Origin of the sequence: Bacillus sp. B2-WWTP-C-10-Post-4 (genome assembly GCF_009183805.1) — a bacterium.
GTDB classification, from domain to species: Bacteria; Bacillota; Bacilli; order Bacillales; family Bacillaceae_G; genus Bacillus_A; species Bacillus_A cereus.
This window is the reverse complement of the sequence record NZ_WEII01000024.1, coordinates 1-57,228: the sequence shown is the minus strand read 5'-3', so window position 1 is coordinate 57,228 and position 57,228 is coordinate 1. Positions and strand designations below refer to the sequence as shown.

The window sequence follows — 57,228 nt, the reverse complement described above, 5'->3', positions numbered from 1 at the left end:
TTGTTAGAATGCGCTTTATTTACTACAAGAAAATTCCTTTTAAAAAAGAATGAACAAAATTTCAAAAGTGTATTTACATTTGTTCAACTAAGAGTTAGAATGAAGTTGTTAAAAGATATGAGGAGTGAAGATAATGAACATTGCAAAGTTAATTGACCATACAATTTTAAAAGCTAATACTACTAAAGAAGATGTTATGAAAGTAATCGAAGAAGCAAAGGAATATAAATTCGCTTCTGTTTGTATTAACCCAACATGGGTAAAATTAGCGGCTGATGAACTAGCTGGACATGATGTAGACGTTTGTACTGTAATCGGTTTCCCATTAGGAGCAAGCACGACTGAAACAAAAGCATTTGAAACAAAAGATGCTATTGCAAAAGGTGCAACTGAAGTTGATATGGTAATCAACGTAGGCGCTTTAAAAGATGGTGACAACGAACTTGTTGAAAAAGACATTTATGAAGTAGTACAAGCAGCAAAAGGAAAAGCTCTTGTAAAAGTAATCATTGAAACTTGCCTATTAACAGATGAAGAGAAAGTACGCGCTTGTGAATTATCAGTAAAAGCTGGTGCTGACTTCGTAAAAACTTCAACTGGATTCTCAACTGGCGGAGCAACTGCTGAAGATATCGCATTAATGCGTAAAACAGTAGGACCAAACGTTGGTGTAAAAGCATCTGGCGGTGTTCGTACACGTGAAGATGCAGACAAAATGGTAGCTGCTGGAGCTTCTCGCGTTGGAGCAAGTGCTAGTGTTGCAATCGTATTAAATGATGCAAAAGGTGCTACAGATAACTACTAATCATTAATGAAGTGAAGAGCAATAGATACACAAAGTAAAGTGTATCTATTGCTTTAATAATTAAAAAAAATGTAAGCGGATACGAATGGGAGGAGACGGCTTATGAAATACTTAATTGGTATTTTTGGCCTCGTATTGATTTTAGGTATCGCTTGGCTTGCTAGTAATAATAGAAAGAAAGTCAAATATCGCCCAATCATAACGATGGTTATATTACAATTTATTTTGGGGTTTTTATTATTAAATACAAGTGTAGGGAATATATTAATTAGCGGAATAGCAGATGGTTTTGGAGAGTTATTAAAATATGCCGCTGATGGTGTGAATTTCGTATTTGGTGGATTAGTAAATCAAAAAGAGTTTTCGTTCTTTTTAAGTGTATTAATGCCAATCGTATTTATATCAGCTTTAATAGGTATTTTGCAACACATTAAAGTATTACCTATTATTGTGAAATCTATCGGTCTAGCATTAAGTAAAGTAAATGGAATGGGGAAACTAGAATCATATAATGCAGTTGCTTCTGCGATTTTAGGACAATCTGAAGTGTTTATTTCAGTTAAGAAACAATTAGGGTTATTGCCAGAGAAAAGAATGTATACATTATGTGCATCTGCAATGTCTACCGTTTCAATGTCTATCGTCGGATCATATATGGTGTTATTAAAACCGCAATATGTTGTAACCGCTTTAGTGCTTAACTTATTCGGTGGCTTCATCATTGCTTCTATCATTAACCCGTATGAAGTTACTGAGGAAGAAGATATGTTAGAAGTACAAGAAGAAGAGAAAAAGACTTTCTTTGAAGTATTAGGGGAATACATTATTGATGGATTTAAAGTTGCGATTACAGTAGCAGCTATGTTAGTCGGTTTCGTTGCTCTTATCGCATTCATTAATGCAGTATTTAAAGGTGTAATCGGTATTTCATTCCAAGAAATTCTTGGTTATGTATTTGCACCATTTGCATTTATTATGGGTGTACCTTGGCATGAAGCAGTTAATGCCGGAAATATTATGGCAACAAAATTAGTATCGAATGAATTTGTCGCTATGACAGATTTAGCACAAGGAAACTTTAATTTCTCAGATAGAACGACAGCGATTATATCTGTATTCTTAGTTTCATTTGCAAACTTCTCTTCAATTGGGATTATTGCAGGGGCGGTTAAGAGCTTAAATGAAAAGCAAGGGAATGTAGTCGCAAGATTTGGTTTGAAATTACTATTCGGTGCAACATTAGTAAGTTTCTTATCAGCAACAATCGTTGGCTTATTATTTTAATAGATTCGTATAATATAAAAAGGAATGGTGATTGTAATGAGAATGGTAGATATTATTGCAAAAAAACGTGACGGCAAAGAATTAACGACTGAAGAAATCAAATTATTTATTAATGGATATACAGACGGAAGTATTCCTGATTATCAAGTGAGTGCGCTTGCAATGGCAATCTTCTTTAAAGATATGACAGATCGCGAACGTGCAGATTTAACGATGGCGATGGTTGAGTCTGGTGAAACGATCGACTTGTCAGCAATTGAAGGAATTAAAGTAGATAAACATTCAACTGGCGGTGTTGGTGATACGACAACATTAGTATTAGGACCATTAGTAGCTGCTTTAGATGTACCAGTAGCAAAAATGTCTGGTCGTGGTTTAGGACATACAGGCGGAACAATTGATAAATTAGAAGCGGTAGAAGGATTCCACGTTGAAATTACGAAAGAGCAGTTCATTGATATTGTAAACCGTGACAAAGTAGCTGTTATTGGACAAACAGGAAACTTAACACCTGCAGATAAAAAGATTTATGCATTACGCGATGTAACAGGAACGGTTAACTCAATTCCTCTCATTGCAAGTTCAATTATGAGTAAAAAAATTGCAGCAGGTGCTGACGCAATCGTACTTGATGTAAAAACAGGTGCTGGTGCATTTATGAAAACAGAAGAAGATGCAAAAGAATTAGCACATGCAATGGTACGTATCGGAAATAATGTAGGACGTCAAACTATGGCTGTTATTTCAGACATGTCACAACCGCTTGGTTTTGCTATTGGTAACGCTCTAGAAGTAAAAGAAGCGATTGATACGTTAAAAGGTGAAGGTCCAGAAGATTTAACAGAATTAGTACTTGTATTAGGTAGCCAAATGGTCGTACTTGCGAAAAAAGCAAATACGTTAGAAGAAGCTCGTGAAATGCTAATTGAAGTGATGAAAAACGGAAAAGCAACTGAGAAGTTTAAAGAGTTCTTAAGCAATCAAGGCGGAGATAGCTCAATTGTAGACAATCCAGAAAAAATGCCACAGGCGAAGTATGTAATTGATGTACCTGCAAAAACTTCAGGTGTTATTTCTAACATTGTTGCAGATGAGATTGGTATTGCAGCTATGTTACTTGGTGCAGGTCGTGCAACGAAGGAAGATGAAATCGATTTAGCAGTAGGATTAATGTTACGTAAAAAAGTTGGCGATGCAGTAAAAGAAGGCGAGCCATTCGTAACAATCTACGCAAATCGTGAAAATGTAGAAGATGTAAAAGCAAAAATTTATGAGAACATCTCTATCGCTGAAACAGCAGTGGCTCCTAAATTAGTTCATACAGTTATTACTGACTAATCATCATTTCATTTACTTTGAGGGGGAAATAATATGGATAAGAAAAAATATATTGAAGAAGCAAACAAGATGTTATCGAAAGCGTATATTCCGTATTCTAAATTTCCTGTTGGCGCAGCGTTAGTTACGAAAGAAGGGAAAATCTATACTGGTTGTAATATAGAAAATGCTTCTTACGGTTTATGTAACTGTGCAGAAAGAACAGCAATATTTAAAGCAGTATCAGAAGGTGAGCGCGATTTTAGTTACTTAGTTATTACAGGAGAAACTGATGGACCGATTTCACCATGTGGTGCGTGTAGACAAGTAATTGCTGAATTCTGTGATCCGAAAATGCCTGTATTATTAACGAATGTAAAAGGTGATGAAAAAGAAGTGACTGTTGAGCAGTTACTGCCAGGTGCTTTCTCAATAGAAGATTTAAAATAAATTGAAAAGCCATTCTACAATTATTATTTGTGGAATGGCTTTTTTATTTTCAAAAATTGAATGTAATATTTTGTTCATACTCCGTTCATAAACTTTGCTTAAAATAATTGCAGCGAATATAGAAAGTTTACAACAGGAGGAATAGAATGAAGAAATTATATAATGCGGCATTTATTTACTTAATTATTGGTTTATTATCAGGTGTATTTGCAAGAGAGTATTCGAAAGCACAAGGAATTAAAGGATCCACAATGTTGCAATTAGTGCATACACATGTATTAGTGCTCGGTTTTGTATTCTTTTTAATTGCTTTAGCCTTATGTAAAGTGTTTCATGTACAAGAAACAAAGAGCTTTTGTGCATGGTTTGTTGTTTATAATGTAGGAGTAATCTTTACTATTGCTACAATGCTATGGAGAGGTCTTCTACAAGTAAATGGAACTGACTTTTACGGTTTAAGCCATATGGCTGGATTAGGTCATGTTATTATAAGTGTCGGGCTCGTTTGGTTTATGATTTTGCTTAAAAAGTCTTTTAAATAGATAGGAGTGGGAAGAGTATGATAGCACTTTTATCAAGTATTTTAGCGGTTTGTATGGCTGTTGGTGTCATGTTTCTGCGCTTTAAAGCAGCGAAAAAGCCGGTAACGAAAAAGAAAATTATATTGCCGCCAATTTTTATGAGTACAGGCGCAACGATGTACTTTTTACCAGAGTTTCGATTAACATCGTTAGAAATAGTTGAGGCAATTAGTATAGGGCTTATCTTTTCTATTTTTCTTATTAAAACAACTAAGTTCGAAATAAAAGGCGAACATATATTTATGAAACCGTCAAAAGCATTCATATTTATTTTAGTAGGCTTATTAGCTGTACGCGTGGCATTAAAGTCATATTTAAGCCAATCAATTGATTTGGCAGAGTTAAGCGGCATGTTTTTCTTACTTGCATTTGCGATGATTGTGTCGTGGAGAATTGCAATGTATCGCTCGTTTACTAAATTAAAAAAGATAATAAAAAGAGCTGGAATTTCTATATAGGAAATCCAGCTCTTTTTATGTTTTATTAGAATTCTTTAGCTCGGAACTCATTTGCTTAATTTTAAACGTATTTGAGCATCTTGTAATGCAGCAGGTGTAACGTTAAGACCATTTTGATCAACAATTTTTGTGTTTAATAAAATGGAATCTAAGCTTCCACGAAATGTTTGTGTATAGTTTTGGCGCAACATTTGTTGTTCTTGTTTTTCATCAACTGTTAATCCATTCGCTTTTTCTTTTTTTGACAATTCGTTAATACGGAATAAAATGTTTTTCATTTGTTTCACCTCTAGTTAGATGTAATTATATTAGCTACTTACTAATATATAGTTATTGTAACCTATCTTTTAATAAGTGTCAATGTCTATAAAATGCTTTGTTTTGTATGTGTATGGATGAGAGAGGATGTAAATGAATACTAATACTTGAAATAGAAAAGATGCTAATATACAATACTATGGTAGGGTATAAAGGGTTGTTGTTTTACATTTTGAAAGTAATAAGTAAAAAGGAGTATGCAATAATGAATGCAGTAATTTCAAAGAAAGAAACAATCATCTCATATACGATTGCTATTTTATTTATTTTAGCTATGGTAACAGCTGGTGTGTTATTAAATGATCCGGAAGTCATTTTGCCGGAAATAGCAGCGATGGCAATTGCTTTATGGGCGTATCGTGAGCCAGGATGGTTAAGACAACCAGAAAAAATCTTTATTGCACCGTCAATAACAGCTGTTATTGGTTTTGCAGTGAATCAAATGGATATTTCCTATATAGGAAAAGTTAGCTTAACACTTATATTAATGATGTTGTTTTTATGTGTTATTCAATCCAATTTAGCACCATCCATTGCGACAGGTTTATTACCGTTAGTAACAAATGCGACGGAATGGTCATTTGTTATCGCGGTATTTGCTTTAACATTTATTTTAATGATAGGTGTTCTTATATTTAAATTGAACAACGGTATTGAGCGAAAAGTGCAAATACAGTATAAATATATGACTGTATTTCTAATACTAAATTTCGTATGGATCAGTTTATGCTGGGTAACTGGTTATGAACAATTAGCAGTTATTCCACCAATATTAGTTGTTGTGTATGAATCACTTCAAAAGCCGATGTATAATGAAAAAATGGCTTTTAAACAAATATTAGTATTAACTGCATCGGCAACTGTTGGAACTTTATTGTATTTTGCAATTGATTCATGGATTGTAGTCACGTTATTAAATATGATATTAATGGTTATTTTATTAAAAATCGTTGGAGTACGTATTCCAGCATCGTATGCATTTCCATTATTGCCACTCGTATTTCCTGATGAAATGATAAAAATGTTACCAGTAGCTTCATTTGTTGCGGGAGTATTTTTATTTGGTGCAGTACTACTGTATAAAAAGTGGGAGATGAAGCAAAAGGACATGTAGAAGAGTTTAATATAATTTTTAAAAAAGGTAAGTTCAAATGAATTGAACTTACCTTTTTGTATGTATTACCAATATAGAGCAATATCATAAAGTCCGATTAAAATAAGGAGAAAACCGGCTATACGTTGAATGTTTTTTCCTATTTTTCGGCTCTTTTTAAGTAGTGCCCCATTTAATCCTAGATAGGAGATGATGGACATTAATACGACGATAGGCAGAGCAGTTCCTATCGAAAAGAATGTAGGAAACAAGTACCCGTAATTATAGGGTAAAGATAAAGGGAGTAACGTTCCGAAAAATAGCACAAACATAGTCGGACAGAAAGCTAAAGAAAAGAAAAAACCAAGTAAAAATGAGCTGACTTCATTTTGTTTTCGAATAAATTTAATAGGGAAAAGGGTAGAGAAGAAATTTCTTCCTCTTATAATATCTGATAATATTAGACCTATTATTATTAATAAAGGTCCGATCAGTTTGCGTAACCATGGGAAATACAAAGTTAATGTTTGTTGAATTTCTTTTCCTAATAACCAGACTAAAAGTCCAAGTGTCGTAAAAGCTATTACTTTTCCTAAAATGAATAACAGTATATGTTTCCAGGTATGTCCCTTTTGTAAAGATTGATTTCCATAAAGTGTAATAGCGCTAATGTTTCCTGTTAATTGGCAAGGAGCAAGTGTACCTACAATGCCTAATAAAAACGCAAATAAAAGAGGTACAGATTTCGTAGCATTCGCGACATCTATTAAAGGAGACATGAGTTGATAGCTCCATGCACTAATTGTTGAAAACACGTCATATTCACCTTTCTAATTTAATTGTAATGTTCCCTCTTTAGTAATCTGTTTCCACGTTTTACCCTCATCGGTAGAAAGGAACACATTTGCTTTCATTGTAGCAAATACGATTTCAGCTGGATTTTGAGGGTTTTGTGATATATACATAATTGTATCTTTAGGATCTAAAGGTGGAATTTGTATGTTTGTCTCCTCATTTGTAGCAATTGATTTCTTCGTTACGATTTGCTTATTGATAGGCGCGTAAATAACATCTTCATTACTTAATGTAATTGCGGTCGATTCAAGTGATTTAGCGAATATTTCAAACGTATTTCCGTAATCTGTAGATAAGTAAACACCGTCTTTGGCACTTACTGCGACTACACTAGATTGATTCGGATGTACGGAAAAGGAATGAATCATACTTGAAAGACCTTTTAACTTACTATTTTCCCAATCTTGTCCGTTGTTCGTACTGAAATAAAAACCTTGTTGTAATTTAGAATTTGGACGCTCATTGTATAAATAAATTGCTTCCGTATTATATCCGACAGCAAGGTTATGAAAATCAGATTCTCCGTAAAACGCTAGCTTTTCAAGTGTATTACCGCCATCAGAACTTTTCATTAATCCTAAAGGATTTTTTAAATCTGCTCCTGGTTCAGGATGACCGCTGGCAAAGAACCCGTTCTTCGTTGCCTGAAACCCCATATAATCATGTAATCCAGTCTTAGTTTCAAGCCATTTTCCATTTTGATAAACTTTTATCCCGCTATGAGTGGCGATAGAAACCCCAGATATATTTCCTGCATAGCCAATTCCGTGAATGTGCTCGATTTTTCCAGATGTAATTTCTTTATAGAAGTCTTGCGGACTCGTATTTGCTGTTTCTATATTTTTTGACTCAGATTGCACCGTTTCTTTCTTCACGGGTGCTGTTTCGGTGTTGCTAGAACATCCAGTAATTATGAATAAGGAAGTAATTGCTAACCCTGTTGCTACATAATGTTTCAAAGTTGTGGCTCCTTTCCTATATATGAGATTTTAAGTATATGGAATAAATGTCAAGAAATTGTGGAGTGGTATGCATAATGTAGATTAGATGGGCACTAGTAAGGGGAGATTTTCCTTTTTCTATGAGTACTATTAATTGACGAAAAATTGTAACAATAATAAAATGAATTGATTAGATCATTAGTTTTTTAATCATACATAGAACGCTAGGGGGATTATCATGAAATCAACATTTTTTGCTCAAAATAGAGAACGATTAGCAAACACATTACCAGAGGGGTCTATTACGATTTTATTTGCGGGACAAGCACCGCATATGTCAGCTGATGCACATTATAAATTCGTACCGAATCGTAATTTTTACTACTTAACGGGAATCGATGAACCAAATGTTATTTTTATGCTGAAAAAGGTTGGAAGTAGTGTTGAAGAAACACTTTTCATTGAAAAGTCAGATCCAGTAATGGAAAAATGGGTCGGTAAAACAGTTTCTAACGAAGAAGCAGAGAAAATTTCAGGTATAAAGAAAGTTGTATATTTAGATAGCTTTGAAAAGACAATGTCAAATATACTTTTTACAGAAAATGCGAAGCATCTATATTTAGATATAGAACGTCGTGATTGGAATGGTACGGAGACAAAAACATTAGCATTTGCTAAACATGTAAGAGAAAAATACCCACACGTAACAATTGGTAATGTATATCCGAACATTTGTGAATTACGAGTATTTAAAACAGAGGAAGAAATTGAAATTATTAAAGAAGCGATTGCTATAACGAAAGACGGTATTTACAACGTACTTAAGTATGCAAAAGCAGGCATGATGGAGTATGAATTAGAAGCACAATTTGATTTTACACTGAAGTCATCTGGCATTAAGTACCATGCGTTCAATACAATTTTGGCGAGTGGGAAAAATGCTACAGTTCTTCATTATGAAGATAATGATGCACAAATTCAAAATGGTGACTTAGTATTACTAGATTTAGGTGCTCAAAAAGACTACTATAACGCTGATATTAGTTATACATTCCCGGCAAATGGAACATTCTCTAGTCGCCAAAAACAAATTTATAATATTGTATTAAAAGCATTAAAAGAAACAACAGAGATTATTAAGCCAGGATTAAAGTTCGCTGCATTAAATGAGCATACAAAAAAGGTACTGGCAGAAGAGTGTAAAGCAATTGGTTTAATTCAAGAAGATGAAGAGTTATCAAAATACTATTATCATGGTGTCAGCCATTTCCTTGGTTTAGATACACATGATGTAGGAACATATAAAGATAGAGTGTTAGAAGAAGGTATGGTTATAACAATTGAACCTGGTCTTTATATTGAAGGAGAATCAATTGGAATTCGTATTGAAGATGACATTCTTGTAACGAAAGACGGGTATGAAAACTTGTCAAAAGATATCATTAGGGAAGTTGAAGAAATTGAAGAATTTATGAGTGTAAATAATGAACATGTAAAAGGAAACCAAGCTGTAGTAAAATAATAAAAGAGTCATCACTAATTTATTTGAACTTTATCTCGAATCGTGGACAATTAAAAAATCCATGATTCGGGATAGGGTTCTTTTCTTCGAAATACTAATCTTTAATTATTAATCCTAATAAAGTAGCAAACTGAACAGCTTGATATGTCGATACTTTACATCCTCTTAAATCGTTCACTGAAACTGTAAGTGTATCAAAGGTAGAAGAACTAATATCTATCCCCTTCAGTGATGTCTGATCAAAATTAGCTTCATCAAGACTACATAATTGGAATTCAACTTTTTTAAGTTTACAGTCAAAAAAATCTGCATTATTTAATGAAGTTTCATTGAAGATGATTTTTTCTAGTTTAGAATTTCCAAATGCCGCTAAATTCAAAATTGAATTCTCAAATTTAACATTTCCTAAGCTAGATCCTGTGAAATTTACTCCGATTAATTTACTGTTTTTAAATTCGACTCTGTGAACAGAAGAATTGCTTAAATTAACATTTGATAAATCACAGTTTTCAAAACAAACATCTGTAATATCAATATTGCTAAAGTCTGTATTAGTAAACTTACAGTTTTTTATCACCGCATCATATAACCGCACTCTATCTACAGATTCATTTTCGAAAGTGGAGTCTATAATTTCACACACTTCCAATGTTGGATCTTCTTCATAAAAAATATCTTGAAAATTCTTTGAAGATAACTCTGGTGAAATTTTTGGTCTATCAATTTTCATCGTATATCAATCCTCTTCTATTTGATATATTTGTGTAATTTGAGTCCATTGTCTGTGAGGAACATTAGTTCTTATTATACAAAAATCTAAGTTCTTTTGTGAAGAGCATTTTAGCTACATTTTTCTTATTTAATAATAGCAGTGTTATTGTTTCTTAAGAAATAACGTCAAAACAAATACGAGAACGGCTAATATAGTCGCTACAAGGAAAGCATTTTGTATTACTAAAATATTCGTCTCTTGTAATGTCTCCGCTTTTAGTAATTTTCCAATTAGCTTACGTAAGATCTAATTACATCTCCTTATTTTCTTGAAAATCAACTTCTATAATGATTTTGAAAAAGAATAAGGAGGGATTGTCCATGAAGCGAGTTGTATTAGCAGCCGTTACTGTCTCTGTAATATTTTTAATTGCTGCCTGTTCTGTGACGACAAATACAACAAATGATCATAAAAATATGAATGATAACAAAACACTACAGACTGAAACAGCTACAACACCATTGAAGGTTGAAAAAGGGCCAGAAGTTACTTTAATAGCGAAAGAAGAAAAGCAAAAATTAAGTAACGGTGTTATTGTTCCAGTCTGGACATTTAATGGCTCATCTCCTGGTCCAGAAATTCGGGTGAAAAAAGGTGAAAAGGTGAAAGTGACATTAAAAAATGAATTATCTGCACCAGTATCTATTCATTGGCATGGATATCCTGTCCCAAATAACATGGATGGAATTCCGGGCGTGACACAAGATGCAGTTGACCCAGGAAAAAGTTTCACTTACGAATTTGAAGCGAACGTACCAGGAACGTACTGGTATCACTCGCATCAAGATTCTGTAAATCAATTAGATAGAGGTTTGTATGGAGCGCTCATTGTAGAGGATACAAAGGAAAAATATGATAAAGATTACACATTACTGTTGGATGAATGGGTTACAGATAAAGAAGAAATTAAAAAGCAGTTAAAAGAAATGACAAAAGGGCAAATAGGTAATAAATCTAAAGGTGATGAAAATACGAAAAAGAATGATGATAAGAACGGCATGGATCATTCTGGTATGGACATGGGCAGTGATCAAAAAGACTCTGGCAATATGGCAGGAATGGACCATGGAAATATGAAGATGGAAGGTCATGATATGAGTATGTATGATTTATTCACAATCAATGGAAAAAGCGGTGATTTAGTAGTGCCATTGAAAGTGAATAAGGGAGATAAAGTTCGTCTTCGACTTGTTAATGCTGGTTATCTATCACATGATATACATGTTCACGGTCATGATATAAAAGTAATTGCGACAGATGGTCAACCAATAAACAATCCAAAAGTTATAAAGGATAAAGTAATTTCAATCGCACCGGGTGAACGTTATGATATTGAATTTACTGCTAATAATCCTGGGAAGTGGTATGTTGAGGACCATTCAAAAAATAAAAGTGCAAAAGGAATGAAAGCTGTTATTGAGTATGATGGCAGCAAAGAGATGAAAGATAAAGCAGATGAAAAGGGAAAATTAGCGAAATTAGATATGACGAAATATGGTGCTAAAAAATTAGGTAGTTTCACGTTAAATCAAGAGTATACTGCCACATATAATATGGACTTAAATACGCAAATGAATGAAAATGAAATGGTATATACAATTAACGGAAAGGTATTTCCGGATATTGACCCAATTCAAGTGAAAAAGGGTGATTTAGTAAAAGTGAAATTGGTAAATCCTTCTAAAATGGATGATCACCCAATGCATTTACATGGTCACTTCTTCCAGGTGTTGAGTAAAGATGGAAAACCGATAGAAGGTTCTCCAATTGTAAAAGATACATTGAACTTAAAACCAGGAGAAGAATATGAAGTAGCCTTTGTAGCAGACAATCCCGGTGAGTGGATGTTCCACTGTCACGACCTACATCATGCTTCAGCAGGGATGGTAACGGAAGTGAACTATACAGATTATAAATCTGACTATGTTCCAAACCAAAACATTCCTAATAAGCCAGAATAATAGGAAGCAGTTATCCTATGGATAGCTGCTTATTCATTTTTGTTGCAAGTACTAATTTATATGTTGAGTATGCCCAGGTGAAGGTGCAGGAGTATGATCTGGGAATGTCGCGAATACGGCAACGATAATTACTACACTAATTGAAAGTAATAACAAAAAACGACGTTGGATAAAAGTAGAAAAGTTCTCCGATAACAATTGAATCACACAGGACATAGTAATCGTTATAGTAAGTAAAAGGCTAATGAACAATATACTATGAGCTTGTTGAGCGTTTAACATTTCTGTAATCATTGCTCCCATCATACTTGCCATTAATCCAGAGAACAGTCCTTCTAAAGCAGTATATAGGTGAAAACGTAGACCCACTAAAAAACCGATAAAACCACTAATTAAAATAGCAAGTAAAGTAGAATATAGTAATTCCCCCTTAAAGAGAATGCCTAAATAAAAACCAATACTTAAACCGATACTCATACTAAAAGACATAATAAATACCATATACTCCATTAGGGTACCCTTACGTTTAGAAATATTGGATGCAATAAGAATTGAGGTACAGCAAAGTGTTAAGGTAGTTAACGTATAAGCAAACATTATGATACCTCCTTGTCCTATCGTTCATTTCATCATATGTGTACTTATGATAATTTATATCTGCATATTATCTGCACAATTTCATAGATGTAAGCAAAGGAACGCTTGATTTTTTAGGGCGTCTTTTTTAATTGTAAGCATGTGAAAGAAATTGTTATATTATGAGTTTCTATTGTGAAGCCATAAAGAATAAGCGTATAATATTATAGGTCTCACATTTGCGAGACAAACCGCGAATGATAAATAAGATTGTTGTTTTATCATCGCTTCTAAACATATAGACAATGAAAGTAACACTGGAATACAGATAGGGAGTTATAAAATGAAATTAATTATTGCCGAGAAACCAGATCAAGGGTTGGCTCTTGTTTCACAGTTTAAATATCGCCGGAAAGATGGATATTTAGAAGTAGAAGCAAATGAGTTATTTCCAAATGGAGCGTACTGTACATGGGCAATTGGTCATTTGACGCAGTTATGTAATCCAGAGCATTATCACGCAGAGTGGAAAAAATGGTCACTTAATACATTACCGATGATTCCAGAGCGTTTTCAATTTGAAGTAACAAAGTCAAAGTATAAGCAATTTAACGTTGTGAAACAGCTGTTACATAATCCACAGGTAACAGAAATTATTCACGCAGGCGATGCTGGGCGTGAAGGGGAACTAATCGTACGAAATATTATTAATCTTTGTAATGTGCAAAAGCCGATGAAGCGTCTATGGATTTCGTCTTTAACGAAGCAAGCTATTTATCAAGGGTTTAAAAATTTACTTGATGAATCAGATACAATTAATACGTATTACGAAGCATACACAAGATCTTGTGCTGACTGGGTTGTTGGTATGAATGCATCACGTGTGTTTAGTATTTTGCTAAAGAAAAAAGGAATGAATGATGTATTTTCTGCTGGTCGTGTCCAAACACCAACGTTAGCATTGATTGTAAAGCGTGAGAAAGAAATTGAAAACTTTAAGTCAGAGCCTTTCTGGGAAGTGTTTGCAACCTTTAATATAGAAGGAAAGAAATATGACGGGAAATGGGAGAAGGATAATGAATCCCGCTTAAAAGATCCTGATATGGCGAATAAAATTGCGGCATTTTGCCAAGGGAAACCGGCTGTTGTGAAGGAAATGAAAACGGAGCGTAAAGAGTTTCAGCCGCCGCTTTTATTCAACTTATCATCACTGCAAGCAACGGCAAATAAAGCCTTTAAGTTTTCACCCAAAAAGACGCTTGATATAACGCAAGCACTCTATCAAAAAGGGATTGTTTCTTATCCACGTTCAGATTCTAACTATGTTACTCAAGGAGAAGCAGCGACTTTCCCTGATATTTTACAGAAGTTAAGTCAGTTTGATGAATATAAAGGCTTATTACCGGCATCAATTGAATCCATTATGAACAATAAGCGTTATGTGAATGAAAAGAAAGTAACAGATCACTACGCAATTATTCCGACAGAGCAAGTTACAAACCCAAGCAGATTATCAGGTGATGAAAAGAAAATATACGATATGATCGTAAGAAGGCTTATTGCAGCTCATTATGAAGTTGCAATCTTTGACTATACAACAATCATTACGCTTGTAGATGAACGTGCTGAATTCATTTCAAAAGGAAAACAGCAAATTCAAGAAGGTTGGCGTAAAGTTATTTTCCAAGACGATAAAGATGACGAAACCATTCTTCCAATTGTAGCTGAAGGTGAAGAAGGAAAAGTTGTAAAGGTGAAAGTGAAAGAAGGAAAAACACAGCCACCGAAGCGTTATACAGAAGGACAACTTATTACGTTAATGAAAACAGCCGGTAAGTATTTAGAGAATGAAGAGCTAGAGAAGGTATTGAAGAAAACAGAAGGTTTAGGTACGGAAGCGACCCGCGCGGGTATTATTACGATGCTGAAAGACCGTAAATATATAGATGTAAAGAAAAACCAAGTGTATGCGACTGATAAAGGAAAAGTATTAATTACCGCAATTGGTGACAAAATACTAGCTTCACCGGAAATGACTGCGAAATGGGAACAACGTCTTGCGGAAATTGGTGAAGGTACAGCTTCACCAGCTACATTTATGGAACAGACGAAAAAGCTATCAGCTAAAATTATTGAAGACGCAGTGGAAATGTCTGAGAAGTGGGATTTCACGGGACTACATGTTGAATCGATTGAACGAAAAGGATCGAAATTTACAACGGGTAAAAAGGTTGGTAGCTGTAAAAAATGTGATGGCGATGTAATTGATAAGTCAACGTTTTACGGTTGTTCTAACTATAATACAACGCAATGTGATTTCACCATTTCAAAGAAGATATTAAGTAAAACCATTTCGCAAAAGAATATGACAAAGCTCTTAAAAGGTGAAAAGACTGATTTAATTAAAGGCTTTAAAAAGGGCGAGAAAACGTTTGATGCGAAATTAGAGTGGAAAGATAATAAGATTAATTTTGTATTTGAGAATTAATTTGTTAAAAGAGCATGACATAAAACTGTCATGCTCTTTTGTTTTTTCTTTTATATAAAATTTAACAATAAAAAAAATCCTTTAAATAATAATTTTTTATTGTAAAACGATAAATTTTGTATTAAAATCATAATAAATGAGTGACGTGCTTTTGTTAAAAGGTAACAACCTTATTTTTAAAATTAGAGGAGGTATAACTATGAATATTAACAATTTGATTGTTAAACATATGGATAACCCCCATGAGTTGGAGAAGATGTATAGAAAAGATCCGAAAGCTTTTAAAAAAGCATTCTCACAAGCATGGGACCAAAACCCTGATTCCCAGGTTCTAGCTGCTTGGTATGAAAGGTTGCATTTCAAGGAGAAAGTAAATAAAGAAAAAACATCTTTGTTTCAAAAAGGTTTCTTATTCATGGGCCTTTTAGCTATTTTGGCCGGCATAAGCACCAGGATCATTTTCCACTTTGTTGAGCAGGAAGCAATTGCTCCAATAAACTTGGCTTTTGGTGTAATTCCCTTTATTGCTGCTTATTTTGTTTACAATAATAAGCCGAAAAAAAGTATTATTTATTCCCTTATAGCGTTATTCCTAGTTTCCGGGGTTTATCTTAATACATTGCCAATAAATTATAAAGACAGTACCATACTTGCTTATTTACATCTTCCTATATTTTTATGGGTCTTAGTAGGGCTTGCATTTACAGGAAATGAATATCCAAAAGGCAGTACAAGATTAGCCTATATTAAATTTAATTTAGAATATTGTCTTCTCTACGGGAGCATGGCAGTGAGCGGAATGATACTAGCAATATTCACCATGCGTTTATTTAGCTTTGTTGACTTAGATATAGGAGAATTCTATTTTAGTAATGTTATTTTATTTGGAGCAGCGGCTCTCGCTATTGTGGCTACATACTTAGTATCAATGAATCTTAGGCTTGCTAAAAATATTACACCATACATATCTAAAATTTTTAGTCCTCTCGTCCTGATCACGTTGCTTATCTATCTTATAACGGTAATTTGGGTCGGGAAAAATCCGTTCTTGGATCGCAATTTCCTAATGGCTTTCAACGGAATACTCCTTGGTGTATTGGCTGTTACTATATTTTCTATCGTTGAAAGTGACTCGGACGAGAAAAAGAACATTTCAGATTATATAAATTTTTCCTTAATTGTTCTGGCACTTATTATTGACACTGTCGCATTGTCAGCCATAGTATTCAGACTTTCTTCTTACGGGATTACGCCTAATAGACTTGCTGTTTTAGGAGTAAATGTACTGATTTGGGCAAATCTCATTTGGATTATGTTTTCCTATATGCGTTTCTTGCAAAACAAATCAGGACCAAAAGCTATCCAAGATGCCGTTACGAAGTATTTGCCAATATACGGACTTTGGGCAGCTTTCGTTATATTTACGTTTCCTATCATTTTTAATTAGAAAGGATCTGTTAATGCGGGAGTGGTGAGGGCTAATAATCATTGGGGGATGAACAAAACCCCCAATGATTAAAGTTTCACTTTATTATAATTGGTATTATTATGTTTGTAGTTTCGGTAATTTCATTTGTAATGATAAATAAGAAATAAGTGTTGTATGTAATCTTTCCATAATAAAAAACGTCCCAAAATGGGACGTTTTTTATTATGTGTATTGTCGTTTTTTCTTAATAAGCAACAAAACTTGTGACACACAAGCTAGTACCGGTAACTCAATCAATGGTCCAATAACGAGTGCAAGTGCGATAAGAGGTTCGTCTGGAAAAGCGGTTACAGCGATAGCGAGTGCAACAGGTGAGTTTCTTGCTAACGTTGTTAAGCTTAGACTTACTGTATCTTTGTAAGATAAATGCATCATGCGCCCGATAAATTGTCCTAGTAAAAAATTGATGATGAAGAACAATAGAACAGGAACGAGTAATAATAAAACAACATTCATATTTTGTAGTAAATATTTACCTTGTGATGCAAACATCGCTACTATTGCTAAACTTAAAAATACAATTTGAGCAGAGCTAAAAAACGGAATGAGTTTATTCTCGAGAGGTTCAGCTTTTTTCATTTTATTCATAATGAATTTTGTAGCGTGTGCAAGTATAAATGGTAAGACGATTACGATAACAATACTTTCTACTAAAACAGAAACCGCTACAGTTTTCATGACACCAGCAAATAAAAATAAATAAATGGGAAGGAGCAGTACTTGCAAAATTAAATTTACAGGTAAAATTGCAGTAGAAAGTGCTACATTACCTTTCGCTATTTCAGTAAAGATTAAGTACCAATCTGTACATGGAGTAACCATTAACATTATAAATCCAACCCAAAGTGCTGGATGATCGGAAAGAAATAGTGCCCCTAACCCCCAAGCGAGTAAAGGTGTCCATAAGAAGTTAATAGTAAGACTTGTTCCAGCAAATTTTAAATTGCGAAATCCTTTTTTTATTTCTTTTAATGGGATGCTAAGGAATAATCCATATAGCATGAAAAATAAGAAGGGGACAATAAATTTGTCTGAATACGTATGTATCATATTAAATTGTCCGAGTACGATGCCGCATGTAACAGCAAAAAGAATAATAAAAGTTTGAATCTTTTCTATAGTGCTCATGAATAAATCCTTTCTATATATGAATTTTCCTCTCTAAGTTTATTATACAAGTAATAAAGATGTATTTGGTGTTCAATTGTATCTCGCTTAATATTTTTAAGTCGAGATTTTATTTTTTATTAAAAGTTACTTGACTAAAGTAAGTTACTATATTACAATCGCTTACATAAGGTAATTAAATAACAAAAAGTTGCAATGGCGTAACTTAAGGTATCTATTGGAACTTTTTCTTAGAATAAGAATTTTTATGATGATGAATAATGAATATGAAAAGAAAGATTAGGTGAAGAAAATGGGACTATTTAGCTCATTATTTGGTAAAAAAGAAGAAAATAAGAATGTAGAGGGGAATAAAAAAATGTCAAAAGTATTATTTGTAAAAGCAAACGATCGTCCAGCGGAGCAAGCAGTTAGTTCAAAAATGTATGAAACATTTGTAAGTACTTATAAAGAAGCAAATCCAAATACAGAAATTACGGAATTAGATTTATTTGCATTAGATCTTCCTTATTACGGAAATATCGCGATTTCAGGTGGATATAAACGTAGCCAAGGTATGGAGTTAACAGCTGAAGAGGAGAAGGCAGTTGCTACAGTAGATCAATATTTAAATCAGTTTTTAGAAGCTGATAAGGTTGTATTTGCATTCCCATTATGGAACTTTACAGTACCAGCACCATTAATCACATATATTTCATACTTATCTCAAGCTGGAAAAACGTTTAAATATACAGCAAATGGTCCAGAAGGTTTAGTTGGTGGTAAGAAAGTAGTTGTGTTAGGTGCTCGTGGTTCAGATTACTCTTCAGAACAAATGGCTCCTATGGAAATGGCAGTTAATTACGTAACAACTGTACTTGGATTCTGGGGAATTACAAATCCAGAGACAGTTGTAATTGAAGGACACAATCAATATCCAGATCGTTCACAACAAATTGTTGAAGAAGGTCTAGAAAACGTTAAAAAAGTAGCAGCAAAATTTTAATTCATGATAGTAAATGGAAAAACCAACATGGATGACCATGTTGGTTTTTTAGTCTATTTTTCATGTTAAAAAATGTATATTTATAAAATAAAAGAAAAGTTCGAAAATAGTATTGCAAAATATTATATAGCAAACTATAATGAATTCAAGAATAGTTGATACTTAAATTAAATATTCAGAAAATTCAATTAGTTAAAATTGGAAAATGAGATAAGGAAACTTGAATGGGGGTTATATTATGGCGAATAAAGTACCGTTTTCGTTCATAGTAGTTATTGGATTAATGTTATTTGCACTATTTTTTGGAGCGGGAAATTTAATTTTTCCAGCGATGCTTGGTCAATCAGCTGGAGAGAATGTATGGATTGCTAACGCTGGATTTTTAGTAACTGGTGTTGGATTACCATTACTAGGTGTACTAGCATTTGGTTTTTCAGGTAAAGATGATTTGCAGTCATTAGCAAGTCGTGCTCACCCAGTGTTCGGGATTGTATTTACAACAGTTTTATACTTAGCGATCGGTCCATTATTTGCAATACCGAGAACAGGAAATGTATCTTATGAAATTGGTCTTAAGCCGTTTATGCCAGAGGGAGTAGGTTCTACACCTTTAATTCTTTTCACAATTATATTCTTTAGCATCACTTGTTTTTTTTCGCTAAATCCCGCGAAAATTGTCGATATTGTTGGAAAAATTTTAACGCCAATTAAGTTGACTTTCATCGGTATTTTAGTAATCGTTGCTTTTATACATCCGATTGGAGATATGCAAGCACCAGTGGAAGCTTATACATCACATGCATTCTTTAAAGGATTCCAAGAAGGATACTTAACGATGGATACGCTTGCATCATTCGTATTCGGGATTATCATCATCAATGCTATTAAAGAAAAAGGTGCGAAAACGAAAACACAAATTATGGTCGTTTGTGCAAAAGCGACAATAATTGCAGCATCTATTTTAGCAATTATCTATACAGCTCTTTCTTATATGGGTGCTTCAAGTGTTGCAAAGCTTGGACATTTAGAAAACGGCGGAGAAGTATTAGCGAAAGTTTCTAACTACTATTTCGGATCATATGGCGGAGTATTATTAGGATTAATGATTACAGTAGCTTGTTTAACAACTAGTGTGGGACTTGTATCAGCATGTTCTTCATTCTTCCATAAGTTATTCCCAAATGTTCCTTACAAAGCAATTGCAATCACGCTATGTGTATTTAGTGCAATTGTTGCAAACGTAGGATTAACACAGTTAATCGCAGTTTCTGTTCCAGTATTAACAGCAATTTATCCACTAGCAATCGTATTGATTTTCTTAACATTCTTCCATTCATTATTCAAAGGAAGAGCTGAAGTTTATCAAGTGAGCTTAATCGTAACATTTATCATCAGCTTATTCGATGGATTAAGTGCAGCTGGAGTTAACATTGAAGTAGTAAGCCAAGTGTTCACTAAATTCCTTCCGATGCAGGAAGTAGGATTAGGCTGGATCTTCCCAGCGATTATCGGTGGATTTATCGGATATGGCATTAGCGTTGTAAAAGCAAAAAATCAAGTTCAACCAGCAACTAGAGCGGATAAGAAAATAGGTTAAATAAAAAAGTTATAGAACTTGTTTCTATAACTTTTTTTGTTACTATTAATAATGAGAAAAAATAAAGTAGTAGGGGAAATAAAATGAAAAAAACAATTGATCATATCGGAATCGCAGTTCGTGATATAGATAGTACCATACGTTTTTATGAACAGGTTCTATCAGGAGAATTAATAGATCGTTACGTAAGTGAGGCACCAGGTGTAGAAAGCGAAGTAGCCATTCTTGAAGTGGATGGAGATAGAATTGAATTACTTGCGCCGACAAATAACACCACTTCACCAATTGCCCGATTTATAAAACAAAAAGGTAAAGGTGTACATCATGTTGCGTATCGAGTAGATGATTTAGATGTAGCTTTAGAGGAATTGAAAGAACAAGGAATTCGAACGTTAGAGCATACACTGCGCATTAATAAGCACGGTAGAAGGTTAATTTATCTTAACCCAGCGGATACAGAAGGAACGATTATCGAGTATTGTGATTATCCGGAAGAGAAATAGAAGAAGGGTATTTTTAAAAAGGTGTTACGTAATAACGTAACACCTTTTTATTTATGTATTTCACATTTTCTTCACAAATGATTCACGATAACTTTTCTTCTTCAAGAACTTACATTAATATATTTTATGATATAATAACAATCTACTTTAAAATTGTAAGTTGTATCTATCGTGATAGTTACTATCGTATTAGAAGTTTAAAGGTGGAAGAGAAATAAAGAGTTATACTTTCTAGAAGTTTATATTTAATCAGGTTAATATTTCGCCCGAGAATCAAACTTCGGAAGTTAAAGTAATGAAAATAGAGCAATGAGGAAGAAAGAAGTGAAATGAGTGTGAAAGTAATGAGAAGATTAGGGACATGGCTATTACTTGTGTGTGCGCTTATCATATTGATACCGCAAAGTGCATCTGCTCATGCGTACGTTGTGAAATCAAACCCTATGGAAAATGAAACGTTGAAGAGAGCACCATCTGTTGTGAAAATCGAATTCGATGAGGACATACAAGTTTCAAGTTTTAATACATTGTACGTGAGAGATACATCAGGTAAAAGGGTCGATTTAAAAGATGCTCATATTGATAAAAAAAATAAAAAACTATTAGAAGCCGGATTAAAAGAAAATCTCAAAAATGGTCTCTACTCTATTCAGTGGAAAGCTATTTCAGCTGATGGGCATCCAATTCAAGGGGTTATTCCATTCCGTATTGGATTAGCGGAAGCGGGAACAGACGATATACAAGTGGAAGAGATGGGGTATGTCCCGCAAATCGATATGATTATGGAACGTGGAATTTTATATACAAGTTTCTCGCTATTTTTAGGAGTTCTCTTCTTTAATCTTATTATGTATAAAGGGAATGCAACCTCGGTTCGATCAAGGAGTAAGAACATAATATGGATCTCCTTATTTGGGATATTTATTAGCTTGTTATTCAATCTACCATTGCAAGCGAAAATAAATGCTGATGTTTCATGGCTAGAAGCATTCGATCCTTTACTATTAAAAGAAACGTTACAGCTTTCTGTTTTTGGATATGTATGGATTACCCAAATGGTTCTTATTAGTTTGCTTATAATTGTTACGTATTTTGCGATGAAGCATGAGAAGTTTTCATCGTTTAAAGTATGGAGCATTCCAATACTATTGTTTATAGGGTTACTTGTTATGAAGGCCTTTAATAGTCACGCATACGGTTTAAAGTTTAAAGACATTGCTGTCGTTATGGATTTTCTACATTTATTCGCAGCTTCATTATGGGTTGGTGGTTTATCATCTATTATTCTTCTTTTACGTAAAGAGGATAACAAGTGGCATATGTATTGGGATATGATTAAGCGTTTTTCACCGTGGGCAACAGGTGCTGTCATCGTGATTTTAATAACAGGCCTTTTTAACAGTACATTTTTTATTCCAACAATCCACTCGTTATTTGATACGAAGTATGGATTGGCTTTATTAACAAAGATACTTTTATTCATTTTCATGGGGATATTGGGAATTATTCATTATATGAAAGGGAGAATGCGAGCGCAGCAAGGATTAGGAGCTACGGTGAAAGTAGAGTTTGTCATTGGAATTATCATTTTCGTAATCGTAGCTTTTATGACAAACGTACAAACACCACCGATGCCTCCTACTGGACCATTTACAGAGAGTAAGCAATTAGATAATGGATATGAACTTACGCTAAATGTAAGTCCGAATAAGGTAGGACAAAATAAATTCCATATTACACTAAAGGACGAAAAGGGACAGCTTGTTACTGATATGGAACAAATGATATTGACGACTCAATCATTAGATATGAACATGGGAAAAGGTTCATTTAAAGTTTCAGTAGTTTCACCAGGAGAATATGAAGCAGAAGGTATGTATATTAACATGACAGGAAACTGGAATATACATGTTCATGGATTAACAAAATCTCTTGATAGTTTCGATACAGATTTTAAATTTATTGTAGGTGGCAGATAAAATTTTACCAATCATGCTGCTAGCGAGTAGCAGGATAAACAGATGTTATAGATGAAAAGGAGTAAATAGAAAATGAAACGTATAAAAAAATTAGGAACAACAATGATCGCAACAATTATTGCAATGGGAATGTTTTCGTTACCTGTTAGTGCGCACGTCACTGTAAAACCAGCAACTTCTGACGTTGGTTCTTGGGAGACTTATACAATAAAAGTACCAGTTGAAAAAAATGTAGCAACGACAAAAGTTACACTGAAAATACCGTCTGGAGTGGAGTTCCAACAGTATGAACCAGTGCCAGGATGGAAAGCTGAGGAGCAAAAAGATAATGCCGGAAAAGTTAAAACTGTAGTATGGGAAGCGACAGGGGAAGGAATTTTAACAGGTCAGTTCCAGCGATTTACTTTCGTCGCTAAAAATCCGGATAAAGAGCAAAAAATAGCTTGGGACGCATATCAACAATATAAAGATGGAGAAATTGTTGAATGGACAGGTGATGAAAAAGCTGAAAAACCGCATTCACTTACTACAATTGCAAAAGGTACGTCATTAACAGGAGAACATGGTGAAGTGTCTAGTGTAGAAAAGAATGAAGGTACTAGTAATATGCAAGTAATAGCGATTGTCTTATCTATTTTGGCGATTGTATCGTCGGTTGGTGCGTGTGTTTTTGTAGTACGTCGTAAAAAGTAAGACGTAAGAAAGAGCCTACAAACAGTAGGCTCTTTCTTACGTTTATTTCAATTCAACTTGCTGCCTTACAGCAAGTGTTTTCGGTTTTATATTTACAAAACAAATACTCACAACAATAAATAATAGTCCGGTGAATAAGCTAATGGTAATAGCCTCATGTAAGAAAATTGAACTTACAATAATAGCTATTAGTGGAATGAGGAATGTATAAGCCCCAACTTTACTTGCTTCACCAGCTCCAACAAGTGTGAAGTATGCAAGCCACCCCATTGCAATAACAAAGAATGAAATAAAGAGAAGTACGCTAACAAATGGCATACTCCAAGCGATACTAGACCAGCTTTCAAACTCTGAACCAAATCCAATTAAGCAAAGGCCACCAATAATAAGCTGAAGTGTTACCATCCAAATGGCATTAACACGGTGACCAGTCTTCTTAATAAATACTGTGCCAAGTGCCCAGCCGATAGCGCATCCTAACGCGAGAAGGATTCCAATGATAGAAATATGTCCTGTTAAACTGCTAGAGCTAATAACACCTACACCAATAAATCCGAGAACAAGCCCGAAAATTTTCAAGCCGTACATTGATTCTTCAAGCCATATCCACGAGAAAATACCGAGTAAAACTGGTTGTAGAAATACAATGGCGGAAAATAACCCAGCAGGCATATATTGAAGGCCGACAGTTTGTAATCCGTAAAATATAATGATGTTAAGTAAAGAAGAAATAACGTATAAATGCCACGTTTCTTTTAAATGTAACTCTTTGTATTTCGGTAATGCGAACAGGAGTAAAATGAATCCTCCAATTAAAGTTCGAACGCCTGCAAATAAAACAGGTGGTGTATAATGCAGGGCAAACTTTGATAAAGGCCAATTGATTCCCCACATGAAAACGAGAAAGGTAAGGATGATGGCCGTCTTAGTTCGAGAAAGCTGTGTCACTGAAAGACCTCCTTGTTGTTATTCATTTCACTATGATATGATATCGACTGTAATAAATAAAATGAATCTTTTTTATGAGGAGTATAAGTGATTAGTTATGACCATTACACAACTGCAAGTATTAATAAAAACTGTTGAGTTAGGTAGTTTTACGAAAGCTGCCAGGGTATTAAATATGACGCAGCCAGCTGTTAGTCATGCGATTTCAAGTATTGAGTCAGAGTTAGGAGTTACTATTCTTATACGTGATAAACGAAAAGGGCTCCTCGTTACGGATGTAGGAAACAGGATTCTTGTACATATTAGAGAGATTTTGAACGGTGTAGAGAAGATTGAACAAGAAGTTGCGATGGAGAAAGGACACGAAGTTGGGACGATTCGAATTGGTAGTTTTCCGAGTGCTTCTGCACATTTCTTACCCAAAATGATAAACCTTTTTAAGGAGAAGTATCCGAAATTAGAAGTGGTTCTTTGTGAAGGAACGATTAAAGAAGTTGAAGATTGGTTAGTATCGAGGGTTATTGATATAGGAATTGTTATTTTGCCTAATAAAGATATGGAGATTGTTCCATTAACGAAGGGGAAAATGGTTGCTATCTTAAGAGAGGATCATCCTCTCTGTAAGAAGGACTCTATTACAATTAGTGATTTAGAGAATGAACCAATCATATTATGTAAGGGCGGATACGAACCACCTATTATTGATATGTTTAAACAAGCAAACGTACCACTTCGGGCTGAGTATGTAATTTCGACAGTTACTACAGCTTTAAATATGATTCAAGAAGGATTAGGCATTGCAATATTAGCTGAATTATCTTTAACGAATTTACCAAAAAATGTGCAAACGAGAGAATTGGAACCACAAGTATGGAGAGAAATTGCTTTAGCTGTTCCTTCATTAAAGGATTCTTCAATCGCTGTGCAGCTATTTATTGAAGAATTTCAATCGCTATTTGCAGAATAAAAAGAGGTGTCTCATATATCATAATGGGACACTTTTTAATTTACTTATAAAAAATCTATGAAAAGGATTGACTTATTTTTCAGTTGTAACTATAATGATTACATCGAGGTGGTGATTACGATGAAAATTAGTAGCCGCTTTTCCATAGCTGTTCATATTTTATCTATTTTGAAAAACAATCCATCTTCACTTTGTACTTCAGACTATATGGCTGAGAGTGTCAATACAAATCCAGTAGTCATTCGTAAAATCATGTCGTACTTGAAACAAGCTGGCTTTGTTTACGTAAATCGTGGACCGGGTGGCGCGGGATTACTAAAGGATTTACATGAAATCACATTGTTAGATGTGTATCATGCAGTGAACGTAGTCGAAGAAGACAAGCTATTTCATATTCACGAGAAACCGAATCCAGATTGTCCAATTGGGGCGAATATTCAAGCGGTGTTAGAAATCATTTTAATTCAAGCACAATCCGCGATGGAAGAAGTTTTGAGAAATATTACAATGGGGCAGTTGTTTGAAACTTTGCAAGAAAAAATGAATGCTTAAATCATATTTATATTTTTTTGTCATTAATGTAACTGATTTGATTACAACGATAAAGGTAAGGTGTAAAAGTTATGACTGTAAAAATGAAAGTATACTCAGATTTTATATGTCCGTTTTGTTTTTTAGCAAAAGGTCCATTAGATGAGTTAGCGAAAGAGAAAGATGTAGAGATTGAATGGATGCCATTTGAATTACGTCCAAGTCCATATTCAAAAATAGATCCATGGAATGAACCAGAAAAATTAGGTTCATGGGATGCTTTCATTCTTCCGACAGCGAAGAAGTTAGGAATTGATATGCGCTTGCCACGTGTTTCACCACATCCATATACACATTTAGCTTTCGAAGGATGTCAATTTGCAAAAGAACGTGGACTAGGTAATGAGTATCATCACCGCGTATTCACAGCATTTTTCCAAGAAGAGCAAAACATTGAAGATATTGATGTGTTAACAAAATTAGCGGTAGAAGTAGGACTTCCTGAGGCGGAATTTAAAGATGCTTTAGTAACTCGTAAATATAAAGAAAAGCATCAAGAAGCAATTCAACACGCATATGATGAAGCGAATATTATGGCTGTTCCAACTGTCATGATTGGAGATGAAGTCATTCAAGGGCTTGCTAGTAAAGAAACACTAGAAAGGGTCATTGATAAAGAAATTGAAAAGGATAAAACAAATTCATTTGAAGGTATGCAATGTAATACCGATGGATATTGCTAATTCGCTTGTTATGAAATAACAAAATAAATTATAAAACAAACATTTGGAGGAATTAAAATGTCAGCAACTACAACAAACTTAAAAGAAGCAATCGTGAACCGCCGTTCAATTCGTAAAGTAGCAAAAAACGATGCAATTACGAAAGAAAGAATTGAAGAAGTGTTAAAAATAGCTTTACACGCACCAACATCTTTCAATATGCAAAGTGGTCGTATGGTTGTATTAATGGATGGAGAGCATGAAAAGTTTTGGGATATCGTTAAAGAAACACTAAGAGCCCGCGTACCAGCAGAAAACTTTGAAGCGACTGTAGAAAGACTAAAAGGCTTCCATGCAGGTGTAGGAACAGTTCTATTCTTTGAAGATCAAGCAACTGTAGAAAAAATGCAAGAAAATGCGCCATTATATAAAGATCAGTTCCCATTCTGGTCTCATCAAGGAAATGCGATGTTACAACATACTGTGTGGATGCTATTATCTGCTGAAGGAATTGGAGCGTCATTACAACATTACAACCCAATCGTAGATGCTGAAGTGAAAGAAACTTGGAACATTCCGGCAGAGTGGAGCTTAGTAGGTCAAATGCCATTTGGTGAACCAAACGAACAACCAGCAGAAAGAACGTTCTTACCTACTGAAGATGTAGTGAAATTTTATTAAGAAATACAATATGTAACGAGAAGGAAGCTGTGCTTAAAAACAGCTTCCTTTTTTGTAGTGGTGTTAATTTATGCGTATTTAGGGAAGAAATATAAGAAATAATACGGTGAGAAGGGAATTAGAAAAATGAATGATGAGAAAAAATATACAGTGGTAGGTACTGATGTTGAGGAAGTAAAGCGTTTAAATAAAAATTCAGGGTTAACGTATAATCAAGTGAAAGAAATGTTAGCAAAGCAAATGCAAAAAAAGAAGTAATTAGATTGAAATCTTTCATTTTTTCATTTAGCATTTTGATTGGAGAGAGTTAAGTAAAAGGTAACTCTCTTTTTTGTATAGCTAAGCATCTTATAGAGTGGAGGAAGCAACATGAAGAAATGGGTAAAGGTAACGCTGTCTATCACTGGAGGCATTGTCTTATTAGCGTGTGCTGGTGGATATTACGTGTATAAAAATTATTTTCCAAAGGAACCTGAGCGTATTGTATATGATAAAGAAAGAGTGCTACAACCGATACATAATCAGCTTAAAGGAATCAATATAGAAAATGTAAAGATAAAAGAAAAAGAAGTCGTAAATGCGACTGTAGATGAGCTTCAAAAAATGATTGATGATGGAAAGTTGTCATATGAAGAATTAACGAGTATTTATCTCTTTAGAATACAAGAACATGATCAAAATGGAATAACATTAAATTCTGTTACAGAGATAAATCCTAATGCGATGGAAGAAGCAAGAAAGTTAGATCAAGAGCGGGGTAGAAACAAAAATTCGAATTTATATGGTATTCCTGTCGTTGTAAAAGATAATGTACAGACGGAAAAAGTGATGCCGACTAGTGCAGGAACTTATGTATTAAAAGATTGGATTGCAGATCAAGACGCAACAATTGTGAAGCAGTTGAAAGAAGAAGGAGCATTTGTTTTAGGAAAAGCGAATATGTCTGAGTGGGCGAACTATTTATCTTTTACAATGCCAAGTGGGTATAGCGGGAAGAAAGGACAAAATTTAAACCCGTACGGTCCGATTACATTCGATACTTCAGGATCAAGTTCAGGATCTGCTACAGTAGTTGCAGCAGATTTTGCACCGCTTGCAATTGGAACAGAAACGACGGGATCGATTGTTGCACCCGCGGCGCAGCAATCAGTAGTTGGGTTACGTCCATCTTTAGGTATGGTAAGCAGAACAGGAATTATTCCGTTAGCTGAAACTCTTGATACAGCAGGACCTATGGCAAGAACGGTAAAAGATGCAGCAACATTATTTAATGCAATGATAGGTTATGACGAAAAAGATGTTATGACAGAAAAAATGAAAGATAAAGAAAGAATTGATTATACAAAGGATTTATCGATAGATGGATTAAAAGGGAAAAAGATAGGGCTTCTTTTTTCTGTAGACCAACAAGATGAAAATAGAAAAGCAGTAGCAGAAAAAATTAGAAAAGACCTTCAAGATGCAGGTGCGATATTAACTGATAATATCCAGTTAAGTGCTGAGGGTGTAGATAATTTGCAAACATTAGAATATGAGTTCAAGCATAATGTAAACGACTATCTTTCACAGCAAAAGAATGTACCGGTAAAATCGTTAGAAGAGATTATAGCGTTTAATAAAAAGGATAGTAAAAGACGAATAAAATACGGACAAACATTAATTGAAGGGTCTGAAAAATCTGTTATAACGAAAGAAGAGTTTGAAAACGTAGTGCAAACGAGTCAAGAAAATGCAAGAAAAGAGCTAGATAGGTATTTAGTAGAAAAAGGTTTGGATGCTCTAGTTATGATTAATAACGATGAAGTTCTTCTATCAGCTGTAGCTGGTTATCCGGAATTAGCGGTTCCTGCTGGATATGATAAAAATGGAGAACCAATCGGTGTAGTGTTTGTAGGGAAACAGTTTGGTGAAAAAGAGCTTTTCAATATTGGATATGTGTATGAACAGCAGTCTAAAAATAGAAAATTACCTAGTTTATAAAAGATTATATGAAAAATAACTGGAATCTAACAATATGAAAAGAAAAAAAGGATTCTTCTCAATTAGTAAGAAAGATTGTCTATAGCAGTTCATAAGATGTAATATATTCAATTTCCATCCATTGAAGGGGGAGGTTAATTCTTAATGAATGAAGTAAAGAGTTTTTTTCGAAGTAGAGGGTTTCAACGGTTTCTCGTTTTAATAATAGTAGCGCTTGTATTATACGCATTAAAAAGTATGATTAATTTAATATTAATTACGTTTATACTGACGTTTTTAATGGATCGATTTCAACGTTTTATTTCAAGAAAATTGAAAGTAAACCGGAAAATTGTTATTGCATGTTTATATATAATATTGGTTTCCTTTATAGGCACAACGTTATATAAATATTTACCTGTGCTGACGATACAAATTTCACAATTAATTTATCAGTTTAAACTATTTTTTCAAAATCCACCTGATAATGAAATCGTTAAATATGCACTTTCGACAATTAATGGGATGGAAGTATCAAAATATATAGAACAAGGTGTAGATGTCATCTATCAATCGATAGCAAATATAGGGAAGGTAAGTTTACAAATATTATTATCTCTAATTTTAAGCTTATTTTTCTTATTAGAAAAAGAGCGTATTATTACATTTACATCTAAGTTTAAAGATAGTAAGTTAAAAATCTTTTATGAGGAAATTGCATATTTTGGTGAAAGATTTGCAAGATCGTTCGGCAAAGTAATTGAGGCTCAGTTTTTAATTGCCGTTGTAAATTGTATTCTTACTGTCATTGCATTAATCGTTTTAGGATTTCCACAGCTACTTGTATTAGCTGTTATGATTTTCTTACTAGGGTTGATTCCTGTTGCAGGTGTGATTATTTCTTTGTTTCCACTTTGTATCATTGCTTACAACGTAGGCGGAGTTATGTACGTAGTATACATACTCGTATTCATAACAGTAATCCATGCTCTTGAAAGTTATTTTTTAAATCCGAAGTTTATGTCTGCAAAAACAAATTTACCAATATTCTACACATTTATGATTCTTATCTTCTCAGAGCATTTCCTCGGAATATGGGGGCTTATTATCGGGATACCAATCTTTATCTTTTTATTAGATGTACTTGATATAAATAATGAGGATGCGACTAAAAAATAAGAAATGATAGAAAATCACTAAAAAGTCATAGGAGATAATGAAAATAAAAAGCAATCCAAAATAAATTGGATTGCTTTTTATCTTAATTAAAGAACCGGAGCCATTGTTTCTTTCAATACTTGAACAGAGTGGTCGAATTTTAATTCTTCATCTTCACTTAATTCAACCTCTAAAATTTCACGAACACCGCCGCGATTTAAAACAGCAGGTACCCCGATATAAACATCTTTTTGACCGTATTGACCTTCTAAGTAAGCTGACACAGTTAATACACTATTTTCGTCGTTTAAAATTGCTTTTGTAACACGTAGAAGTGACATACCGATACCATAATAAGTTGCGCCTTTACGCTCAATAATATGGTAAGCTGCATCACGGACGTTTATGAAAATTTTGTCTAAATCTTCTTGATTATACGTGTTGTCTTTTTCAAGCAGTGTTTGTAGTTTTTGGATACCAACGGAAACATGGCTCCAAACTGGAAGTTCAGTATCGCCGTGTTCTCCGATAATATAAGCGTGAATGTTGTGTGGACCAATATCGAAGTACTCACCTAACATATAGCGGAAACGAGCAGAATCAAGCGTTGTACCAGAACCGATTACACGTTCTTTCGGTAAACCAGATTCTTTCCAAGTTACATAAGTTAAAATATCTACAGGGTTTGTTGCGATTAAGAAGATGCCATCAAATCCGCTATCCATAATACTGCGAACGATTTGTTTAAAGATTTTAGCGTTTTTCTCAACTAAATCTAAACGTGTTTCGCCTGGCTTTTGTGGTAATCCAGCTGTAATAACTACAAGGTCAGCATCTTTACAATCTTCGTAGCTGCCTTTCCATACTCTAGTTGGAGCTGGGGCGAATGGAACAGCATGACTTAAATCCATTGCTTCCCCTTCAGCTTTTGCTTCATTTACATCGACTAAAACAAATTCTTCAGCTACGGCTTGGTTAATCATGCAGTAAGCATAACTACATCCAACTGCTCCTGTTCCTACTAATACAACACGGTTAATACCTTTTTTCATTTCAAAATTCCTCGCAATTTCATTGGTTTTGTTATGTAAGATAATACGTCTTACTTCTATAGAGTCATATCTAGTTTATTACATTTTATAAAAGATATTCAAGTATTTGAAAATGTATCCGTGCAAATCTGCGAACAAAACATAGGAATTCAGTGAACCGAATATAATTCAGTAAAATCCTTTGTAAAAGGGGAAATGGTATGGGGAACCCATTAACAATGGAAGAAATGCTTCATATTATTCATACAGGGCTTGTTAAAAAGAATAACCCAAAACGGATTACGATTGCAGGTGCAGGGATTTCTGGATTAGTTGCAGGGTCTTTATTAAAAGAGGCTGGGCACGAAGTAACGATTATAGAAGCAAATAACAGAATAGGTGGCAGAGTGTATACGATTCGGGAACCATTTAGTGTGGGTTTATATTTTAATGCGGGACCGATGAGAATCCCTGACACCCATAAGTTAACCTTAGCGTATATTCATAAATTTAAACTACCTTTAAACCTTTTTATAAATAAAACTTTTGCAGATATCATTTATACGAATAACATTCAAACGAGATTGAATGTGTTTGAAAATGATCCAAGTGTACTTGAATATCCGGTTTTGGATAAAGAAAGAGGAAAAACGGCAGAAGAGCTAATGATTGAGGTATTAGAACCAATACTAAATTATATTAAGAAGGATCCTGATAAAAACTGGCTTATCGTTGAAAAAAAGTATAAAACGTATTCGCTTGGTTCATTTTTAATGGAGTATTATTCAGATGGTGCAATAGATATGATTGGGGTACTTCTTGATATGGAAGCTTATATGGGAATGTCCTTAATTGAAGTATTACGTGAAATGATTTTCTTTACTTCAACAACGAAATATTATGAAATAACTGGTGGAATGGATAAGTTATCGAATGCATTTTTACCACAATTAAGGGAACATATTTTAATGCAGTATAAGGTTGATAAAATTATACAAGAAGATAATAAAGTAATGTTACAAGGAAATCATGAACAAACGTTAGAGCAATTTACAATAACAAGTGATTTTGCTATTATTACAATTCCATTTTCAGCGTTAAGGTTTGTAGAAGTTCAGCCATACTATTTATTCTCTTATTTTAAAAAAAGAGCAATTCGTGAATTAAATTATATTGCTGCAACTAAAATTGCAATAGAGTTTAAAAGTAGATTTTGGGAGAAAGCGGGACAGTGTGGAGGTAAATCTATTACTGATTTACCGATACGTTTTACATACTATCCGAGTTATGGCATTCATACTCCAGGACCAGCTATCGTTATAGCAAGTTATACGTGGGCAGATGAGGCGTTAACATGGGATAGTCTCCCGCAAAGAGATCGTATTCGTTACGCATTAAAAAATTTAGCGGAAATATACGGTGACATCGTCTATAGTGAGTTTGTCACTGGAACATCTTTTAGCTGGAGTAAAAATCCGTATTCTTGCGGTGCATTTACAGCTTTCGAACCAGGCCAAGAGCTCGAGTTATTTCCGTATATTACACCACCATCTGGAAAAGTACACTTTGCAGGAGAGCATACGACATTAACACATGGATGGATGCAAGGGGCAATTGAGTCTGGAGTTAGAGTTGCATATGAAGTAAATGAACAGTGAATCTCTTATATTTACAAATGGTCATTCTTTTAATAAAATGATAAATATAAATCGTAATTATTACGCTTTGAATACATTTGAAGTAAAGAAATGGATGGTCGGTTGAATGAATAAAGTGGAGATTCATATATTAGGTGGTTTTTTAGGTAGTGGAAAATCAACATTATTACAAAATTTATTGTTAGCAGAGAAAAAGAAGAATAGAAAAGTTGCAGTATTAATGAATGAAATTGGTGAATACTCGGTAGATACAGATATTATTGGAAAAGAGAATGTTTTAAGAGAACTTCTTAAAGGATGTATTTGTTGTACATTAAAAGAAGAGCTTGAAATACAATTACATTCGTTATACCAACAAGAAAGACCAGATGTAATTTATATAGAAACGACAGGTGTTGCGCATCCAATTGAAGTGTTAGACGCGTGTGTCTCGCCAATTTTAGCTCCTTTTCTGGAAGTGAAATCAATTGTAGTCGTTTTAGATGCAGTAAGGTGGTTAAACCGAAGTATATTAAGTGCAAATGTACAACAGCTATTGCATGAGCAACTTAAATTTGGTAGTCACATTCTTGTTAATAAAGCAGATTTACTAACAGATGAAGATAAGAACACAGTATTTGAAGAAGTAAAGGCAATAAATAATCATGCGAAAATGTATGAGACAAAGTATTGTAATATATCTTTAAAAGATATAGAAGAAGCAGAATTTCCAAATGATGAGGAACATGAGACACTACATGTCAAACAGCATTTACATATACAAACGATGACATATCAATTTACGAAACCGATTGATCAAGACAAATTATATGAATGGCTTTCGAATTTACCAGATAGTATTTATCGAGTGAAAGGTTTTGTGAAATTCCGTGGAGATAAATACCCTCACCTATTCCAATATTCGTTCGGAGTACCAACTTTATTAGAACAAGACTTCGGTTTCCCGACAAACTTAGTAGTAATAGGAGAAGGACTAGATAAGAAACAATTGGCTGAAGGGTTAGAGAAAGTAGAACTTAACTCTAATTAAGGTGAAAAGACTAACTTAAAAAATAAGTTAGTCTTTTTGTATGATCATTACTGAAATGAAACAGTATTTTCAATTGGATTGCAGAATATATATTGATTGTATGTCCGTTTCCATTACATAGGAAGGTGATTATATATTTGTGCCGAATGTAGAGGGTACTACAAGAGTTTTCCATTATCTATCGAATTAGTTAGTCATGATTACGGACAGGGGATTTTGGCGTGTTTGATTCTATCAGAAAGTAAAGTATGGGGAGGATCACAATGTCGATGAAAAAACGTAAGTGGCTAAAGACAATGTTTACTGGTTGTGTTTTAGGTTCGTTATTAATAACGGCAGCTTGTTCAGGAAAGAAAACAAGTACAGAGGATGAAAAAACGATTAAGGTAGGAGTTCTTGCTTCTTTAACAGGACCGCTAGAATCGTATGGAAAACAAACAGTGAACGGATTTGAATTAGGGTTAGACTATGCAACTGGTGGAACTGGGAAAGTAGATGGGAAAAAGATTAAGTTTGTTGTAGAAGATACAGAAACGAAAGCTGATGTAGCAGTTAAAAAAGCTACGAAGTTATTAGAAGAAGAGAAAGTTGATTTTTTAGTTGGATCGTCTAGTTCAAGTGATACGTTAGCGGTTTTACCACTGGCCGGGGAATATGAAAAGATTATGGTTGTAGAACCGGCAGTTGCGGATAGTATTACCGGGAAGAACTGGAATAAATATATTTTTAGAACTGGAAGAAGTTCCTCACAAGATGCGATTGCAGGAGCAGCGGCAATTGCGAAAAAAGGTGTAAAGATTGCGACATTTGCCCCAGATAACGCTTTTGGTCGTGAAGGGATTGCTGCATTTAAAGCGGGTGCGAAAAAATTAGGTGCGAGCATTGTGAATGAGCAATACGCGGATACAAATTCAACAGATTTTACAGCGAATATTCAAAATATCATTAGTTCAAAACCAGATTATTTATTTATCGTTTGGGCAGGGGCAAATTCACCTTGGAAACAGTTGAAAGATATGAATGTGGAAGCGCAAGGTATTAAAATTTCTACAGGTGCGCCAGATATACCAGCATTAAAAACAATGGATGCATTAGTAGGTATGCAAGGTTTTTCTGTATATTATCACACACTTCCAAAAAATAAAGTGAATGATTGGCTAGTTGAAGAGCATAAAAAACGTTTTAATGGTGTAGTGCCAGATTTGTTTACAGCGGGAGGAATGTCAGCAGCAATTTCTATTGTAGAAGCCTTAAAGAAAACAAAAGGTGATACAGATGTAGATACCTTGATTAAGAAAATGGAAGGAATGGAATTTGATACACCGAAAGGAAAGATGAAGTTTAGAGAGAAGGACCACCAAGCGATGCAGACGCTGTATTCTATCACATTGAAAAAGCAAGATGGTGTTGATTATCCGGTGCCAGTGTTAGAGCGAGAATTAACGATGAAAGAAACAGAACCACCAGTTCAAAATAAATAGACTGAATTTTCTGTTGTTTTTGTATAAAGAGGGGGGACCCTCTTTATACATATTTCCTTCATACTCACGGCTTTAAAGGGAGGGATTTCGTGACACATTTGCTAGAGACGAAAAATCTTAGTGTATCTTTTGGTGAACATCAAGTTATTAAAGATGTAAATTTAACTGTCCAAAAAGGAAAGCTCATTTCTATTATCGGGCCAAATGGTGCGGGGAAGACAACATTATTTAATTTACTAAGTGGACAGATTTCACCTACAACAGGTGAAGTGTATTTTAAAGGGCAAGATATTACAAAACTATCGATTTCAGATCGAACACGCTTAGGAATCGGTCGCTCTTTTCAGCTTACAAACATATTCCCAGAATTAACGGTACTTGAAAATGTCCGTTTAAGTGTTCAATCATTCGTACAAGATTACTATAGTTTTTTCCCGAGTTCAGCAAAATTAAAGCAACAAGTTGGAGAGGCGAGACGTTTCTTAAAAACAGTATTACTTCACGAGAAAGAGAACATATTAGCGAAAGATTTGGCACATGGAGAGAAAAGAAAGCTAGAACTTGCGATGTTATTAGCTTTAAAAACGGATGTGTTATTACTTGATGAGCCGACGGCAGGTATTTCGGTTGAGGAAGTCCCTGCTATATTACAAGTAATTGAAAATATTAAGAAACATCCAGAGAGCACAATTGTACTTATCGAACACAAAATGGATATGATACTAGGTTTGTCAGATCATCTTATCGTTTTATTTCATGGAGAGTTATTGGCTGAAGGATTGCCAGAAGAAATTATGAAAGATGAGCGTGTACAAAGTGCTTATTTAGGGGGATTATATAGTGGCACTATTACAAGTGAATAGTATAGAAACGTATTTAGATCAGTTTCATATTTTGCAAGGAGTATCTCTTACTGTTGAGAAAGGGACGATTACTGTACTGTTTGGTAGAAACGGGGCAGGGAAAACAACGACATTACGTTCAGTTATGGGGTTTCACCGGATTGCAGATGGTGAAATTTATTATGATAGTGCAAAAGTAAGTGGATTACCTACACATTTAATTTCAAGGAAAGGAATAGGGTATGTACCAGAAAATCAAGGTATTTTTCATGATTTGACAGTAGAAGAAACATTCGCTCTTGCTAGGGGGAAAGGTGAAGAAGTAGAAGGGAAAATAGAGTGGATGCTGGAACTATTTCCGGATTTAAAGCAGTTTTGGAATAAGAAAAGTGGGCTCTTGAGCGGAGGGCAAAAGCAAATGTTGGCTATTTCAAGAGCGTTTATTAATAGTGATGGATTATTACTTATTGATGAGCCGAGCAAAGGGCTATCCCCGATAATGGTGGAGAAATTAATGGTAGCTATTTTGAAGATGAAAGAGAAAACAACAGTTTTACTTGTTGAGCAAAATTTTATGATGGCTAGTCAAATTGGTGATTATTTTTACATTATGGATAACGGACGAATTGTTCATAACGGTTTTATGAATGAATTAAAAAAGGATAAGGAAATGTGTCATAAATATTTAGGAATCTCTTAACATGAATCCGAGGTGAAAAGGGTGGATGTGTTAATCAATTTATTTGTAAATGGGATTTCAACAGGGATGCTCATTTTTTTGTTAGCATCAGGTCTTTCACTTATTTTCGGTCTAATGAGCGTTTTAAACTTTGCACACGGTGGTTTATTTGCATGGGGAGCATTTACAGGTGTTTGGTTATTTAATATGACAGGAAGTTATATATTAGCTTTAGTTGGAGCAGTAGCCATGGGAATGTTCCTAGGATTTATTTTAGAAAGGTTTCTTATTAGACCGGTATATGGAAATCATGTTCGACAGCTGCTCGTTACGCTTGGAGGAATGCTCGTTCTTAGTGAGTGTATTAAAATATTTTGGGGGCCAAACCCTATTAGTGCAAAATTACCGTTATGGTTACAAGGAAGTTTTACATTCGGAGGTATTATATTAATTAAATATCGTCTATTTGTTATTTTGATTGGGATAATTATTTACATCGCACTACTACTATTACTTAAAAAGACGAAGATAGGTCTTATGATCCGTGCAGGTGTAATGGATAAAGAAATGGTTCAAGCGCTTGGTATTAATGTAAAAGCGATATTTTCTTTCGTCTTTTTATTAGGAGCAGGGATGGCAGCTTTGGGAGGATTCTTATTAGCACCGTATTCGGGCGTTATTTTCGCCGAGATGGGCATGCAGTATGCAATTTTAGCTTTTATAGTAGTAATTATCGGTGGATTAGGAAGCGTACAAGGTTCAGCTATTGCTTCTTTAATTGTCGGATTAGCTGGTGCTTTTACAGCGTATTTTATACCAGATGTATCACTTGCAATTAATATGTTAATGTTACTATTTTTCTTAATAGTGAAGCCAACTGGACTTGTTAGTGAAAAGGGGTGAAATGGTGAACAACACATCGGACCGAATTAAAGTATACTTCGGAGTATGTATGCTCATTTGTTTAAGTGTATTTCCGTTCGTAAATGATTCAAGGAGCTTGTTAATTTTGTTCACTCAAATCTTCATCTTTGCTATTTTTGCAATGAGTTTTGATGTATTGCTTGGGTATACAGGAATTGTATCGTTCGGTCATTGTATGTTCTTTGGGATAGGAGCATATGGGGTAGCGCTTTTATTTGATCGACAAGGCGTATCAATAACGAACTTTTTAATTGGAATAGTAGCTGCAATTATCATTTCAGCAATCGTTAGTTATGTAATTGGTTTACTTTCTTTACGGCTGAAAAGTCATTTTTATGCAATGTTAACACTTGCTATTTCACAGTTGTTTTTCGTCCTTGCTGAAAAATGGCGTGGGCTCACTCACGGAGGAGATGGTTTTACATTTGGTGTACCAGACGTATTCCGTAATCGTTTTACGTTTTATTATGTAACACTTATATGTTTACTTATCATTTTTGTTCTCTTACGTCTTTTCACCAAATCTTCTATTGGAAAAGTATTAAAAGCAATTTCACAAAATGAGCAACGTGTTGAAGCACTCGGATATAAAGTGCTTCATTATAAAATTATTGCTAGCATTGTTGCAGGAGTAGTAGCTGCGATTAGCGGTGGTTTATTTGTGATCACATTGCGTTTTGTCAATACGACTGTATTTTCAATTGAAATGACATTAAATGCACTCTTGATGACGATGATTGGTGGGGTTGGAACGTTAATTGGAGCAATTGCAGGAGCTGGAATTATTGAAGCCCTAAAATATTATTTATCAGAACTAGCTACAGAGTATCCGATCTTTGAACGATGGACGATTATTCTTGGTTTATTGTACATTATCGTATTGCTAGTTTTCCCGAAAGGATTAGTTGGCACGGTTAAGGGGCTGAAGAATATGAAACGGAATAAGAAGGAGAAAAGTGCAAAAGTGGAGCAAAATGTGTGAAAAATCAATTGTATAGAATATGAAAATCCCTCTTTTAGATTCATAAAGGAGGGATTTTTTATTAACCAAATAGTTCATCAGGGATTTGTTTGAAAGAGTTTTGATTTGTAAAAAAATGAACAGCTAATTTCTCAACTGGAACATCTTCAATTGGTACCAATTTATCATTTTTAATCGGTAAAAAAGCTATTCCTTTTCCATCATCAATAAACGCTTCCATAAGCGAATAAGAATCCAACTGTTGAAGTTGTTGCTGAGATAGATTATTTTCTTTTAGAAATTGTATTGTCTTATTTCTAAAAGGGCACTTTTTGTCATTGCTAACGAAGAAAATTTCTTTTGAATAATCAATGGTACATTTTTCTTTCGCTTTTAATAAGCCTACAGAAATTGAGGTCGTGAACACTTTTTTAAACGATGCGTCAGGATAATCCTCATAAGTTATGACCATATCAACTTTTTGTTGCTGAAGTAATTTTTGCAAATGACTACTACTTTCTACATATATTTGATAATTTCTGAAGTTTTCTTCAATACGCTTACTTAAATAATTTGTCAAAATAGATTGTGACGTCGCTATTATATAAGAAGAACCACTCGTTTTAATTTCATCTTTTACTTCTTCTAATAGAGTTAATATTTTATTCGTGTAATCTAATAAAATGTCACCAGCAGGTAACAAGGAAACACCTTTGTTATCTCTATGTAGTAAAGGCGTTTCTAATTCTTGTTCTAATTTTTTGATTCGCTCAGTTACGTTCGGTTGAACATATCCTAACTCTTTAGCAGCTTTACTAATAGAAGCCTCACTGGCAACAGTTTTGAATATAATAAGATCATTTATTTCCATATATCTCAGCCCCTTATGCACTATCATTATAAATGATACCAAACATAATTTATACCTATTTTACGTTAGTCAATCATCGGTTTATCATTATGTATATAGGATAGAAAGTGAGTGATAAACATGATTGGAATGCAATATAAGGTCATTTTGCCAAAGGATTATAATATAAAGAATATTAGGAATAGGGTAAAGGATAATGGGCATAAAACTGATGGTTTTCAAGACCTGAATTTTAAAGCTTATTTAATTACTGAGGTAGGTAAGGACGGGAATTTCTATAACTGTTATGCACCTTTATATATTTGGAATGGCCATGAAGGAATGAACAAATTTATCTTTGAAGGATATTATGATAATATTTTACAATCTTTTGGATGGCAACAAATAAATATAGGTGTTCCATTAGTTGTTAATCTAAGTGATGGATTTAAGAAAAGTAGATATGTTGTTGAATATGCGGGAAGTATTTCTCAAAGTAAAACACTGATTGGGACTCAATTAAACACGATGAATGAAAATGTACAAAACAATGAAAAGTGTTTAGGGGACGTAATCGTTTATAATCCGGATAAATGGAGATATAGTAGGTTTGAGTTTTATGAAGAGAAACCTGATATTGTAGTGAATAAAGGTGTTACAGTATATGAGATTTTACACATTTCACGATGAAATTTTGTTGTATATTAAAAATAAGAAAAGGAATGAAAGTCTATGCCTTTTGTGAAGATTTATTATCCTGAAAACATATTAAATGAAGAAGAGTTGGAAAAAATGGGTGAATGTATCCATCTTTCATTAATTGAACATTTTAACATCCCTGAAAATGATTATTTTCAAATGTTCTTACCTTACCAACAAAACAAATTTTTATATAATCCATATTATTTGTTGGAAAGAGGAGAAAAGAGAACAGAGAATATGATTTATGTTTCTATTACATGTGGACCGGGAAGAACGGTGCAACAGAAAAAAGATTTGTATCAATCGGTATCCTTAAAAATTACGGAATATTCCGATGTTAAAACTTCGGATATTTTTATTACATTAAATGAGACAGCTGCTGAAAACTGGTCATTTGGTCAAGGAATAGCACAAATGGTGAAAATAAAGGGAGAAAAAAATGAAAAACGAACTTATTGAAGTACATATTAAAAAGAAAATGAGAGAAATGTCACCTGCATTTGCTCATTATAGTGAAAAGATATTATTTGAGGAAGTGTGGCGGGATGCCACTTTAACATTAAGAGAAAGAAGTTTGTGTACTGTGTCAGCACTAATCAGTCTCGGTAATACAGAACAATTACAATTTCATCTGAAGCTAGCTAAACAAAATGGGGTTATGGAGAATGAATTGGTTGCATTAATAACACATATGGCTTTTTACGTTGGTTGGCCAAAAGCTATGGCAGCTTTAAATATAGTAATGAATGAAAGGAAAAGTTAAGAATAATGATAAGTAAGAATTCATGTTTATATGAATTCTTACTTATCATTATTTATGCAATACTCTATCGATATATTTATTACATTTTTTCTTGCTTTTTTATCACTTGCGTAGTAAAGTGATAGTAAGATGAACGCTAGGAAGTGATGAAACATGCGTGATAATACGATAGGATCATTAATATGGTTACGTTTAATACGATTTACGAACCAAAGTAATCAAATGTCAAATGAGTTTTTAAAACGTTTTGATTTAACGACAGCTCAATTTGATGTGCTTTTGCAAATACGTACGTATCAACCACTAACACAAATGGAGTTAGCTGAAAAGGTAACTGTTACACAAGGTGGCATTTCTCGAATGTTAACTCGTCTTGAAAAAGAAGGATATATTGTACGAAAACAAGATTGGAAAACGAAAACAATTAGTCTTACAGAGCAAGGAGAAGCAGCTTTAGAGAGAGCATTGCCAGAGCAACTTGCATTTCAATCTTCGTTTTTTGATGATGTATTAAATGAAGAAGAGCAGAAAATATTATACGAGCTAATGACGAAAGTTCATAAGCATAGTGAAAAAAAAGAATTACCGCAAGAGTAATTTTTTTTACACTATCAATTGACTAATCAAGTGAAGGTGTAGGTAATACGGAGATATACCTGACTTACCAACGTTTTTAGAAAAAAACTAATACTACTTTATTAAAGGGGAGAGTAACTATGGAAAAATACCGTATAGATATAAGAAAAGGAATTGAGTTTGGATTATATTCAATTGGTGATCATGTTTTAAATCCACATAATGGGGAGAAAATTACGCCAGAGAAAAGAATTCACGAACTAATTGAAACAGCTAAGTTAGCAGATGAGGCAGGGCTTGATGTGTTTGCTGTCGGTGAAAGTCATCAAACGCATTTTACAACACAAGCTCATACAGTTATTTTAGGTGCGGTCGCGCAAGCTACGAAAAATATAAAAATTGCAAGTTCAGCAACGATATTAAGTACATCTGACCCAGTTCGAGTATATGAGGATTTCGCTACAATTGACTTGATTTCTAATGGACGTGCAGAAATTGTGGCTGGTCGTGGATCTCGTATTGGAGGATATAGTTTACTTGGTTATGACGTGAATGATTATGAAGAATTATTCGAAGAGAAGATGGATCTTTTATTAAAAATTAATAACGAGGAACATGTAACATGGAATGGACAGTTCAGAGCACCGCTCGCACATGCATCGGTTATTCCGAGAGCGAAAAATAATAACTTACCAATTTGGCGTGCGGTTGGAGGTCCACCAGCTAGTGCAATTAAAGCGGGACGCGCGGGTGTACCAATGATGATAACAACACTTGGTGGTCCAGCAATTAACTTTAAAGTGTCAGTAGATGCTTACCGCGAGGCGGCTGTACAAAGTGGATTTGATTCAGCTAGTTTACCAGTTGCGACAACGAGTTTATTTTATACGGCAAAAAATTCACAAGATGCACTTAGTGAATATTACCCTCACATTAATGCTGGTATGCTTACACTGCGCGGTGGTGGGTATCCGAAACAGCAATTTACAAATGCAATAGATTACCGTGATGCTTTAATGGTTGGTAGCCCACAACAAATCATTGAGAAAATGCTGTACCAATATGAATTATTTGGCCAACAACGCTTTATGGCACAAATTGATTTTGGCGGTGTACCATTTGATAAAATTGAGAAAAATATTGAATTAATTGCTACTGAAATTTTACCAGCCGTTAGAAAACATACAGCAAAATAAATAAAAAAACTGAGAGTCTAATCGACTTTCAGTTTTTTTTATTTGTTCTGGAAAAATGACAAAAAAATGAACTTTTAGTCGAGGAAGAGGGAAGCTATTTTCTATTTTTGAATAACATTATTTCGAGTTTGAATTTTAAAAATACATTTTTCTCTTGACAAAAAACAAGCGTTTATCGAGGGTAGTTTCGAGGACATTTTTTCGGGTGAAAGTCAAGTGTATGAAGAGAAAAACGATTGTTTTATAGATATAAAAGTAAGAAGTATATTGAAAAAACACATTTTGCTAATGAGAAAAATCTGATTCAAAAAAATGACAAAAGACATATTTCAGACAAAATGATGTCAATAATACGTAAAAAATAACCTGAATTTACTATGCAGGTATATTATACAATTCGATTAACGAATAAAACACTACAGAAATAGTGAAAAGGTAAAAAATAGCATTACAATAGTTTGAAAAACTGAAACTTCATATTTTTCGACAATACATACAAAATGTTTTTGTCTTTTCGTATTTCTTAATAATTGAGTTTGATAAGATTGCTCAATTAACTTTTATTATAAAAACTATGAAGGAAGTGATTTTAGTATGGAAACGCTCGAATTGGCACGAATACAGTTCGCATCAACAACGATTTTCCATTACTTTTTTGTTCCGCTGTCAATTGGTTTAGCTTTTATTATTGCGATCATGCAAACGTTGTATGTGGTAAAAGGGCAAGAAGTATATAAGAAGATGGCAAAGTTTTGGACGCAATTATTCCTTATTAACTTTGCAGTAGGTGTAGTAACAGGTATTTTACAAGAATTCCAGTTTGGTATGAACTGGTCAACGTATTCACGTTTTGTAGGTGATGTATTTGGTCCATCACTTGCGATTGAAGGATTACTGGCATTTTTCATTGAGTCTACATTCCTGGGGTTATGGGTATTTGGTGAGGATAAATTACCGAAGCGAATTCACTTAATGTGTATTTGGCTCCTTTCAATTGGAACGATGTTATCAGCATTCTGGATTTTAACTGCAAGTGCATTTATGCAGTCACCTGTCGGGTATGAAATGGCAGCTGATGGTCGTGCGCAAATGAATGATTTCTTAGCCATTATTCAAAACCCACAACTATGGGTACAATTCCCGCATACAATTACAGCGGCAATTGCAACAGGTGCATTCTTTATTGCTGGTGTAAGTGCATGGAAAATTACAAAAGGACGAGAAACTGTAGTATTTAAAAAATCTTTCCGAATTTCTATCATTGTTGGAACAATTACAACGGCGCTTGTATTATTCTTCGGTCATGCACAAGCGCAACAATTAATTAAGACACATCCAATGAAGATGGCGGCAGCTGAAGCGCTATGGAATACAAGTGAGGATCCAGCACCATTTACAGTATTTTCGAAAATTGATACAGAGAAGAAAGAAAATTCGTTTGAAATTCAAATCCCTTATATGCTAAGTCTATTATCGTATGATAAGTTTAGCGGTCAAGTTGAAGGGATGAATCAAATTCAAAAACAATATGAGGAAAAATATGGACCTGGAGATTATATTCCTCCAGTGCATACAATGTTTTGGAGTTTTAGAGCGATGGTAATGAGTGGAACATTCATGCTTCTTCTAGGAGCTTACGGATGGTTCTTATCAAGAAAAGATCGTTTAGCGGAAAAAACGTGGTATTTAAAATTAATGGTGTATGCAATTTCTCTTCCATTCATCGGTAATACAGTAGGGTGGATTATGACTGAAATGGGTCGTCAACCTTGGGTTGTATTTGGTGTAATGAAAACAGAAGATGCTGTATCACCAAATGTAACATTCGGTGAAGTATTATTCTCACTTATTTCATTCACATCAATGTATTTAATTATGGGTGGAATTTGTGTGTACTTATTTGTTCGTACCATTAAGGGCCACACGAATAAGAAAACGAAAAAGGATTATCAAAGCCATGATCCATTTGATAAGGAGGAAGAGTATGTTATCTCTTAATGAGTTATGGTTTTTAGTTATTGCAATCTTGTTTGTTGGATTCTTCGTACTGGAAGGTTTCGACTTTGGGGTAGGAATGGTTTCGAGGTTTTTAGGAAAGAATGATTTTGAAAAACGAGTTTACTTAAATACAATAGGACCGTTCTGGCACGCGAATGAAGTATGGCTTGTTTGTGCTGGCGGAGCGATGTTTGCGGCATTTCCGCACTGGTATGCAACTTTATTTAGTGGTTTTTATATTCCGTTTGTATTTATGCTTCTTGCTTTAATTTTAAGAGGTGTTTCCTTTAAATTTCGTGCGAAAATAGATAATCATAAATGGAAGAGTGCATGGGATTGGGGAATGTTTATTGGAAGTATGTTACCTCCTATCCTTTGGGGAGTTGCGATTGCAAACTTTATGGTAGGTGTACCTATTGATGAGAGTAAAAATGTTGTAGGTGGATTCTTGCAATTACTTCATCCATTTGCGTTACTTGGAGGAGTAATGTTTCTCCTGCTATGTATTGTTCACGGATTACAATTTCTTACGATACGTACAACTGGTAAATTGAGAGAACGTGCACGAATTGCTGCAATAAAAATTGCGCCATTTTCATTAATTACACTTCTTGTTTTTGCTGGTGTGGGGTTATGGAAAACCGACATTTTCACTGCTCATGGAACAGAATGGATTATGGTGCCAATCGGAGCTTTTGTAGCACTATTAGTGTCCACTTTATTAAATAAAAGAAGAAGAGATGGTTGGGCTTTCTTTATGACGAGTTTAACAATCATTTTACTAAGTGCGAGTGTATTTATCGGTATGTTCCCACGTGTTATGATTAGCTCTTTAGGAGCAATGAATGATTTGACAATTTACAACGCAGCATCAGGAGCTTATGCATTAAAACTTATGACTTACTTTGCGATTGCTATTTTGCCTTTCGTTATCGGAAGTCAAATATGGAGTTATTATGTATTTAGACAACCTGTTAAGTCAGACAACGATTTGGAGTACTAATGAAAAGAAAAAGAGGACTTCCGTCTTATCCCGGTAGCCGTATTTTATATGTAGCGTTAACGATTATTAGTATTTTAGAAGCTTTTAGTATTATTGCGCAAACAATCTTTTTAGCACGAGCTATTACGTTTTTATTTCATGGAGAGACAGTACAAACAATATTAAGTGAAATTGTTTATTTTGGTATCGCGTTTGCAGCGCGTCACATAGTAGTTCGAACATCACAAATATTAGTGGAACGTTTTGCTGAAAAAACAGGGTCGTTACTAAGAAAACAACTAGTAGAGGCATATTTCACATTAGGTCCAAGGTATGTTCAAACTGTTGGGACTGGTCATCTGGTTACCTTATCAATTGAAGGGATTGAGAAATTTAAAACATATATTGAATTAACGATTCCTAAAATGATTAGAAGTAGCATCGTTCCAGGTCTAATTGTACTATATGTTTTTACGCTAGATATTGAGTCTGGAATCATTTTAGTTGTAACGATTCCTATCGTGATCATATTTATGATTCTTCTCGGATTAGCAGCGCAAAAAATGGCAGATAGTCAGTACGAGATATATCGTGTACTTTCGAACCATTTTGTAGATACGTTAAAAGGTTTAGAAACATTAAAGTATTTAGGGAAAAGTGAACAGCACGAAGGAAAGATTGAAAAAGTAAGTAAAAGGTATAGAAAAGCAACGATGCGTACTTTGCGAGTTGCTTTTCTTTCTTCTTTTGCATTAGATTTCTTTACGAGTTTATCAATTGCGTTTGTGGCAGTTGGATTAGGGATACGTTTAATAGATGGAACGATTATACTATTACCAGCCCTTACAATTTTGATTTTAGCTCCGGAATATTTTCTGCCGATTAAACAAGTGGGAGCAAATTATCATGCGACATTAGATGGACAAATTGCGATGGAGCAAATAGAAGAGATTTTGCAACAACAAAAAGGAATACAAAAGAAAGATTTAAATGAAGATATAGTATGGAATGCCTCTAGTAGCTTGAAATTACAAGACATCAAAGTTAATAATACTGAATCTGAAAAGGCTATATTAGAAGGAATTAATTTTACTTGGGAAGGTAACGGTGCTATTGGTGTTATTGGTGAAAGTGGTGCAGGCAAATCGACGTTAATCGACGTATTAGCAGGTTTTTTATCTCCTTCGAGTGGAAAGATGTTAGTAAATGGTGTAGAAGTTGATGGATCTACTCGTGAAGATTGGCAAAAAAATATCGCTTATATTCCGCAGCAACCTTATATTTTTCCGCTTTCATTAAAGGATAACATTTGTTTTTATGAAACAAATGCAACAGATGAAGAAGTTGAAAGAGTTATTAATGAAGTCGGCCTTCGTTCACTCGTTACATCACTTCCAAATGGGATGCACGAAAGAATTGGAGAAGGTGGACGTATGCTAAGTGGCGGACAAGAACAGCGTGTTGCTATGGCGCGTGCGCTTTTAAGTAAAAAACCAATCATTTTATTAGATGAGCCTACGGCACATCTTGATATTGAAACCGAATTTGAAATAAAGCAAGCGATGTTACGTCTATTTAATGGAAAGTTAGTATTTTTAGCAACCCACCGTCTACATTGGATGAAACAAATGGACCATATTCTTATTTTAAATAAAGGGGAAATGAAAGAAAGTGGGACGTATGAAGAACTTTTAGAGAATGAGACATTACATTTTCATAGGGAAGAGAGGGGAGAGAAATGAGTAACTGGGTTAAACCTTATATAAAACAAAATAAAGGTAGAATGACTTTAACTATTTTCCTTGGTCTTCTTGGAGTTAGTTCAGGAGCGATGTTACTTTTTATTTCAGGTTATTTGATCTCAAAATCTGCCCTTAGACCAGAAAATGTAATGGCTGTATATGTTCCTATTGTTGCAACAAGAGCGTTTAGTATAGGGCAAGCTGTATTTCATTATATAGAGCGCTTAGTCGGACATGATGTCGTACTACGTATATTAGAAAAAATGAGAACGAGGCTATATATAATAGTAGAACCACAGGCGTTATTTTTCCGTTCTCGATTTCAAACGGGTGATATGTTAGGAGTGTTATCCGAAGATATAGAGCATTTGCAAAACCTATATTTACGTACAATATTTCCTAGCATATTAGCGCTAGTTGTTTATAGTATCTTCGTACTTATTATCGGTGCATTTGATTTTGTTTTTGCACTTATTGTAGGTTGTATGTTAGCTATTATCGTTTTTCTTCTTCCGTTTGTATCATTACTTTTGATGAAGAAACATCATGTTACTTTAAAGCAAGGAAGAAACCGTTTGTATCAACAACTGACAGATGCTGTTTTTGGATTATCTGATTGGCAAGCAAGTGGTCGTAAAGATGAATTTATTAATGAGTATGTAAAACAAAATGATCAGTTGTTAAAAATCGAAAAGAGAGTGAAACGCTGGTATCATATTCGGGACAGTATCATTCAATTAGTAGTAGGTATTGTAGTTATTTCGATGATCATATGGACTGGGAATGAAGCGGCAAGTGAACAAATTGCTCCTACAGTTATCGCAGCTTTCGTATTAATGACTTTATCTGTAACGAACGCGCTTATTCCTATTGCAGATGCCATCGATCGAATACCGTCGTATGTAGAATCTACCCATCGTCTTAATGGCGTAGAAAGTGATAGTGTTTTACATGATGAAACGGATTTGCATGGAGAGAAAGATTATATTGAACCAAAGCATGTAGATATTGAACTGAATCACGTATCGTATAGTTATCCAGATAGTAATGAGATTGTATTAAAAGATGTATCATTACAAATAAAAGCAGGGAAGAAAATTGCTATTTTAGGGAGAAGTGGGACAGGGAAATCTACTTTACTAAAATTGTTAACAGGGGCGTTAAGCCCAGTAAATGGCCAAGTTGTACTAAATGGTGAACGAGCTCATACGAATCTTTTATCTAAATATATTTCTGTATTAAATCAAAAGCCGCATTTGTTTGATACGACAATTGGAAATAATGTACGAATTGGCAAACCAGAGGCGACGGATGAAGAGATATGGAAAGCTTTAGAGAAAGCACAATTAGCTTCACATGTTACTTCTCTTCCAGACGGATTACAAACAAAAATGCATGAAATGGGAAAGCGGTTTTCTGGTGGAGAAAGACAAAGGGTTGCTTTTGCTAGAACTCTTATGCAAGAAACACCAATTATTGTACTTGATGAACCGACTATCGGTTTAGATCCAAAAACAGAATTGTCTTTAATTGAAACAATGTTTTCTGCAACGGAAGAAAAGACGGTTATTTGGATTACGCACCATCTTGTAGGAATAGAACATGTAGACGAAGTTATATTCCTTGATCGTGGCCAAATTGTCATGCAAGGTAGTCATAAACAACTTCTGAAAGAAAATGAAAAGTATCGTAAACTTTATGAGTTAGATAAAGGAATATAATTTGAATAAGCAATAATTGTAAAAATAGCTACGCCTAATGGTGGAGCTATTTTTTTTGTTAGATTGCAGGTGTATATGATTGTTACGAATTAAAAATGAATTTCATATTATACATATAATGGAGGGGATGTACATGAAGGAGCAATATAAAATCATTGTTTTAAGTGATGAATTATCAGGGGATAGGATTCGAAATACGTTAGACAAAAATAAATGTAAAACAATAGTTCATGTTGTGGACGTTTCAGATGTTGTTCGTCTAGAAAGTTCTTTTCAATATATAGTCATTTGGAGAGGGGACGCAGAAAAACTTACAAATGACTTGATAAATAGGGGCGTGCAAAGTTCAAAAATTATTAATTTAACAAAATACATGTATGAATGGAAGGATAAATTAATTTCTATCTATCAAATAAATCCGGATCTTATGTCTTTATACATTTCTATGAAAAAAGCAAAGAGTGATCCGACGTATGAATTGTTTGCTACCGGTTTGTCTTATCCGCATTGTGGCATAAGTACGGAGCTTCTCTCAAAAAAGTCAATAAAATTAACACTTCCATCGCAAGATCTATACTATGATTATTTAATAGCGTCACAACTTTTATCAAACAATCATTCATTTCAATATTGTTTAATAGGAATAGCCTATTTCTCGTTTTACTTTGATATGTCGTTATCCTCCGAATCATATAGAATTCACAAAGTATATTATCCATTGTTTCAAGATGGTCATCATACTGTAGTTCACTCTCCTCTACCCACTGATGGATTCTCCCATCTAAATACTCCGAAATCACTTCTTTCTATTTTTAATTTGCATTTTGAATATATTTTATTAGATGAACTAAAAGATGAATCATTGATACTGCCTTGGATAAATGCTGAGTGGAATATCACTCCTCTTCACATTCCTTTTGAAGAACACGGGAAAATAAGAGCAGCTTCACATGCTAAATTGGCGTATCCTCAAACTTTAGTTGAAAATAAAATAATTTTTAAAAAATATTTAGAATTACTGTTAAAAAATGATATAAAACCATTAATTGTTGTATTCCCAGTTACTTCACATTATTTCAATTGTAGTAGTAAGAAATTAAAAGAAGATTTTTATAAAGTTATAAATGATTTTCAAACTCAATATTCTTTTCAAATTATAGATCTATTTGATTCACCATTATTTTGTGATGATGATTTTTATGATAGTGATCATATGAATAAAAAAGGTGCAAATAAAATGTCCGCATTATTAAATATGTTTATTCAGGAACGAAAAGTATGATAATTTGTTTCATGTTTGCATAAAAGTATATAGGCTCCATACAGTTAAAGTAATGTGATTTTTGTGTCGCGTATATAAATAATATGCGAAGAGGTGAGAGAGTTAAAATGAGAACTCGTATCGAAAGAACTGAAGAGGTGGTAGAGCAACTTCCGTTGGTAAGTGTATTAATTCCTACGTATAATCGTCCTCGTTACTTTGAAAAGGCGCTATGTAGTGTGTTAGAACAAACGTACCCTAATATAGAAATTATAGTTGGAGATGACAGCACGAATGATGAAACAGAAAAAGTGTTACAAAAATACTTATGTGATCATTCAAATATTATTTATATAAAAAATAAATCAACTCTTGGACAGTTTGAAAATGCGTTAATGTTATTTAATGAAGCGAACGGTGAGTATATAAATTTTTTAATGGATGATGATGTATTTCATGTGAATAAAATTGAAAAAATGATGAAGTATTTTTTCGATGATTTAGATAATGAAATTAAGCTTGTAACATCTCATCGTCAAGTCATTGATGATAAAGGGAAAGAGCTACGACATATTTATTCGACTGTCCGTTTATTTGAAGAGGATACCATTATAGCGGGAACAGAATTAGGAAATAAGGTAATTGTGGATCAAAAAAATTATATTGGAGAACCGACAACAGTTTTATTTCGTAAAAATGATTTACAAGAACCGTTTGGGATTTTTGATAAGAGGCGGTATTTATGTAACGTAGATATAGCTTCATGGTTATCTTTATTAAGTAAAGGAAAAGCTGTATATATAGCAGAGACACTTAGTTACTTTCGATTACATCCAGATCAACAGTTAAATGAATCTAATAAAATGATGGATGGGTTAGAAGATTTTTCACACAGTATTATAGCAGGAGAACAATATGGTTTCTTATCCACTGAAAAAGAGTTAGACAAAGCGATAACTAATTTTCTAGATTATGCAAGAAGGATAGTTCCATCATCAATATTATATACATTAGACTATTACCAAAAAATTAGAGCGAAGAAAATAAACATAGAAAAGAAAAAACAACATATAAATAATAATTCTTCTTTACCGAAAGTAAGTATACTTATTCCTGCATACAATAGACCTTATTACTTGGAATTAGCACTCAACAGCGCTTTGAATCAAACATATGAAAATATTGAAATTATTATTTCTGACGACAGTACAAATGATGAAGTCAATGCTATGATTCAACCGTACTTACGTGAATATGAGTGTATTACATATGTTAAAAATGAAACGCCGTTAGTTGCTGAAAACTTTAATAAGTGTGTAGAACTTGCGAATGGGGACTATATAAACTTTTTATTAGATGATGATTTATTTCATCATGAAAAGATCGAGAGAATGATAAAATACTTTTTGACGTTAGAAAATATTTCATTTGTGACGTCATATCGTGAACTGATTGATGAGAATGGAGAGATATTACCACCTTCAACATTAAATATGAAAATCGCGAAAGAAACTACACTTTTTGAAGGAAAAGAATTAGGGAATTATATGTTAAAAAACTTGAAAAATGTAGTTGGTGAGCCAACAACTGTTTTGTTTAATCGGAATTTGTTTGACGGGAAGTTTGGATATTTTAAAGGAAAGGCTTATTCTGCTATTAATGACATTGCAACTTGGCTAGATATGATGAGGAAAGGAAAAGTAGTTTATATACAAGAACCTCTTAGTTATTTTAGACAACATAGTGGACAAAATCAAAAACAAATGCATTTTATTTTAATGACAATTGAAGAGTGGATTGAATTAATTATAGATGCATATAATAGTGGATTTTTAAGCTCCGAAAGTGAGTATAAAGAGAGTTTATCTTATTGTTTAGAAAATGCGGGATTTATAGTTAAAGATGCAGTAAGAAATGGCGAACTAGATCAAATTTATAATGAAAAGATAAAAAAAGGGTTAAACAAGTTAGTTGCTCATATGTTTGAGAAAGAATTTTGTTATTGTCAATATTGCAATCAACAATTTGAAAAATTTTCACCTTGGCCAGCACATTATGATTTTCCGAAATATAAATTTGAAATGTGGAATAAAGATACAGGGATATGTCCAGTTTGTAATTCGATGGATCGTGAAAGATTGTACCGTGCGTACATTGAAACGGAAACGGACTTGTTAAATAGAAACTATACTATGCTTCATATTGCACCTGAAGCAAAGTTAAGAGATTGGTTTAACGAGTATAAAAATATTACGTATGTATGTGGTGACTTAGAACCAAAGGATCCATTAATGAAGGAAATTGATGTTACAAGGATTACATATGATAGTAATACTTTTGATGTAATATTATGTAGCCATGTGTTAGAACACGTTCCTGATGATGACAAAGCAATGCGAGAGTTATATAGAGTGTTAAAGCCAAATGGATGGGGAATTATTCAAGTACCGATCGTAATGAATGTAGATTTTATTATAGAGAATGAATTAATTGTAACACCACAATTGAGGAAATTAGCTTTTGGTCAAGAAGATCATGTGAGAATTTACAATCAATCGGGATTTATTCAACGATTAATGAATGCAGGATTTAAGGTAGAATTATATAACATAGCGGAAAAACAAGGAATGAAAAGTGCTAGGAAATTTGGATTATCTGAAACAGATATGCTCTATATTGTCCGAAAATGATAGGAAGGAATAGATAGATATGGAGAATATTCCTTTTTTACGTGCTTCAACTGTACCTGTAAGTGAGTATTTGGACGAATTGAAGGAAATTGATACATCTCACATATATACGAATTATGGACCTATAAATCAACGTTTTGAGGAAACAATTATGTCGTCATTTTTTCAAAACAGGGGAGCTGTTACAACAGTAGCAAACGCAACGTTAGGGTTAATGGCGGCTATTCAACTAAAGAAAAGAAGAAAGGGAAAGTATGCTCTCATGCCTAGCTTTACATTCCCTGCGACTGCCTTAGCCGCTATTTGGTGTGGATTGGAACCTTACTTTATTGATATTTCAATAGATGATTGGTATATGGATAAAACCGTACTTTTGCATAAGATAGAAGAATTAAAAGAAGAGGTTGCGATTGTTGTCCCGTACGCCACTTTTGGATCATGGATGAACTTAGAAGAATATGAAGAATTAGAGAAGAAGGGGATTCCGGTTGTCGTAGATGCGGCGCCGGGATTTGGTTTAATGAATGGAGGAATGCATTACGGTCAAGATTTTAGTGGAATGATCGTATATAGCTTTCATGCAACAAAGCCTTTCGGAATTGGTGAAGGAGGGCTCATATATAGTAAAAACGAAGAAGATATACAACGTATTAAAAGAATGGGGAATTTCGGATTTGATAGAAATCGTGAATGCACGATGATGGGGTTTAATTGTAAAATGTCTGAATACGCAGCAGCTATTGGGATTGCGACTATAAAAAAGTGGGATCAAAAATTAAAAGAACGCACTCGTATTTCTGAATGGTATAAACAGTTGTTACAAAATACTGGGTTAATGAAAAAAGGGTGGAAAGTCCAAAAGACAGAAGCAGTTATTCACCAATTTATGCCTATCATTTGTCCAGAAGAAGTTCGCAACATACAAGTAATAGAAGAACTGAAAAAACAGAAAATAGAAGCTAGATTATACTTTTCACCATCTTGCCACCAACAAGTTCTTTTTAAAAACTATAAGTCTACAGATTTAACAAAGACGAATAAAATAGCAAAACGAATCGTAAGTTTACCTTTATGGGAAGGAATGACGAAAGAACTAGTAGAGCAAATTGTAATCTGTTTAGAGCAGAAGGTGGTGTCGGTAGATGAATAGTTTTTATAGTCAAGAAGAACTAAAGGAAATTGGATTTTTATCTGTTGGGAAAAATGTATTGGTTAGTAAAAAAGCAAGTATATATAATCCGAGTGCTATATCAGTTGGCAATCATGTAAGAATTGATGATTTTTGCATTTTAAGTGGTAAAATCACAATTGGAAGTTATTCGCACATATCAGCGTATACAGCGTTATATGGAGGGGAAGTTGGGATTGAAATGCATGATTTTGCAAACATCTCAGCTAAAACAATCGTATATGCAGTACTTGATGATTTCAGTGGAAATACATTAATGGGGCCAACCGTCCCGAATCAATATAGGAATGTGAAAGCAGAAAAAGTTATTTTAAAAAAACATGTGATTATTGGTGCTAATTCTATTATTTTTCCAAATGTAATTGTAGGAGAAGGTACGGCAGTCGGCGCGATGAGTATGGTAAAAGAGAGTTTAGATGATTGGTATATTTACGCTGGAGTTCCCGTAAGGAAAGTAAAACCTCGTCAAAAAAAGATGCTAGAGTTAGAAATTGATTTTTTAAAAAGCATTTATTCTTAACAAAAAAGAATGAATGCTTTTTATTTTTATCCCGCTATTTGCCGATAAAGAGTCGACTGGTGAGGGCTAATTAAAGTTTCACTTTATGATAGAGCAGAGTGTATCTTAACTTATTATGTTTTAAATTTTGCTGACCAAGGCAATACTGAGCCATAGTGAATGTAAAGTTGGAGGGCGAGCGTATATGTTTGATGAGGATGGGATTGTTTTAATTATGGAACCAGCTGATGAAAGAAACTTGAGGAGATTTATTTTTTCAGTGCCAAAGTCAGTGTATGAAAAGAAGGGGCTTACATTACACTATGGAACAGCTATAGGACAAGGGTATATGGATATAATTGAAGATATTATAAGCGTACATATAGAAATAGATGTTGTAACGATAATAGGGCATGTAAGAGGGTAAATAGCTATTTGAAAAAGGTTATAAACAATTTAGCTAGAAGTTATGTATAGAGAAAATTACAGACAATTATAAGGACGAAGGGGGTCTAAAATGAAAATAAAATCAATTGTATTAGTATTCATAGTTTCAATTGGTTTAATGGGATGTTCAATAGTGGAAGAAGGAAAGAACTCCATAGATTATGCTCAAAAGGCGACAGACTATGTAAATGAAATAAGTGCATTTGCAAATGATGCACCAGCATTAGCAGAAAAGGCCGTTAATGATAGCGAGGCTCGAAAAGAATTAGAAACGAAGCTTAGTGAAATTAAACAAGATATACCCGCATTCAATGAATTAACGCCACCTGATGTAGCAAAGGATCTTCATCAACAAATCGTCGGATATAACGAAAAGTTAAATACGTTAATTGATACGGCGAAGACAAAGATAGAAGAAGGCAAAGTGGATGTAGAGCAATTTAAAAACTCTGAGCTTATGCAGACGGTAGATCAAGTTCGAGATTTGAAAGATAAAGTGCAAAATTTAGGTCAATAGTAAAAAGCTCCGTTTGTGATAAACGGAGCTTTTTACTATTGGATACAATAAACGATTACACCAACGATAATAATCATGTTGCCGATGAGTTTACGTTTCGTTATTTTTTCTCCTAGGAAATACCAACCGAAAATTAATATGATGATATAACTTAAGGATTCTAATGCTGATGCTTGTTTTAATGCCATGCCCTTCATGGCGATAACATTTAATCCGGCGTTAATTACAAATAAAGAGTAGCCGATAATAACATAAGGATTCACATATTCTTTTATTCTAGAATCGTATTGTTGCAAAGTAGCTTTTTTTAATAATATTTGTGAGTAATTAGCTAAAATTATCCCGAAAATAAATAATAACATATAACTATTCATCTTTTGTCACCACCACAATCCCGACGATAATAATAGCTGCACCAAGTAAATGATTCCACTGAATCGTATCTCCAAATAGAAATACTGACCAAAGCATTGACCACAGTATAATAATTCCGCGATGTGAATATGCTTTTGAAATTTCGAAATGTTTAATTACTTGTTGCCATAAAATTGCATATCCGAATAAAAGTATAACTAGTCCGAAATAAGCAACAAAAAATGAGATGGAAGCAATGGGGAATTTAGCTGCCCATTTCATGTAAACCATAATGATAGAATATATCAAAAAAGCTACATGTAAAAATACGTAATTTTTAATAGTTGGTTTCATTTATTCACTCTCTTTTGCAT

At 33.9% G+C, this 57,228-nt stretch carries 56 protein-coding genes; 45 read left to right on the top strand and 11 right to left on the bottom strand.

The genetic code is table 11. From position 1 onward, the window contains the following. Positions 1-133 precede the first annotated feature (133 nt). The 6 genes from deoC (at position 134) to GBN78_RS12635 (ending at position 4,895) form a co-directional block, all read left to right on the top strand. Complete coding sequence (gene deoC, locus GBN78_RS12660; protein WP_001017441.1) at positions 134-805, top strand: deoxyribose-phosphate aldolase; 672 nt, start codon at positions 134-136, stop codon at positions 803-805. Positions 806-907: 102 nt separating this feature from the next. Continuing rightward, positions 908-2,089 carry a NupC/NupG family nucleoside CNT transporter gene (locus GBN78_RS12655; protein ID WP_000876173.1) on the top strand — a complete coding sequence of 394 codons (1,182 nt, stop codon included), beginning with the start codon at positions 908-910 and terminating at the stop codon, positions 2,087-2,089. Between the two features lie 36 nt (positions 2,090-2,125). Continuing rightward, complete coding sequence (locus tag GBN78_RS12650) at positions 2,126-3,427, top strand: pyrimidine-nucleoside phosphorylase (protein WP_152127456.1); 1,302 nt, start codon at positions 2,126-2,128, stop codon at positions 3,425-3,427. Between the two features lie 33 nt (positions 3,428-3,460). After that, the gene (locus GBN78_RS12645; protein ID WP_000358532.1) at positions 3,461-3,856 is read left to right on the top strand and encodes a cytidine deaminase; all 396 of its coding nucleotides are present in this window, start codon (positions 3,461-3,463) and stop codon (positions 3,854-3,856) included. A gap of 146 nt (positions 3,857-4,002) precedes the next feature. Next, positions 4,003-4,398, top strand: a complete 396-nt coding sequence (locus tag GBN78_RS12640) for a DUF2871 domain-containing protein (protein ID WP_000737863.1) — start codon at positions 4,003-4,005, stop codon at positions 4,396-4,398. A gap of 17 nt (positions 4,399-4,415) precedes the next feature. Further along, complete coding sequence (locus GBN78_RS12635; protein WP_152127455.1) at positions 4,416-4,895, top strand: CcdC family protein; 480 nt, start codon at positions 4,416-4,418, stop codon at positions 4,893-4,895. Between the two features lie 47 nt (positions 4,896-4,942). Here GBN78_RS12635 and GBN78_RS12630 read toward each other — a convergent pair whose 3' ends face one another. Continuing rightward, positions 4,943-5,173, bottom strand: a complete 231-nt coding sequence (locus GBN78_RS12630) for a DUF896 domain-containing protein (RefSeq protein WP_000789773.1) — start codon at positions 5,171-5,173, stop codon at positions 4,943-4,945. Positions 5,174-5,418: 245 nt separating this feature from the next. On the opposite strand from GBN78_RS12630, the gene GBN78_RS12625 reads away from it, so the two are divergent. After that, positions 5,419-6,327, top strand: coding sequence for an HPP family protein (locus tag GBN78_RS12625; protein WP_152127454.1), 909 nt, complete (start codon positions 5,419-5,421; stop codon positions 6,325-6,327). Positions 6,328-6,392: 65 nt separating this feature from the next. Here the strand turns inward: GBN78_RS12625 and GBN78_RS12620 are convergent, their stop codons facing one another. Both GBN78_RS12620 and GBN78_RS12615 read right to left on the bottom strand, forming a co-directional pair. Continuing rightward, positions 6,393-7,121: an urease accessory protein UreH domain-containing protein gene (locus GBN78_RS12620; RefSeq protein WP_226798480.1), complete on the bottom strand. Its 729-nt coding sequence runs from the start codon at positions 7,119-7,121 to the stop codon at positions 6,393-6,395. Positions 7,122-7,136: 15 nt separating this feature from the next. Further along, positions 7,137-8,120, bottom strand: a complete 984-nt coding sequence (locus GBN78_RS12615) for a F510_1955 family glycosylhydrolase (RefSeq protein ID WP_152127453.1) — start codon at positions 8,118-8,120, stop codon at positions 7,137-7,139. Between the two features lie 220 nt (positions 8,121-8,340). Between GBN78_RS12615 and GBN78_RS12610 the strand changes: the two genes are divergently transcribed. Then, positions 8,341-9,624 carry an aminopeptidase P family protein gene (locus GBN78_RS12610; protein ID WP_152127452.1) on the top strand — a complete coding sequence of 428 codons (1,284 nt, stop codon included), beginning with the start codon at positions 8,341-8,343 and terminating at the stop codon, positions 9,622-9,624. Positions 9,625-9,718: 94 nt separating this feature from the next. On the opposite strand, the gene GBN78_RS12605 is transcribed toward GBN78_RS12610, so the two are convergent. Further along, positions 9,719-10,354 carry a pentapeptide repeat-containing protein gene (locus GBN78_RS12605; RefSeq protein WP_000687273.1) on the bottom strand — a complete coding sequence of 212 codons (636 nt, stop codon included), beginning with the start codon at positions 10,352-10,354 and terminating at the stop codon, positions 9,719-9,721. Between the two features lie 362 nt (positions 10,355-10,716). Between GBN78_RS12605 and GBN78_RS12600 the strand changes: the two genes are divergently transcribed. Then, positions 10,717-12,357: a multicopper oxidase family protein gene (locus tag GBN78_RS12600; RefSeq protein WP_152127451.1), complete on the top strand. Its 1,641-nt coding sequence runs from the start codon at positions 10,717-10,719 to the stop codon at positions 12,355-12,357. A gap of 51 nt (positions 12,358-12,408) precedes the next feature. Here GBN78_RS12600 and GBN78_RS12595 read toward each other — a convergent pair whose 3' ends face one another. Then, positions 12,409-12,954, bottom strand: coding sequence for a hypothetical protein (locus tag GBN78_RS12595; protein WP_152127450.1), 546 nt, complete (start codon positions 12,952-12,954; stop codon positions 12,409-12,411). A gap of 322 nt (positions 12,955-13,276) precedes the next feature. On the opposite strand from GBN78_RS12595, the gene topB reads away from it, so the two are divergent. After that, the gene (gene topB, locus GBN78_RS12585) at positions 13,277-15,421 is read left to right on the top strand and encodes a DNA topoisomerase III (RefSeq protein WP_152127449.1); all 2,145 of its coding nucleotides are present in this window, start codon (positions 13,277-13,279) and stop codon (positions 15,419-15,421) included. A 199-nt stretch (positions 15,422-15,620) separates the two neighbouring features. Continuing rightward, the gene (locus GBN78_RS12580) at positions 15,621-16,868 is read left to right on the top strand and encodes a DUF4153 domain-containing protein (protein WP_152127448.1); all 1,248 of its coding nucleotides are present in this window, start codon (positions 15,621-15,623) and stop codon (positions 16,866-16,868) included. Positions 16,869-17,072: 204 nt separating this feature from the next. Here the strand turns inward: GBN78_RS12580 and GBN78_RS12575 are convergent, their stop codons facing one another. Continuing rightward, positions 17,073-18,038 carry an arsenic resistance protein gene (locus GBN78_RS12575; RefSeq protein ID WP_030025084.1) on the bottom strand — a complete coding sequence of 322 codons (966 nt, stop codon included), beginning with the start codon at positions 18,036-18,038 and terminating at the stop codon, positions 17,073-17,075. 292 nt (positions 18,039-18,330) lie between these two features. Between GBN78_RS12575 and GBN78_RS12570 the strand changes: the two genes are divergently transcribed. The 5 genes from GBN78_RS12570 (at position 18,331) to GBN78_RS12545 (ending at position 23,795) form a co-directional block, all read left to right on the top strand. Then, positions 18,331-19,023: an FMN-dependent NADH-azoreductase gene (locus tag GBN78_RS12570; RefSeq protein WP_000522502.1), complete on the top strand. Its 693-nt coding sequence runs from the start codon at positions 18,331-18,333 to the stop codon at positions 19,021-19,023. 238 nt (positions 19,024-19,261) lie between these two features. Next, positions 19,262-20,620 (top strand): branched-chain amino acid transport system II carrier protein, encoded by a 1,359-nt coding sequence (brnQ, locus tag GBN78_RS12565; protein ID WP_001284785.1) that lies wholly within the window; start codon positions 19,262-19,264, stop codon positions 20,618-20,620. Between the two features lie 83 nt (positions 20,621-20,703). Then, positions 20,704-21,123 (top strand): VOC family protein, encoded by a 420-nt coding sequence (locus GBN78_RS12560; RefSeq protein ID WP_000750855.1) that lies wholly within the window; start codon positions 20,704-20,706, stop codon positions 21,121-21,123. A gap of 329 nt (positions 21,124-21,452) precedes the next feature. Next, entirely contained in the window at positions 21,453-23,102 is a 1,650-nt protein-coding gene (locus tag GBN78_RS12550; RefSeq protein WP_152127447.1) for a copper resistance CopC/CopD family protein, read from the top strand. 72 nt (positions 23,103-23,174) lie between these two features. Beyond that, positions 23,175-23,795: a YcnI family copper-binding membrane protein gene (locus tag GBN78_RS12545; protein ID WP_152127446.1), complete on the top strand. Its 621-nt coding sequence runs from the start codon at positions 23,175-23,177 to the stop codon at positions 23,793-23,795. Positions 23,796-23,837: 42 nt separating this feature from the next. On the opposite strand, the gene GBN78_RS12540 is transcribed toward GBN78_RS12545, so the two are convergent. Then, positions 23,838-24,743: a DMT family transporter gene (locus GBN78_RS12540; RefSeq protein WP_152127445.1), complete on the bottom strand. Its 906-nt coding sequence runs from the start codon at positions 24,741-24,743 to the stop codon at positions 23,838-23,840. A 97-nt stretch (positions 24,744-24,840) separates the two neighbouring features. Here GBN78_RS12540 and GBN78_RS12535 point away from each other — a divergent pair, with 97 nt between their 5' ends. The 7 genes from GBN78_RS12535 (at position 24,841) to GBN78_RS12510 (ending at position 30,782) form a co-directional block, all read left to right on the top strand. Next, the gene (locus tag GBN78_RS12535) at positions 24,841-25,710 is read left to right on the top strand and encodes a LysR family transcriptional regulator (RefSeq protein WP_000156771.1); all 870 of its coding nucleotides are present in this window, start codon (positions 24,841-24,843) and stop codon (positions 25,708-25,710) included. Positions 25,711-25,830: 120 nt separating this feature from the next. After that, entirely contained in the window at positions 25,831-26,262 is a 432-nt protein-coding gene (locus tag GBN78_RS12530) for an Rrf2 family transcriptional regulator (protein ID WP_069605406.1), read from the top strand. 71 nt (positions 26,263-26,333) lie between these two features. After that, positions 26,334-26,984: a DsbA family oxidoreductase gene (locus GBN78_RS12525; protein WP_152127444.1), complete on the top strand. Its 651-nt coding sequence runs from the start codon at positions 26,334-26,336 to the stop codon at positions 26,982-26,984. 57 nt (positions 26,985-27,041) lie between these two features. Further along, the gene (locus tag GBN78_RS12520) at positions 27,042-27,644 is read left to right on the top strand and encodes a nitroreductase family protein (protein WP_069605405.1); all 603 of its coding nucleotides are present in this window, start codon (positions 27,042-27,044) and stop codon (positions 27,642-27,644) included. 126 nt (positions 27,645-27,770) lie between these two features. Then, a complete protein-coding gene (locus GBN78_RS30875) occupies positions 27,771-27,902 on the top strand; it encodes a hypothetical protein (RefSeq protein ID WP_000997344.1) in 132 nt (43 codons plus the stop codon). 111 nt (positions 27,903-28,013) lie between these two features. Further along, on the top strand, positions 28,014-29,624 hold the full coding sequence (locus tag GBN78_RS12515; protein WP_097855749.1) for an amidase family protein: 1,611 nt from the start codon (positions 28,014-28,016) through the stop codon (positions 29,622-29,624). Positions 29,625-29,768: 144 nt separating this feature from the next. After that, a complete protein-coding gene (locus tag GBN78_RS12510) occupies positions 29,769-30,782 on the top strand; it encodes an AI-2E family transporter (RefSeq protein ID WP_001006597.1) in 1,014 nt (337 codons plus the stop codon). Between the two features lie 86 nt (positions 30,783-30,868). Here GBN78_RS12510 and GBN78_RS12505 read toward each other — a convergent pair whose 3' ends face one another. Next, positions 30,869-31,813 (bottom strand): L-lactate dehydrogenase, encoded by a 945-nt coding sequence (locus GBN78_RS12505; protein WP_000715321.1) that lies wholly within the window; start codon positions 31,811-31,813, stop codon positions 30,869-30,871. A gap of 200 nt (positions 31,814-32,013) precedes the next feature. Here GBN78_RS12505 and GBN78_RS12500 point away from each other — a divergent pair, with 200 nt between their 5' ends. The 7 genes from GBN78_RS12500 to GBN78_RS12465 all read left to right on the top strand — a co-directional run bounded on the left by GBN78_RS12500 (position 32,014) and on the right by GBN78_RS12465 (position 39,388). Next, complete coding sequence (locus tag GBN78_RS12500; RefSeq protein WP_152127443.1) at positions 32,014-33,450, top strand: flavin monoamine oxidase family protein; 1,437 nt, start codon at positions 32,014-32,016, stop codon at positions 33,448-33,450. A 106-nt stretch (positions 33,451-33,556) separates the two neighbouring features. Further along, positions 33,557-34,480, top strand: coding sequence for a CobW family GTP-binding protein (locus GBN78_RS12490; RefSeq protein ID WP_074624958.1), 924 nt, complete (start codon positions 33,557-33,559; stop codon positions 34,478-34,480). 263 nt (positions 34,481-34,743) lie between these two features. After that, positions 34,744-35,961: a substrate-binding domain-containing protein gene (locus GBN78_RS12485; protein ID WP_000062005.1), complete on the top strand. Its 1,218-nt coding sequence runs from the start codon at positions 34,744-34,746 to the stop codon at positions 35,959-35,961. 89 nt (positions 35,962-36,050) lie between these two features. Beyond that, the gene (locus GBN78_RS12480; RefSeq protein WP_000149337.1) at positions 36,051-36,824 is read left to right on the top strand and encodes an ABC transporter ATP-binding protein; all 774 of its coding nucleotides are present in this window, start codon (positions 36,051-36,053) and stop codon (positions 36,822-36,824) included. Then, complete coding sequence (locus tag GBN78_RS12475) at positions 36,802-37,503, top strand: ABC transporter ATP-binding protein (protein WP_001196718.1); 702 nt, start codon at positions 36,802-36,804, stop codon at positions 37,501-37,503. The genes GBN78_RS12480 and GBN78_RS12475 overlap by 23 nt, the downstream gene beginning before the upstream one ends. Before the next feature lie 21 nt (positions 37,504-37,524). After that, positions 37,525-38,385 (top strand): branched-chain amino acid ABC transporter permease, encoded by an 861-nt coding sequence (locus tag GBN78_RS12470; RefSeq protein ID WP_097855747.1) that lies wholly within the window; start codon positions 37,525-37,527, stop codon positions 38,383-38,385. Positions 38,386-38,434: 49 nt separating this feature from the next. Further along, on the top strand, positions 38,435-39,388 hold the full coding sequence (locus GBN78_RS12465; protein ID WP_152127457.1) for a branched-chain amino acid ABC transporter permease: 954 nt from the start codon (positions 38,435-38,437) through the stop codon (positions 39,386-39,388). Between the two features lie 61 nt (positions 39,389-39,449). On the opposite strand, the gene GBN78_RS12460 is transcribed toward GBN78_RS12465, so the two are convergent. Beyond that, the gene (locus GBN78_RS12460; protein WP_097855745.1) at positions 39,450-40,238 is read right to left on the bottom strand and encodes a LysR family transcriptional regulator; all 789 of its coding nucleotides are present in this window, start codon (positions 40,236-40,238) and stop codon (positions 39,450-39,452) included. Between the two features lie 120 nt (positions 40,239-40,358). Between GBN78_RS12460 and GBN78_RS12455 the strand changes: the two genes are divergently transcribed. From GBN78_RS12455 to GBN78_RS12385, 15 genes are all read left to right on the top strand, one after another. Next, a complete protein-coding gene (locus tag GBN78_RS12455; RefSeq protein ID WP_097855744.1) occupies positions 40,359-40,907 on the top strand; it encodes a DUF4865 family protein in 549 nt (182 codons plus the stop codon). A gap of 42 nt (positions 40,908-40,949) precedes the next feature. Then, positions 40,950-41,378 (top strand): tautomerase family protein, encoded by a 429-nt coding sequence (locus GBN78_RS12450; protein WP_097855743.1) that lies wholly within the window; start codon positions 40,950-40,952, stop codon positions 41,376-41,378. Continuing rightward, positions 41,359-41,682, top strand: coding sequence for a carboxymuconolactone decarboxylase family protein (locus GBN78_RS12445; RefSeq protein ID WP_016117610.1), 324 nt, complete (start codon positions 41,359-41,361; stop codon positions 41,680-41,682). Before GBN78_RS12450 ends, GBN78_RS12445 begins: the two co-directional genes overlap by 20 nt. A 153-nt stretch (positions 41,683-41,835) precedes the next feature. Then, a complete protein-coding gene (locus GBN78_RS12440; protein WP_001205523.1) occupies positions 41,836-42,279 on the top strand; it encodes a MarR family winged helix-turn-helix transcriptional regulator in 444 nt (147 codons plus the stop codon). A 119-nt stretch (positions 42,280-42,398) separates the two neighbouring features. Continuing rightward, on the top strand, positions 42,399-43,454 hold the full coding sequence (locus GBN78_RS12435) for an LLM class flavin-dependent oxidoreductase (protein ID WP_000417541.1): 1,056 nt from the start codon (positions 42,399-42,401) through the stop codon (positions 43,452-43,454). Between the two features lie 594 nt (positions 43,455-44,048). After that, on the top strand, positions 44,049-45,452 hold the full coding sequence (gene cydA / locus GBN78_RS12430; RefSeq protein ID WP_000448873.1) for a cytochrome ubiquinol oxidase subunit I: 1,404 nt from the start codon (positions 44,049-44,051) through the stop codon (positions 45,450-45,452). Then, the gene (gene cydB / locus GBN78_RS12425; protein WP_000950083.1) at positions 45,439-46,455 is read left to right on the top strand and encodes a cytochrome d ubiquinol oxidase subunit II; all 1,017 of its coding nucleotides are present in this window, start codon (positions 45,439-45,441) and stop codon (positions 46,453-46,455) included. Before cydA ends, cydB begins: the two co-directional genes overlap by 14 nt. After that, on the top strand, positions 46,455-48,176 hold the full coding sequence (gene cydD / locus GBN78_RS12420) for a thiol reductant ABC exporter subunit CydD (protein ID WP_097855742.1): 1,722 nt from the start codon (positions 46,455-46,457) through the stop codon (positions 48,174-48,176). The genes cydB and cydD overlap by 1 nt, the downstream gene beginning before the upstream one ends. Beyond that, the gene (cydC, locus tag GBN78_RS12415) at positions 48,173-49,897 is read left to right on the top strand and encodes a thiol reductant ABC exporter subunit CydC (RefSeq protein ID WP_097855741.1); all 1,725 of its coding nucleotides are present in this window, start codon (positions 48,173-48,175) and stop codon (positions 49,895-49,897) included. The genes cydD and cydC overlap by 4 nt, the downstream gene beginning before the upstream one ends. A gap of 133 nt (positions 49,898-50,030) precedes the next feature. After that, positions 50,031-51,179, top strand: a complete 1,149-nt coding sequence (locus tag GBN78_RS12410; RefSeq protein ID WP_152127442.1) for a hypothetical protein — start codon at positions 50,031-50,033, stop codon at positions 51,177-51,179. Positions 51,180-51,286: 107 nt separating this feature from the next. Next, on the top strand, positions 51,287-53,848 hold the full coding sequence (locus GBN78_RS12405) for a glycosyltransferase (RefSeq protein ID WP_152127441.1): 2,562 nt from the start codon (positions 51,287-51,289) through the stop codon (positions 53,846-53,848). 19 nt (positions 53,849-53,867) lie between these two features. Then, entirely contained in the window at positions 53,868-54,998 is a 1,131-nt protein-coding gene (locus GBN78_RS12400) for a DegT/DnrJ/EryC1/StrS aminotransferase family protein (RefSeq protein ID WP_152127440.1), read from the top strand. Further along, positions 54,991-55,557, top strand: coding sequence for an acyltransferase (locus GBN78_RS12395; RefSeq protein WP_001084165.1), 567 nt, complete (start codon positions 54,991-54,993; stop codon positions 55,555-55,557). Before GBN78_RS12400 ends, GBN78_RS12395 begins: the two co-directional genes overlap by 8 nt. 184 nt (positions 55,558-55,741) lie before the next feature. Continuing rightward, the gene (locus GBN78_RS12390; protein WP_000459099.1) at positions 55,742-55,963 is read left to right on the top strand and encodes a hypothetical protein; all 222 of its coding nucleotides are present in this window, start codon (positions 55,742-55,744) and stop codon (positions 55,961-55,963) included. A gap of 90 nt (positions 55,964-56,053) precedes the next feature. Further along, positions 56,054-56,500, top strand: a complete 447-nt coding sequence (locus tag GBN78_RS12385) for a DUF6376 family protein (protein ID WP_000695229.1) — start codon at positions 56,054-56,056, stop codon at positions 56,498-56,500. A 35-nt stretch (positions 56,501-56,535) separates the two neighbouring features. On the opposite strand, the gene GBN78_RS12380 is transcribed toward GBN78_RS12385, so the two are convergent. Further along, positions 56,536-56,874 (bottom strand): EamA family transporter, encoded by a 339-nt coding sequence (locus tag GBN78_RS12380; protein ID WP_001089868.1) that lies wholly within the window; start codon positions 56,872-56,874, stop codon positions 56,536-56,538. Beyond that, positions 56,867-57,208: an EamA family transporter gene (locus GBN78_RS12375; protein WP_000805125.1), complete on the bottom strand. Its 342-nt coding sequence runs from the start codon at positions 57,206-57,208 to the stop codon at positions 56,867-56,869. The genes GBN78_RS12380 and GBN78_RS12375 overlap by 8 nt, the downstream gene beginning before the upstream one ends. Positions 57,209-57,228: the final 20 nt, after the last annotated feature.

What these genes read in the sequence shown, in the direction of transcription:
- deoC (WP_001017441.1), top strand. Translation starts at nt 134, where the DNA reads ATGAACATTGCAAAGTTAATTGACCATACAATTTTAAAAGCTAATACT.
- GBN78_RS12655 (WP_000876173.1), top strand. Translation starts at nt 908, where the DNA reads ATGAAATACTTAATTGGTATTTTTGGCCTCGTATTGATTTTAGGTATC.
- GBN78_RS12650 (WP_152127456.1), top strand. Translation starts at nt 2,126, where the DNA reads ATGAGAATGGTAGATATTATTGCAAAAAAACGTGACGGCAAAGAATTA.
- GBN78_RS12645 (WP_000358532.1), top strand. Translation starts at nt 3,461, where the DNA reads ATGGATAAGAAAAAATATATTGAAGAAGCAAACAAGATGTTATCGAAA.
- GBN78_RS12640 (WP_000737863.1), top strand. Translation starts at nt 4,003, where the DNA reads ATGAAGAAATTATATAATGCGGCATTTATTTACTTAATTATTGGTTTA.
- GBN78_RS12635 (WP_152127455.1), top strand. Translation starts at nt 4,416, where the DNA reads ATGATAGCACTTTTATCAAGTATTTTAGCGGTTTGTATGGCTGTTGGT.
- GBN78_RS12630 (WP_000789773.1), bottom strand. Translation starts at nt 5,173, where the DNA reads ATGAAAAACATTTTATTCCGTATTAACGAATTGTCAAAAAAAGAAAAA.
- GBN78_RS12625 (WP_152127454.1), top strand. Translation starts at nt 5,419, where the DNA reads ATGAATGCAGTAATTTCAAAGAAAGAAACAATCATCTCATATACGATT.
- GBN78_RS12610 (WP_152127452.1), top strand. Translation starts at nt 8,341, where the DNA reads ATGAAATCAACATTTTTTGCTCAAAATAGAGAACGATTAGCAAACACA.
- GBN78_RS12605 (WP_000687273.1), bottom strand. Translation starts at nt 10,354, where the DNA reads ATGAAAATTGATAGACCAAAAATTTCACCAGAGTTATCTTCAAAGAAT.
- GBN78_RS12600 (WP_152127451.1), top strand. Translation starts at nt 10,717, where the DNA reads ATGAAGCGAGTTGTATTAGCAGCCGTTACTGTCTCTGTAATATTTTTA.
- GBN78_RS12595 (WP_152127450.1), bottom strand. Translation starts at nt 12,954, where the DNA reads ATGTTTGCTTATACGTTAACTACCTTAACACTTTGCTGTACCTCAATT.
- topB (WP_152127449.1), top strand. Translation starts at nt 13,277, where the DNA reads ATGAAATTAATTATTGCCGAGAAACCAGATCAAGGGTTGGCTCTTGTT.
- GBN78_RS12580 (WP_152127448.1), top strand. Translation starts at nt 15,621, where the DNA reads ATGAATATTAACAATTTGATTGTTAAACATATGGATAACCCCCATGAG.
- GBN78_RS12575 (WP_030025084.1), bottom strand. Translation starts at nt 18,038, where the DNA reads ATGAGCACTATAGAAAAGATTCAAACTTTTATTATTCTTTTTGCTGTT.
- GBN78_RS12570 (WP_000522502.1), top strand. Translation starts at nt 18,331, where the DNA reads ATGGGACTATTTAGCTCATTATTTGGTAAAAAAGAAGAAAATAAGAAT.
- brnQ (WP_001284785.1), top strand. Translation starts at nt 19,262, where the DNA reads ATGGCGAATAAAGTACCGTTTTCGTTCATAGTAGTTATTGGATTAATG.
- GBN78_RS12560 (WP_000750855.1), top strand. Translation starts at nt 20,704, where the DNA reads ATGAAAAAAACAATTGATCATATCGGAATCGCAGTTCGTGATATAGAT.
- GBN78_RS12550 (WP_152127447.1), top strand. Translation starts at nt 21,453, where the DNA reads ATGAGTGTGAAAGTAATGAGAAGATTAGGGACATGGCTATTACTTGTG.
- GBN78_RS12545 (WP_152127446.1), top strand. Translation starts at nt 23,175, where the DNA reads ATGAAACGTATAAAAAAATTAGGAACAACAATGATCGCAACAATTATT.
- GBN78_RS12535 (WP_000156771.1), top strand. Translation starts at nt 24,841, where the DNA reads ATGACCATTACACAACTGCAAGTATTAATAAAAACTGTTGAGTTAGGT.
- GBN78_RS12530 (WP_069605406.1), top strand. Translation starts at nt 25,831, where the DNA reads ATGAAAATTAGTAGCCGCTTTTCCATAGCTGTTCATATTTTATCTATT.
- GBN78_RS12525 (WP_152127444.1), top strand. Translation starts at nt 26,334, where the DNA reads ATGACTGTAAAAATGAAAGTATACTCAGATTTTATATGTCCGTTTTGT.
- GBN78_RS12520 (WP_069605405.1), top strand. Translation starts at nt 27,042, where the DNA reads ATGTCAGCAACTACAACAAACTTAAAAGAAGCAATCGTGAACCGCCGT.
- GBN78_RS30875 (WP_000997344.1), top strand. Translation starts at nt 27,771, where the DNA reads ATGAATGATGAGAAAAAATATACAGTGGTAGGTACTGATGTTGAGGAA.
- GBN78_RS12515 (WP_097855749.1), top strand. Translation starts at nt 28,014, where the DNA reads ATGAAGAAATGGGTAAAGGTAACGCTGTCTATCACTGGAGGCATTGTC.
- GBN78_RS12510 (WP_001006597.1), top strand. Translation starts at nt 29,769, where the DNA reads ATGAATGAAGTAAAGAGTTTTTTTCGAAGTAGAGGGTTTCAACGGTTT.
- GBN78_RS12505 (WP_000715321.1), bottom strand. Translation starts at nt 31,813, where the DNA reads ATGAAAAAAGGTATTAACCGTGTTGTATTAGTAGGAACAGGAGCAGTT.
- GBN78_RS12500 (WP_152127443.1), top strand. Translation starts at nt 32,014, where the DNA reads ATGGGGAACCCATTAACAATGGAAGAAATGCTTCATATTATTCATACA.
- GBN78_RS12490 (WP_074624958.1), top strand. Translation starts at nt 33,557, where the DNA reads ATGAATAAAGTGGAGATTCATATATTAGGTGGTTTTTTAGGTAGTGGA.
- GBN78_RS12485 (WP_000062005.1), top strand. Translation starts at nt 34,744, where the DNA reads ATGTCGATGAAAAAACGTAAGTGGCTAAAGACAATGTTTACTGGTTGT.
- GBN78_RS12465 (WP_152127457.1), top strand. Translation starts at nt 38,435, where the DNA reads ATGCTCATTTGTTTAAGTGTATTTCCGTTCGTAAATGATTCAAGGAGC.
- GBN78_RS12460 (WP_097855745.1), bottom strand. Translation starts at nt 40,238, where the DNA reads ATGGAAATAAATGATCTTATTATATTCAAAACTGTTGCCAGTGAGGCT.
- GBN78_RS12455 (WP_097855744.1), top strand. Translation starts at nt 40,359, where the DNA reads ATGATTGGAATGCAATATAAGGTCATTTTGCCAAAGGATTATAATATA.
- GBN78_RS12450 (WP_097855743.1), top strand. Translation starts at nt 40,950, where the DNA reads ATGCCTTTTGTGAAGATTTATTATCCTGAAAACATATTAAATGAAGAA.
- GBN78_RS12445 (WP_016117610.1), top strand. Translation starts at nt 41,359, where the DNA reads ATGAAAAACGAACTTATTGAAGTACATATTAAAAAGAAAATGAGAGAA.
- GBN78_RS12440 (WP_001205523.1), top strand. Translation starts at nt 41,836, where the DNA reads ATGCGTGATAATACGATAGGATCATTAATATGGTTACGTTTAATACGA.
- GBN78_RS12435 (WP_000417541.1), top strand. Translation starts at nt 42,399, where the DNA reads ATGGAAAAATACCGTATAGATATAAGAAAAGGAATTGAGTTTGGATTA.
- cydA (WP_000448873.1), top strand. Translation starts at nt 44,049, where the DNA reads ATGGAAACGCTCGAATTGGCACGAATACAGTTCGCATCAACAACGATT.
- cydB (WP_000950083.1), top strand. Translation starts at nt 45,439, where the DNA reads ATGTTATCTCTTAATGAGTTATGGTTTTTAGTTATTGCAATCTTGTTT.
- cydD (WP_097855742.1), top strand. Translation starts at nt 46,455, where the DNA reads ATGAAAAGAAAAAGAGGACTTCCGTCTTATCCCGGTAGCCGTATTTTA.
- cydC (WP_097855741.1), top strand. Translation starts at nt 48,173, where the DNA reads ATGAGTAACTGGGTTAAACCTTATATAAAACAAAATAAAGGTAGAATG.
- GBN78_RS12410 (WP_152127442.1), top strand. Translation starts at nt 50,031, where the DNA reads ATGAAGGAGCAATATAAAATCATTGTTTTAAGTGATGAATTATCAGGG.
- GBN78_RS12405 (WP_152127441.1), top strand. Translation starts at nt 51,287, where the DNA reads ATGAGAACTCGTATCGAAAGAACTGAAGAGGTGGTAGAGCAACTTCCG.
- GBN78_RS12400 (WP_152127440.1), top strand. Translation starts at nt 53,868, where the DNA reads ATGGAGAATATTCCTTTTTTACGTGCTTCAACTGTACCTGTAAGTGAG.
- GBN78_RS12395 (WP_001084165.1), top strand. Translation starts at nt 54,991, where the DNA reads ATGAATAGTTTTTATAGTCAAGAAGAACTAAAGGAAATTGGATTTTTA.
- GBN78_RS12390 (WP_000459099.1), top strand. Translation starts at nt 55,742, where the DNA reads ATGTTTGATGAGGATGGGATTGTTTTAATTATGGAACCAGCTGATGAA.
- GBN78_RS12385 (WP_000695229.1), top strand. Translation starts at nt 56,054, where the DNA reads ATGAAAATAAAATCAATTGTATTAGTATTCATAGTTTCAATTGGTTTA.
- GBN78_RS12380 (WP_001089868.1), bottom strand. Translation starts at nt 56,874, where the DNA reads ATGAATAGTTATATGTTATTATTTATTTTCGGGATAATTTTAGCTAAT.
- GBN78_RS12375 (WP_000805125.1), bottom strand. Translation starts at nt 57,208, where the DNA reads ATGAAACCAACTATTAAAAATTACGTATTTTTACATGTAGCTTTTTTG.